Raw genomic sequence first — 43923 nt, 5'->3', positions numbered from 1 at the left:
GGTGTGTGGCGGGGTGTCCCCTGAAAGCAGTGCAGGCACGGCCGTCGGTGATCATGTGGTTGTCGAAGACCCATGAGAACCGAGCGAGACCGTGCCTGCCCGAACATCATCGCCCGTGCCCGCCGGGCTGGGGAAACTGGCCCTTCCGAACCCTCAAGTCACCCTGCAGGATGCCGCTGACCTGCGGCGCTTCCTGATATGGATACCGGATCCGCGCGGCCTGCGAGGACGGAGGTATCCGATGCTCCCGCTGCTGTGCGCGGCGGCCGGCGCGGTTCTGGCCGGTGCGCGCTCCCTGATCGCGATCGGCGAGTGGATCGATGACGCCCCGCAATCTGTCCTGGGCCTGCTCGGTTTTCCGGCGGACCCGCTCACCGGGGTGCGGCCCACGCCACACGCGGCCACCGTCCGGCGTCTGCTCCAGCGCCTCGACGGTGACGCGCTGGACGCCGCGATCGGCGCATTCCTCCAGGCCCGAGGGCAATCATCGCAACCGGACGAGCCGCCGAAACTGCGGGCGGTCGCGGTCGACGGCAAGACCGTCCGCGGCTCCCGCACCGCCACAGCCGCGGCGATCCAGTTGCTGGCCGCGATGGACCACCACGGCGTGGTCCTGGCCCAGCGGCAGATCGCCTCCAAGAGCAACGAGATACCGGCCTTCGCTCCGCTGTTGGACTCCATCGAACTGGTCGGCACCGTGATCACCGGCGACGCGCTGCACACGCAGCACGCCCACGGCCGCTACCTCCGCGAACGCGGCGCCCACTATCTGGCCATCGTGAAGAGGAACCACCCCAGCCTGTATGCGCAGGTCAGGAAGCTGCCCTGGGCGGACATCCCGCTGGACCACCGCACCCGCGACCGTGCCCACCACCGTGACGAGATCCGTCGCCTCAAGGTCGCCGCCTTCCGGCACCTCGACTATCCCGGCGCCTGCCAGGCCGTCCAGATCGTCCGGTGGCGACGGGAGTTGAGCACTGGGAAGCTGACGATCGAGCGGGTCTACGTGATCACGAGCTTGGACGTCTTCGACGCTACCCCGGCCGAACTCGCCTCCTGGATCAGAGGGCACTGGGGCATCGAGAACCTCCTGCACCACGTCCGTGATCGGACCTTCCGCGAGGACGACTCCAAGGTCCGCACCGGACACCTGCCCCGCACCATGGCCGGCCTACGCAACCTCGCCATCAGCATCTTCCGGCAGAACGGCGACACCAACATCGCCGCCGCCCTCCGTCACACCGGCCGCGACCACCTGCGGCCTCTGACAGCTCTCGGCCTTACGTGATCAACCCGGACAGATCGCGATCACGCAATGGCCTTGGTTCTCGGTGGCTGTTGGCCCGTAGGATGCGGGTGTGTCGGAGGGGATTGAGGCGGGGTTGACTGACGTGCTCGGGTTGCTGCTGCCGCATCTGGACGAGCGTCAGCGGCGTCTGGTGCTGGGGGCGGCGGCCCGTGTGCTGGGCCATGGCGGGATCCGGTCGGTGGCCGGTGCGGCCGGGGTCGCGGAGTCCACGGTGTCGCGTGGGCTGCGGGAGCTGAAATGCGGGGATGAGCCCGCGGGCCGGGTCCGGTCGGTGGGCGCGGGCCGCGAGACGGTGCTGATCACCCGAGCCGACGCCCGCCACCGAACCGTCTTCCCGGGCGAAGCGGCACCGCCGCCGTCGACCCGGTTCCTTCACGGTGGCGACGCGGACATCGACGCACAGCGGGGTGGGGCCGCGTGGCCGCACGTGCTGGCAGCCGTCCGCGGCTACTGAGCGCGGTACTTCGGCCATAGTGACCTCCGCATCTTGCTGCCGGGCGGAGCGGACCTACGGTGCGATGGGGTCGGTGGGAAACTTCTCGGGGTGGGCTGAGGCGAGGTAGTCCATGGCCGTGTCCTCGGTGATCCCGAAGACCGTTATCAGGTGTACCGGATCGGCGGTCGCCCGGGCCTCGTCCAAGATCCTGTCGATGCGCACTTGCTCCGCGTTGATTCCGAGGCATTGAAAGAAGTACTGGAATGCCTTGTGGCTCATTTGAGGACCCGCAGGATCCTGCGCCGTCACCCGCGTGACCAGCAGGTGCGGGTTGGTGGAGTGCGGCCAGCGCGCGGCACGTTCCTTGAGCATCGTGGCGGTCAGGGACAGTGTGAAGTCGTCCAGGTAGACGAGCCGCGTCTGTCTGCCGGATGCACCCCGTACGCCGAGGGTTCCCTTCGACCGGTTCAGATCGGACAGCAGCGTTCCGCGGATGGTGTGCGCCCGCAGTGCGTGGATGGCGGTCAGCGCGACGGCGACCCTGCCTGACGCGGTGGGAACACGGTCAATAAGTCCGACCAGCCGGTCCGAGGGCACGGGCCTGCGAACGGCGACGCGGAACGTGAAGGTGGCTGAGCGGGAAGGATCACGAAAGATGACCCGCTCTCGCTTGAGTGCCTTGAACAGGGACCGCAAGGCGGTGAAGACACCATAAACACCAGAAGCGTTGTCGACGGCTCCTTGGACATGAGCTGTGGTGATTTCGCGTAGGGAGGTGACCGACGGGCCCCACGATTCCAACATGGGTGTCGCATAGCCGAGATAGCCGTTCACCGTCTTCCAGGGAAACGGGCGCGATGGCCGCCTGCCCTCCCCGCGCAGCACTGCGATCCATACGTCGACCTCGGGGAGCAGATGGCCAGGAATCCGTCGGCGTAGGCGGGCGACACCGGCCCGGTGGGGGTCGGCGTGCCGTACGTGGTCAGCGATGAGCAGACCTCGCTTCGTGAGAAAGGGGATGAGCCGACGGGCGTTGTAGGAGTTGCCCAGACGAGCGATCGCCCACAGGTCAGCTTCTTCGATCGGCGCGTCCACGCCCAGCCACGCCGTGATCATGGTCAGTGTCCGTTGATGGGCGCTGGCGACCCGTGGGCGCCACTGCTGACGGGCGGCGAGCTGGGCGAGCTCCCGGCGAAGTGCTTCAGCCCGGTCGCTGAGCGCGGGCAGCTCGCTCTGGTGCAGAACTTCCCAGTGCCGCGGCGGTGCGGCGAAGAGAGCGAGCTGACCGGCGGTAGCAATTGCGGGAGATACCAAGGGCTGTCGGCGGTCCGCGGTCCCTTCGGCGGCGACTGGGCGCCGGATACCGTCCTGGCCGGTGACGAGTCGATACCCGCGCCAGCGCGGACGCAGCCCGGCCCCATCCATCCACAACTGGACGCCGGACGTCAAAGTCTGATTTCCGATGTGAGCAAGGGCGTACAGGCACATCCGGCATCGTCCCAGCTGCAGTGGCAGGTTCCTTCCGCAGCCCCCACACACGCCGACCTGGCGGTGGGCCTGCTTGAAGCGCTGGCACGGCAGACACAGCCGGGCTCCGTCGGCCTTCCACGCCAGGCAGTGGGAGCAACTGGAGGCCTGCACGACCATTTGGCGCGCCAGCCGCATAATCTCAGCCCGCTCCACCTGCGGTCCGAGTCCGGCGCGGTCGAGGACTTCCGCTATCAGCGCCGGTCGGCGCGGCAGTCGAAGGACGGCGTCGAGGCTGACTCGGCGTGTCCCGGGAGGACGTACGGTCAGAGCGTGGAGACAGTCCGACAGGAGGCCGATGTCACGGACCCACGGACCCCGCGCCTCCACCGTCGCGTCGATGGCCGCCCGGACGGCCTCCATCTCCGGGGAGTAGCCGGCTGTCGTGAAGTCCCTTGCGGACATCCCTCCCCGTCTCACAACAAGGAGGGACAACTGCCCGGGGATTTGCGGTGGGAACGAAGCAGCCTGCAGTTCTTCTCGCTGCCGCCGCTGGACTCGCTCCTGTTGCCGCTGGTACACCCGAGATCGGCCGGCCGTCGACCGCAGCACCTCGGGGAGAATCAAGGATAGTTGCAGAGACCGCGGTTGACCTGCCCTGGGCGGGCCCATTTCCCCCGAGGAGATGCGGCACTCCAGCGCACACAGGCGGCACATCCCGTGCTGGTCGAGGGTGACCTCCTGCGGCCATCTGCAGTGGCGGCACCGTCCGACACCGTGGTTCGCGGGGTGCCAGTCAGTGCATGGCTGGCACACGCCCCGGGGTCGCACCGTGCCCCAGGCGCCGCATCTCCGACACGACGCAGGTCCACGCTCCGCCCACCTCTCCCACTGCTCCTCTCGAACGCCCATGGCCTGGTCTAGTTCGGCGGAAGCGACTTGCGGCCGGAACCGCCGGGGCGGGAGACCGGCCGTGCCGCGTCGGACCCGGGTTTGCTGCCCGCGACCGCGCGAGGTGCCTCGTCCCGTATAGCGCGATGGGACTCCGGCTCCTCCTGCATCACGTCCGCCACCGTGCAGTCGAGCGCCGCACAGATCATGTCCAGGTCGTCCAGCCGCACGGTGACCGGCTGGCTGCCCCACAGCGCAGCGACCTTGCTCAGCGACGGACTGAACCCCACTTCCTTGAACGCCGCGAGCAGCTGCACCGGCCGCCAGATGTCCCGCTGCGCGGCGACCATCCGCAAGTTCCACTTCACCGCTATGCCCTTCCCCTCAGCCGCTGGACCGCTCGGTGCGATGCTTCCAGGCTCGCTTTCTCCGGATCAGCGCGAACCGACGAAAGGTACCCAACCGTCGTCGTTGCCCAGCGATGGCCCAGAATTTGCTGTACATCCCACAACGGCATGCCGTCCTCATAGTGGTGGGTCGCGCAGGCGTGCCTGAGCAGGTGCGGAAATAGATGAGTGACAGGCCCGGTCAGATGGAGCTTCGAGGCATCCCGCAGCGCCCGGCGAAACGCATCCGGACCGACCGGCGGCGCAATCGGAACATTCAGCGCTGCCACCCCCTTCGGCAGCCGCTCGGACGGGAACAACGGGGCGCCCGGATCACTCGGGTCGTCAGTGAACTCCCCGCGAATCGCCTCCAGATACCACCACAGAAGATCCCGGCCCTCCTGGAACAGATACGCCTGCCGCTCGCGCGGACCGGACCGCCGCGCGCCCTTGCCCTGGACAACGAACCGGCCCCATTGACCCAGCTCCCAGTGGATGTCGCCGATGGTCACGGCGCACAACTCCGCAGCTCGCACCGCCGAGATGTACGTCAGCTTCGCCATCACATAGTCCCGGCAGGCCACCGGGTACTTCCGCGCGTCCGGCAGCGAACCGCGCCACGAGGCGAAGAACTCCTTCGTCGCCCGCTTCGACGGCGGGATCCGCAGCCCGAAGTCACCACGGTGTACAGGGCGGTTGAACAGATCGACCGGCGACTCGACAGCCACGCCGAAGCGCCGGGCGATCTCCCCGGCGTACCGCTGCTCGAGGAAGTGGAAGTACCCGTCGATCTTCAGCAGCTTGCCCCGCAGTGTGGACGTCGCGCGCTTGCCGACCCCGGCGAAGTACTGATCGAGGTGCCGTGGCGTGATCTGCCACGGTGGCAGGTCATAGAAATCGCATACCTCGACGACGGGTTGGACTTGGCGGTGCAGGGTGGTGGGAGCCAGACCTGCGACGTCGCGCGCCCACAGGTACTCCATCAACGTGTCTTGGAAGAACGCGTCGGCTTCGCCATCGGCGACAGTCGCGGCTGCGCGGCGCTGCAGGGTGACGACGTCCGCGAGCCCGGTCGCCGTGGGAGGCAGCACAGGTTCTTCGGGCGCTGTGTCCGGGGTTGGAGGGTGCACCAGCGTGAGCCAGCGACTTCCAGAATCTGCCACAGACAAGGAAGTTACAGCGATTACACGTAGAATCCAAGAGTTACTGCCGAGATTTCACGCCATCGAGCGGGGTCAGGCTTCAGGGCATCTACCTGCTGAAATGCACGTTCGTGGCTGATCAGGGGGCGACGGAACCTGTCGGGACTCCAGTATCTCCAACACCCGCATGCCGGGCTTCACCTGGGCCTGTTCCAGCATCATGGCCTGGATCTGCGGGGCGGAGACGGAACTGAGCTGCACGCCGTGTTCGTCCGTCTTGGTGATCACGGCGGCGTACGCGTCGTACGCCTTGTCCAGAGGGGTGTTGGGCGTGAACCCGTGCCGGGGCACCTTGCGCATGGCCGCTTCGATCTCCGGGGAGGAGATGTTGCCGTCCGCGCGCAGTTCGTCCACCACCTTGTTCCGCAGGCGGGTTGCCTCGTCGGGCTCGACGGTCGTGTTCGTCATGGACTTCCTTCGGTCGCTCGTGTTCGGGGGAGGTAGGCCGACACCGCGTGCGATGGGCCGGGAGGTTGTTGGTGAACGCTGTCCGTTCTCGTCGGATCACCCGAGTCCGGCGGTGTCGTGCCGGGCGGCGTGTGAGTGCTCGCGCACCGGTGGTGAGCCGCCCGGCAGTCCCGTCTGTACCACTCAGGACAGCCGGGCGGCCGTCTATGTGGCGGGTACGAGGTCGTCCAGCTCGACGACCTCGTAGTCGTGTAGTTCGCGCACGAGTTGGCTTGCCAGGAACCAGCCCAACTGCGAGTGCCCGTATGCCACGGGCCGCGTCGTCGTCCTCGACAGGAAGCGGCTCCAGGCCGGTGGCGGTGAGGCGGTATCGGGAGCCGATGACACCCCAGACCGATGTCGTCCCCGCGAGGAAGGCGACATACCCCTTCCGTAGATGCGGGCACAGCTCGACGGCCGGTCGCACGTGCTCCAGGCACACCGGCGGCTGGGCCGTCTTCACCGGCTCACCGGGGCGATGAGAGGGGTCTTCCGCAGCTCCGGCCAGGAAGACGTACCCCCGGGCGGTTTCGGCCGGACAGAAGCTGATCTGGCAGCGAAGTTGCTGCATGGCTGCCCGCTGCCGGGCGGGGTTGACCAAGCGCCACTGCGGTTTGCCCGTCGGCCTCCCGGCAGTGTTGAGCGACTGGGAACACCGGGCCCACAGCTCACCGCGCGGGCCTCGGTCGGCCGGAGTCTCGTCGTGGTAAGCGAGACGTACGGCGCCGAAGACGTTCATGCGCAGCGTGAGCTCCGACTCCAGCGCGCCGTACTCACCCTCCCGGGAAGTGATGTACGGGACGAGTCTCGGTGCTGCGCTGGACCGCTTCACGCCGCTGCCCTCGCCCTGTCGAGGGACCGGTGCGGGGCGATCACACGGCCGTCGGGGAGGAGTTCGCCCGTGTCCTCGAAGAGAAGTACTCCGTTGCACAGCAGGCTCCAGCCCTGCTCAGGGCGGTGCGTGACGGGGCGCGCGGCCTCCCTGTCGGGAGCCTCGGCGCCGGGGCACGGCGGGTTATGCGCACACATGGTGCTCGTCCTCTCGGGTGGGAAGTCGGGCCCTCTCCGAGCTACGGTGCCGTGGGGGGACACGGAACGGAGATAGCCGAAAAGGGAGTCGTGTGGCGCCGCCGCATGAAGTCGGTGATGGCTGTTTCGCTGTAGCCGTAGAAGCCGACCAAGAGCGGTGACGCTGCGGTCGCCGCAGAGCATCGGTGGCTTCTCTCCCCATTCGATAACGGGGCGGGCGTCCGGAACGGGGCAGGCGTCCGGGCAGGACGAGCCGAAGTCGTATGCGTCTCGCGGAAGGGATACCGCCGTGGCGGTCACGGGAGCGTGTCTGACGGCGCAGGGGTTGCGCATCATTCCGCCTCCGTGATGTAGCGGGCTTCGATCAGCTCTTCGACCAGGTCGGAGGTCACGAAGGCCAGGCGACGAGCAAGGCCGACAACCTGCCGATGTGCGGTCGGCGTTCGCTCGCCCCTCAGGGGGAGCCCTCTTTCAACGAGCTGGACCATCACCCGGGTGGGCGGAAACTGCTTGTCCGCGAGGGCGATGTCGCTGAGCTGCTTCAAGTGGCTGCGGAGGCGGTCGACCAAGACGCCGGCCGTCGTGACCGGCGGCGGCTGATTGCCGATCGCAGTGTCGAGGTCGTCGAAGACTTCCTCGACATCCAGCGGCTTCCAGTCCTTGATCCGCTCCAGGACGGACCTCAAGCCCTCTGCATCGAGTGGAGGTGTCCACTGCGTGATGCTCGGCTCGTCGGCCGGCGGAGGAACCACGTCGTTCTCCGGAACCAGAGCGGTGAGGGACATCGGAACTCCTGTAGAGGGCCATGTGCCGGCCGTGGGGGGTTAGAAGCGTTCGGGGGTTTCCGGGGTCCCTATGAAGACCCACACGTCCTTGCCCCCTGGGGTCACGGATACGGACGTGTCGTCGGCCAGGGCGCGTAGCAACAACAGACCGCGCCCCTCTTCGGCCAGGAGGTCCGGAGACGCGTAGACGGGCAGGCAAGGGTCCTGGTCGCGGACGACGGCGGTGACTCCGTCCGGCACCTTCTGGAGGAGCAGGCTGGCCATCTGGCATCCATCGGTGTCCGCCGCCGTGTGCTGCAAGACGTTGGTGATCAGTTCGTTGACCACCGTCAGCATGCGGTGCGCGGTGCTGTCGTCGATGCGCCACCAGCAAAGGTGCGCCGCGACAATGCCCCTGACGGTTCCCAGATCTTCGGCCCGGACTTCGAAACTCATGTCGAGTTGACCGCCCACGCTTCTGGACGTGGCTCGAACAGAAGCGTCCTGATCGCGGGTGCCGACGAGTAGTTCCATCGCTGCTTCCTCCGTTCTGCCAGAACCCCTTCAGCAGGGGCGGGTTGCGGTGTGTACTGGACTGGAACCGGTCAGCAACCATTTAGGCAGAGCGCACCGAGAGCGTGCAGAGCCTGATGCCGACAGGTGAGAAGTTCGGCATCAACGACTTCGGGGACAGAACATGCCGCAGCCAATGAAGCAGCTCGATCCGGGTGCCTCCCCCCAGGAGTGGTTCGGCAACGAGCTGCGCAACCTGCGCCTGGAGCACGGGCTGTCGGCCAAGGCGCTGGGGCGGTTAGTGCAGGTCAGCGACGACATGATCTTGTCGATCGAGAAGGGGAAATATCCAAGCTGTCGTCGTGACGTGGCTCAACGGCTCGATGATGTCCTTCGTACGGGAGGGCTGTTCGACCGCGCGTGGCCGATGGCCTTCGGTAACCGCGATGCCGACAGAAAGCCCGCTGATGCCGATAAGGCATCCACGGGAAGGGGGGCGGGGCCCGCTCAGCTGCCGGCAGGCCGCATCCTGGGCGGAGACGAACCGACTCTTCGCCCTGGGAGCCATGAGCCCGTGATTCGACGCTCGTTCCTCCAGATCGGTGGCCTCGCCGCCATCGCACCCCTCGACCTCACCGAGATCTTCGCCCCCGCCGAGCTGACTCTCCCTGCGAACGTCAACCCCGGCCACGTCGACCAGGTCCTGGCCGCAGCCACCGCCATCAGCGGTATGGACAACGAGCTGGGCGGCGGCGGCATGGTGCGTGACGTAGCCAGTCGAGCGATGCAGTGGTCGGCCGGCCTACTCCAGGCCCAGTGCCCCGAGCACCTGCGAGCCGGACTGTTCGCCTCCGTATCGCGACTCGGCATCGTGGTGGGTGCCTCCGCGTTCGATGCCTACCACCACGATGACGCGACCCAGACGTTCCGGTTCGCGGCAGACTGCGCCGAGGAGGCCGGCGACTGGCATCTCCGCGCCAAGACGTACTCGTTCCTCGCACGGCAGGCCGTATGGATCGGAGCCCCCGACGACGGCCTCACCTACGCCGAGAAGGGACTCGTGCGCGCCGACCGTTTGACCGCGACGGAGCAGGCGATGCTTCACACGGCACGGGCCAGAGCCTTCGGGAAAATGGGTAACGTGCGCGACACCATGGCGGCCGTCGGCGCCGCGGATGAAGCGTTCGCCCGGGCCCGGCTTGCCGAAGAATCGCCGTGGATGGCCTACTACGACGAGGCGCAGCACAACGGGGACACAGCCCACGCCCTGTTCGATCTCGCCATCCTCGCCGGACAGGACCCGGGCCGGGCAGCCCGCCGATTCGGCACAGCGGTGAAGGGACACACCGATGCCTACAAGCGATCCCGTGCGATCTCGCGTACCAAACTGGCCTCCCTGATCATGGCCAAGGGCGACCCCCGCCAGGCAGCGGCACTCGGCCACGAGGCCCTGGACGAGGTAGGCCGGCTCACCTCCCGGCGTGCCGCCGACGACCTACGACAGCTCGGTCGCTTCGCCTCGAAGCATCGGACGGTCCAAGAGGCTTCGGGGCTGCGCGAGCGGATCGCCGCTACGGTTTCCGTATGACTTCTGCGGCAGCCGCGCCTGCGCGCAACGTCCTGGAGCAGGCATGTTCCGCAGTCGGATTGGACTGCTCCGGGGCGGAACCGCTGCGTCTGGCCGAGAACCAGATATGGCGGCTACCGGGCAGGCGGGTGATCGTACGGATATCACGGGCGGGCCAGAGCGCTGCGGCGGCCCGTGAGGTGCGCGTCGCGCGTTGGCTCGCCCAGGAGAACGTCCCGGCGGTTCGCCTGGCCGACGTTGAGCAGCCGATCGAGGCGGGCGGCAGGCCCGTGACGTTTTGGGTGGAACTTCCACCGCAAGAGCACGGCTCCGTCGATGACGTTGCCCAACTCCTGTCGCAGCTCCACTCCTTGCCTATGCCAGACATAGAGCTGGGGCATCTCGATCCATTCGTCCGGGTCGGAGAACGCCTGCAAGCGGCCACTACGATCCGCGACGACGACAAGGAGTGGCTGCGCGGACTCCACCGAGACCTCGCGTCGGCCTGGGCCGAGCGGCCGGCCGGCCTCCCCGACCGGGCTGTGCACGGCGACGCATGGCCCGGCAACTTCGTCCGCACGGTCGACGGAGTCCTGATGATGGACTTGGAGCGCTTCTCCGTGGGGCCTCCGGAGTGGGATCTCGTATCCACCGCAGTGCGTGCGAAGACCACAGGTGCGGTCACCGCGCGCGAGTACGACCAGTTCTGTGCGGCCTACGGGCACGACGTCACGGCGTGGGAGGGCTATCCCATCCTCGCGCGCGCCCGGGAGCTGCGGATGGCGACGTACGCCGCGCAGCACGCGGCCAGCAACGAAGAATGGATCAGCCAAGCTCAGTACCGGATCGACTGCCTGCGCGGTCGATCCGGTCCGCGGCCGTGGACGTGGACCGGAATCCTCTGATCAGGACGTTCGCTGAAGCACTGCCGGGGTCAGCTCGGCGGCGCGAATCGGGCCGGTGCCGGCGGCGTGATGGCACACCTCGCGCTCGTCGAGTTGTACGAGCCGGCCCGCTCACCGAGGCCGCGCTACCTGAGAAGCCCGAACGTCACGGCAGCGGCAACTCCGCCCAGCAGGGCACCGACGATGGTCTGCGCGACGGTGTGGTCCCGGAGCTGGACACGGGACCACCCGATTGCGGCGACGATAAGGGCGAGGGCAGCCAGGGGCGGCCCGAAGGCGAGTGTCAGGATCGTGGCGACTCCACCGGCGACGGCGGTGTGGACCGAGACCTTCCACCAGACGGTGACCACCATGGTGGCCGCCAGGCCGACGAGCATGGCGATGACCAGAGCGAAGAGTTCACGGGGAGCATCGAAGACGACCTGGATCAGGATGCCGACGAGCACGGAAATCATGGTCGCCGTGAGTGGGACGGCACGCTGGGACCGGACCTTGACGTGCTTGTCCGTCCAGGACCCGCGTTTCACGCCGAACAGGATGATGGCGAAGGGAATGCCGCCGCAGAACAACGCGGCGAGAAGCCCCCAAGCCAGCCCTTCGAGGCTTCTCGTGCTGTGCCAGCCGATGATCAGCAGGATGGCTATCACGAGGTAAGCCGGCGCAAGGGCGTCGGTGACTATACGGGCAAGACGATTTGACGTGAGTTTCATCCTGAACTCCGGGCGGAGGCGAATTCTCGAACAAGTGCTGATTCGTAGGCTGTTGCCAGGTGCCTCAAGGCTTCGACTTCGCTGCGAAGGTCCTTGCCGCCACTGGCCGGGGCTGTGTGCTCACCCACGCGGGCGTCTCCGTTTTCCCGCGCCTCCTTGGCTCTGGCGATCCAGCACGCCTCGGCATATATCTCGGCCTGGGCACCTATGAGGCCCTTCTCCGCGACGTAACGTGCAGCCTCCGAGCGTAGGTTCGGGGAGGCGTGATCCCCGAGATCCAGAATCGCGTCTCGGATTTCGATCCCCCGTCGATACAGGCGACGGCGGGTGTGGCGGAAAAGAAGAGCATCCGCTCGTCTGCTGCGCGGTGGATCGAGACGCACTGAAGGGACAGCGGCGGTGAGCTCGAGCCAGAGAGGGTAGAGCCGCGTGAGAGCGAGATGGGCACGGCCCCATTGGTGGAGTCGGCGGACGACCGGCAAGGTGCTTCCGGCGAGGATGAAGACCAATGCCCCGAACAAGAGGGCGCTGCTGACGTTTTCATCAGTCCGCGGGGATAGCGGTGTCAGACCGAAGTAGCGAAGCGTCAAGGCCAGTACGCGGTGCCCCGCGTACACGATGCCCAGCGCCGTCCCCATGCCGGTGATCCGAAGCCCGCGCCCCAGGAGGCCGGCTCCCGGAAGGCGGCCCCATCGCCAGCACAGCCGAGTGGCACTGACGAGAGCCGTACCGAGGTAGCTGGACCAGATGGCGCCGTAGACGGCGATACGCCAGTCGTCGGCGAAGTCGGTGAGGAGGTCGGTGGCTTCCCTGGGCTGTGGAGCGGCGAGGAACAGCAGGGTCAGACCGGCTCCTGCGGCAAGGGGGACGACGATGCGCGGACGTGATCCGCGGAGCGATGTGGCCTGCTCCTGGGCAACGTCATACACAAAGGTCAGTACGGCGTAGGCGGCTGTGATGCCTGCCAGGTGCTTGCAGAGGGTCGCCACGTTGTGGATCCCCAGCCAGGAATCCAGAGCCGATGAGACACCGTCCGGACGGATGGTCATGGCTATGGACAGCGCGAAGAACGCCACCCAGAGAGCGCGCTTCGCCGGAACACGCCAGGCGGCCGGCGCGCGCCACACCGTGACGATCCACAGGAGGGCTGCGGGAATGAGGGAGGCCATCAGATCAGGAGTCGCTCAGCGCGTCGTCGAGGCGCTGCAGCACGGGGTCGCTTCGGGTCTCGTTCGGGGAGAACAAGTTGGCTTTCCTGGCAAGGAGGTCGGCGAGCTGCTCGGCGGCTCGCTCATCCTCCGTGTTGTAACTGGCCCGCCCGAGCACATTTTTCACGGCTGATGAGTCAACCCGCTTGAAGAGATGCGCCATTCGTTCAACCTGCAACGAAGTGTGTTCCAGCAGCATGTGACTTATTTCGTGGAGGACGATGTGTGTGCGATGAAGCGGGGAAGTCGATTCCTCGTGGAAAATGTGATCGGCCCGCTCTGTGGCGATCCAGGCCCCGCAGGGGACTCCGCTGGACGTGATTCCCGGAGTGCTGTGAAGGTATACGGGGCGTCCGCGCTGTGCGGACAGCATCTCGCAGAAGGTTTCTACGTCAAACGGGTCGGGGATCTCTGTCGCGGCGAGCAAGCCCTTGTGCTTCGGGGATTTTGCCGCGCTGCTGCCCACCCGACCGAAGTGGCTGCGCAGGTTCAACGTAATGCTCCGGTTCGATGTCTTACCGAAGCGTTCTTCGGCCGAATCACGATACGACAGTGATCACGCGCGAATGGGCGGGGGGAATGTGGAAGCCGACCGTTGCTGATCTAGCGTCAGTTGATCAAGCTTGAAAATGGTGCATAGTGCGTCTTTTTGGCGTTGATTTTTATCGTGCGGAATCGGCATGGTGACGACCGTCACGCGCTCGGTTTCTCGGGGTCGTCATGGAGCCCCTCCAGTGCGCGCGCCCTTTCGATGAATCCACTGATCGTCGAGAGCGTTTCAGTCGACAGGCCGGCGGCACGCAGGGCCACGGCGCGGACGTCGGCGTCCCGCATGGTCGTCAGGAGGGCCAGCTCGGCTTCGATCTGCTCCGACTCCTTGGCGTCGAAGAAGTACGCCGGAGGTACGCCGAAGAAGGTGGCCAACGCTCTGATCGTTTCCAGCTTCGGGTTGCGGTTGGAGCCGGTCCGAAGCTGCTGAATGGCGCTGGCCGAGATGGATGTCCCCGTGCTCTCCCGGATGCCGGCGGACACCTCGGCGTAGGTGTACGGCCCGCGCCCCTTGGGGTGCATGTCTCTGAAGAGCCGGTCGAGCAGTTCCGCGAACTGCCGCTCTGTGGTCATTCCGGATCCCTTCGCTGCGCGGGCGAGCCCATCCACTTCGGTGGTGCTACGCGTCCGATCGTACCGAATGGCAACACTGTGGTTGACGGAGGCTCGTGATTGCGGTGTATGTTGATCGCGTAGTAATCCACTGGAGTGGTGATTGCCTGGTCAGGGCGGGTGTGAGAGGTGGACTTGTAACGAGGCTCACCCTATGGTCCTGGTCCCGGCAGATCGCCTGTAGGCGCTGCGGCCACGGACGAGAGGGAGGCGGCAGGGAAGGAAGAGGGGGCCCAGTGCCCGGGAGCTACCAACTCCCGGAGCGCCAGGCCGGCGCCCCGGAGGGGCCGACTCACATCTCGCGGGCGGCGGGCTTTTTCAGGAGAACCACCGCACCGCGCTCCTACGAACAACGGAGTATCGCATGCTCGCCACGCCGAGCGGAATCCCGGTCTGCCCGGAAACCGGCCGCCAGCACCGCCTCGCCGCCCAGCTCACCGACATGATCCCAGGCGCGGTCACCATCCGCGTCAGCCTGACCGACCCGAGCCAGGCCTGGCCGCACCCGCACGCCAGCGCCAAGGGCGAGGCCGGCGAAACGGTGGCGCTGAGCCGGACGACCGCCAGGGTCGCGGCCCGCTGGGTTCTGCGGGTCTGGCCGGAGGCGGACTGGACACGGCCGCACACCCTCGACCTCGCCGACGCGACCCTCATCCGTAGCGACCTCGCGGTCGGCAGGGGGCGCTGACATGGCGCGGATACGCACCATCAAGCCGGAGGCGTTCGTCTCCGAGTCGCTCGCCGAAGTGAGCGTCGAGGCCGAGCGGACTTTCTTCGGGCTGCTCACTCAGGCCGACGACCACGGCCGCCACCGCGACAACGCCGCGATCATCGCCGGGCTGCTCTGGCCCCTGCGCGCCGAACACACATCGGTCCACGTCGAGGACGACCTCCAGCAGCTCGCGAACGCCGGCCTGATCTGCCGGTACACCGGCTGCGACGGCCGCCGCTACCTCCACATCGTCACCTGGTCCGAGCACCAGAAGATCGACAAGCCGAGCCAGTCGCGCCTGCCCTCCTGCCCGCAGCATCAAGCCGCTCACCGGTGCGCACCCTGTAAGGGCATCTGTACCGAGCGGACGCAGGCGCCGCCGACGCCTCCCGGAGTGTTCGCCGAGGCTTCGCCGAACACTCCCCGAGCCCTCGATCTGCCCGGCCAGCCCGCCGCGACACCTCCCGGCCACGCAGGCGGGCCTCCCACCGCCGGGCAGGACCCACTCGGCGGAACGGTCGGCACCCATCACCGCACGGGCAAGAAAAGCGCAGGTCAGGACGCATTCGCCGAGGATTCCCCGAACCTTCCCCGAAGCCTCCCCGAGGGCTCGGCGCCTGGATCTAGGATCTTGGATCCTGGATCTTCTTTCCCTACGGGGCGCACGGCGCCCGCAGACACCGTCTCGGCCAGCCAGCTGGTCGGCGAGTACATCGCTGCCTGCGAGGAGCGTCCGCCCAGCGACGTGATCGGACACCTTGGGCGGATTACCAAGAAGCTCCTGGCCGAGGGCATCGCCCCGGAGCACGTCCGGGCCGGGCTGCGGAACTTCGCGGCCAACCCCAAGCACCCGAGCGTGCTGACCAGCATGGTCAACGAGGCCATGAACGCGAGGCCCGGCGGTTTGGCGCGGCCGGGGAGCTGGCCTAACGTGCCTGCCCACCAGGCGTGGACCAACCCGGCCGACGCTGCCGCCGCCTACGCCGAGGAGTTGTGATGCGTACCCGTAACCGCGAACCGCAGACCCTCGCCGGCGCAGGCACCCTGGACCGTATGGCCCGGATCCTGGCTGCCCGCCGCATCGACCCGGCCACTGTCGCCGCAATTGCCGACGACCCCGAGCCCTTCTCGTCGCTGGACGCCCTGTCGGCCGGGATGCCTCCGCGCTACCAGGCCGCCATCGCCGACCACTCACAGGTCCTGGCCTGGGTCCGCGACGTCGCCCGGGCGGCGGTCGCCCCCAGCCGGGGAGCTCGGCGGCAGGTCGCCACCGGACCCAGCCTGCTGATGGCCGGCGTCGTCGGCGCCGGAAAAACCCACCAGGCATACGGCGCGATCCGACTCCTGGTGCAGGGCGGGATCGGCGTGCGCTGGCGCGCGACCACCGCCGCCGACCTGTACGCAGATCTGCGCCCCCGCCCCGGGGTCGACAGCGAGCGGGAACTGGCGGCCTACAGCCGGGTACCGCTGCTGATCATCGATGACCTCGGCGCGGCCAAGGCGTCCGAGTGGGTCGAGGAAGTGACGTACCGGCTGATCAACCGCCGCTACAACCACATGCTCCCGACCTTGATCACCACCAACCTGGCGATCAAGGACCTCAAGGTCTACCTCGGCGACCGCGTCACCTCCCGGCTCGCTCAGATGACCACCCGGGTGGAGTTCGAACCGGTCGACCGCAGACGCCACCGCACCGCAGCCTGACCCACCGCAGGCCGCCCAGCCGGGCCGCGCCCTCAGCGCGCCGCCCCATGCACCTCACGACCCAGCGCACCCCTCCGCCGACGCCCCTTGCGCGCGGAGAGCGATCGGAGCAACCCGCATGACCACCACCACGACGATCAGCCCTAACCACCACCGGTCCCTGGGCGATCACGCCTGGCAGGACCAAGCCGTCTGCCAGTCCACCGAGTACAACCCGGTGGACCCCGAAGTCTTCTTCCCCGAGCCCGACGAGACCGCCAAGATCACCGCCGCGAAGACGCTGTGCGGCCAATGCCCGGTCCGCCGCGCCTGCCTGGACGCAGCCCTCGAGAACAACGACACCGACGGCATCCGGGGTGGACTGACCGAGGAGGAACGCCGGCCGCTGCACGAGAAGCTCGCCCACCGCCTCGACTACAGCCGCGTCAACGCCACCATCGCCGGACGCGACGTCCACCTCACCAAGGCCGAACGCCGCGCGGTCGTCCAGGCCGCCTACCGCCACGGCCTCACCGAACAGCGCCTGGCCTGGCTCCTGAAGATCACCGAGGAACACGCCCAGAAGCTGTACCGCGAGACCCGCCGGGCACTCGTACACCGTGACCTGGAGCCGGCCACGAAGACCGTCCCGCCACCCGCGGCTGACGGCGAGCGCCTGGGGCGCGCCGACTTCGGGACGGCGGCATGACCAACCCGCACGCACCAAGGGCGGCGCACATCACCGGCTGGGACCGCACGGTCGTCATCGCCTTGGGCGGCGCGGGCTGCGCTCTGTCGTACGACGCCCTCCAACAGATGGCCGTCGCCATCCACATCCGCGGCTTCCTCACCTACCTCTTCCCCCTGGTGATCGACGGGTTCATCGCCTACGGAGTCCGGGCCCTGCTGGTCCTGCGCGACGCACCCCTGCGCGCCCGGCTTTATGTCTGGACGCTCTTCGGCACGGCGACGGCCGCCAGTATCTGGGCCAACGCGCTGCACGCGGTCAGGCTCAACGAGAAGGCGGGCTCGGTCACCGGGCTGCGGCTCGGGGACACGGTGGTCGCCGCGCTGTCCACGATCGCCCCGCTCGCGCTGGCCGGAGCTGTCCACCTGTACATCCTCATTGCCCGGGGCTCGGTCAAGGACAGCGACCGCGCGGACCTCGGTCACCGCGGTCAGGCTGACCGGCCCGAGGGCGTCGAGGTCACCCGGGCCGACTGGACTGACCGGGTCGGTCAGCCGCAGTCGCAGGCCGGTCAGGTCAGCGTCGGGCAGTCGGCCACTGCCCTGACCGACCGACCGCACCCGTCCCCGGACAAGCCGACCCCGATCCCTCGGTCGCTGACCAAGGACAGCGCCCCGGCGGACAGCGGTGACCCGGTCACCGGTCAGCACGGTCAGCCGCACCAGGCCGCTGACCTGCCCGGACAGTCGGACACCACACCGCAGGTCACTGGCCGACCAGCTGGCACCAAGCCGGTCACCGGCCACCGGGACAGCCCCGTACCGGTCACCGACCGCCCGGATACTCCGCGCCCGGCCACTGACCAGGACACCCGGACAACCGGTGACCGGCGGTCTGACACGGACACCGAGGAGCTGCTGCAGATCGCCCGGTCAGCGGTCATGGCCGAGGACAAGCTGACCCGCAAGGTGGTCGCCCAGGCGATCCGCGGTCAGCAGATCCCGCTCTCCAGCGACACGCTGACCGTCCTGATGGCCCAGCTCCGCGCGCAGCACGGACAGCCGGTCACCTCCACCCGGAACTGACCGGACAGCCCGAAGCGGGTGACCGAGCCGGACACCCGGCAGGTCACCCGCCCCCGGACACGCACCCCAACATCTTCCCGAAGCGAAGCGGAGAGCACCTCATGCGCACTCGCCCGGCCACCCCCGCCGAGGTCGACTCCTGGCTGGCCGTCCTGCACCAGCACAGCCACCTCCACCACACTCAGTCCGCCCCCGACAACACCTGGATCGTGCAACGAACCCCGGATACCCGCCCCTGGACACTGCACCATCCGGTTCTCGCGATGGACTGGATCGAGGAATTCGTCCGGGAAATCCGGCAGCAGAACCCGGAGACGGCCCGGTGACCGCCAACGACCCGGCGGTCCTCACGTCCGGACAGCAGCGTGACCCCACGACGGCTCCTGGCGGAGCAAGTTGTCGCATACGACGGTCCTACAGCCCGTCGTATGCACTTGCCCCCGCCCAGGAGGGCGGGGGAAGTCCGGCTGGTCCCCGAGCGAGGGCGCGCGAGGACCAGCCGGACTCCCGGCACCAGGGGGCGCCGGTCGCAGGGGGAGAAGCAGACCGCCACGACCACCGCGAGCAGCCGAGCCCGAGCACGCCCGCCTTTCCCGACCGCAAACCACGCCGTCGCAGCCGCAACCCGAGCGAGCGCACTCGCAAGACGACCACCCGCCTCTCCGACGCTGAGAAAGCCGAAATCGCCGCCGCCGCCGCGCAGCGCGGCGTCACCGTTGCCCGATTCCTCGCCGCCGCCGGCCTCGCCGCCGCCCGCGGTTCGGCCACCTTGCACACCAACGAACAACTCGACACCGCCATCGACGAGCTGGCCGCCCTGCGCACTGCCCTCTCCCGGGTCGGTAACAACATCAACCAGATCGCCTTCGTCTGCAACGCCGGAGGACAGCCCCGTCCCGGCGAACTCGACCACGCCCTCACGACCCTGATCCGACTCTTGGCAGGTATCGACGACATGGCCGACGCCCTGGTGAAGAAGCGACTCTGATGGTCCCCAAGATCCGACGCGGCTCACGCACCCACGGCCTGCTCGTCTACCTGTACGGCCCCGGCAAACGCGACGAACACATCGACGCCCACCTCGTTGGGAGTTGGGACGGGTTCGCCCCCGACCCCGGCCGCGACACCAGCCCAGACCCCGACCCCAAGGTCACCCTCGCCCGCCTCGCTGCCGCGTTGGACCTGCGCGTCAAGCAGGCCGGCGCCAAGGCTCCGGCCGAGCACGTCTGGCACTGTTCGGTCCGCACCGACCCCGGCGACCGGACCTTGACCGACGCCGAGTGGAACACCGTCGCCCGCCGCCTGGTCCACGCCGTCAACCTCGCCCCCGAAGGTGACCCGGACGGCTGCCGCTGGGTCGCCGTGCGGCACGCGGACGACCACATCCACATCCTGGCCACCATGGTCCGGGGCGACCTGCGCCGCCCCAGGATGAACTACGACTTCAAGAAGGCCCAGGCCGAATGTCGCCGCATCGAAGAGGAGATGGGCCTGCGCCAACTCAAACCCGGCGACGGCACCGGAGCCAAGACACCCACCAGCGCCGAACGCTTCAAGGCCGAGCGCACCGGCCGACCCGAGGCTCCACGCGAGACGCTCCGCGAAGCCGTCCGCCAAGCCCTCGCAGGGGCCGCCACCGAAGAGGAGTTCTTCACCCGGCTGCGCGAGGCGGGCCTGCGCGTGAAGATACGGAACGCCCCATCCGGCGATGCCATCGGATACAACGTCGCACTCCCCGGCGACCGCAACCGCGACCGCGAGCCGATCTGGTTCGCGGGCTCCACCCTGGCCCCCGACCTTTCCCTGCCGAAGATCCGCATCCGCCTGGCCGACGGCACTGCCGAGCAGACGACGCCTTCGGGCGCCACCAGCGGCCGACCGAACTGGTCGCCGCCCGCCCGGGAACGACGCAGTGCCACCGGCATCGCCGAGCGCGCCGCCGTCCTGCTCGACAGCGACGACGACGAAGCCGCAGCTCAACTCGTAGGGGTCGGAGAACTCCTGGACGCGGTCGCGCAGACCTCCCCGGCCGCCACCCGTGCCGAGCTGGGCGCAGCCGCCCGTGCCTTCGAGCGTGCCACCCGTAGTCACGTCCGAGCGGAGCGCGCCGACACTCGGGCGATCCGCTCAGCGGCCCGGGGCATTATCCAGGCCGGCAGTGCTTTCGGCCGTGGCGAGGACGGCGGCACCACCGCCATGCTCGTCTCCACCCTGGTCCTGGTCGCCCTCGCCGCCGCCCGCTGGCACTCCGCCCGCGGCCACGCTCAGCAGGCCCACGCCGCCCGACAGACCGCCGAGCACCTGCGAGCCGCTTACCGCCAGGCCGCCGTCACGCCCATGCAGGTACTGCGCGAACAAGGCCACGCCCTGCCCGAAGTCGAACGCCGAACCCACCAGGCCACCATCCGCGCAGCACTGCAGGGAGAAGGGCCGCGAGTGGCCGACTCGTCGACGAAGAGCGATGCCCTGGCCGCCACCCTCGCCCAGGCGGAGCAAGCGGGCCACGACCCCAAGGCCCTTCTCCAGCAGGCCGTCAACATGCGCGAACTCGACACCGCCGAGGACGTGGACGACGTCCTGGTCTGGCGCCTGCGCCGCCTCGCCCAGCTCCCCGCACACCCGGACGAAGCGAGCCGCCGTCCGGAGGCCGGTGCCAGCCAGCCCACAACCGCGACCAACCGCACCAACAACCGGGCCGTGCCCACGGCAGCAGCTCACTCCGCCACCGAGCCGCGTAACCGCCCACTGCGCCGCTGATCCGAGTGGGAGAGCCATGGATATCAGGTGGGGATCTCCCCGAAGGAGTGAACCTGATGAGTACGACGACTGATCGCCTGGTCGAGACCGTGGGCGACCTGTTCCGCATCCCTCGCCCGTGTCACCTACCGACTACGCCGAGCACCTTCATCTCGGCAAGTGAGCTGAGTGTTTCCGGTCGTACCGTCCTGAGCAGACACGGGGGGTACGCCGACGACGGGGACGACAGGTCCGTGGCAGTGAGCCGACGACGGCGCGAAACGTCGCCGAAAGTCCGGTGTACTGCCACTACGTCGGCTCCCTAAAGTTGTAACCCGGACCGGATTGAGGGAGGGCAAGGATGGACGCGGAGATCACCCTTTTGGCGGGTACTGCCGGTACGACGATCGCGACGCTGCTGGCGACCGACACGTGGAACGGTGTGCGGAACGGCGTGGTCAGTCTGTGGCGACGTGTCCGGCCGGACCACGAGGAGCAAGTCGGCGCCCAGCTCGACACGTCGCGTCGGGACCTCCTGGGAGCGCAGAGCAGTGGCGACGAGGAGACCGAGCGGGAGATCGCGGCGGAGTGGCAGGGCCGTATCCGCCGGCTCTTGGTCGCGCACCCTGAGCTGGTGGCGGAACTGCGCACCCTGCTGACCGAACTCGACCCCGGCACACCTGTCATCCCGGCTGTCACCCAAAGTGCGACCGCCTCCGGCAGCTCACGCGTCTACCAGGCCGGCCGTGACCTGAGCGTCGACCAGCGGTGACCGGCCGCAACGACGGCCGGGCCGCTGACCAGGGGCGTGTCTACCAGGCTTCCGGAGACCAGCACATCATCGAGCACCACCATCACGGTGCCGCCTGGACCGGCCCGGACTCGGTGAGGCACCCGCCCATCGGCCGAGCACCGGCGATCCTGAGGGACCGCGGCGAACTCGTCGGACGCCTGAAAGAGGCGGTAACCGAGGGCGCCGGAAGCACCGTGTTCGTCCTGCACGGCCTGGGAGGATGTGGAAAGACGGCCGTGGCGTGCGCACTCTTCGAACACGCCACCCGGGAACGCGGACGCCTGGGCCTGTGGGTCAACGCCTCCGACCAGGCATCCCTGCGGGCCGGGATGCTTGCTGTGGCCGCCGACCGTGGCGCCGGCGACGGTGAGCTGATGGCCGCACGCAACGGCTTACGCGCGGCCGCGGACCTGGTCTGGGACCACCTCGACCGGTCCGACGTGCCATGGCTGCTGGTGCTGGACAACGCCGATGACCCAGCGGTGCTACGGGACGGCGGATGGCTGCGCACCAGCCCGCGCGGAACCGTCCTCGTGACCACACGGCAGGCCGCCGGCCACTGGTGGCCCGCTGCCGAGTTGCTGTACGTGGATGTCCTGCCGCGTGAGGAGGCGGCTCAGGTCCTGCGCGATCTGGCCCCAGGAACCGGTTCTGCCGAGGACGCGGCCGCCATTGCCGACAGCCTCGGTCGCCTGCCGCTCGCCCTGACTCTGGCCGGCGGGTTTCTGGCCCACCAGGTGATCGCCCCCTGGACGATGGAGGAGTACGGGCGTCGTCTGCAGGAGCGTTCGGATCCCATCGAACTGATCGACCAGGGAGCCATCGACGCGGGCAACGACTCGCGTCACCTGGTCAGCGGAACGTGGCAGCTTTCGCTGAACTCTCTGGCCGGGCAGAACCTGCCCGAGGCTGTCACCCTGCTGCGCCTTCTGGCCTGCTGGTCGAACGACCCGCTGCCCCTGTCGCTGCTGGCCAACGTCCGGCTCGACCTGCCCCTGCCCGCGGACCGGGTGGAAATGGCGCTTCGGGGGCTGCTCGACCACTCGCTCACCGAACTCGTTCCCGGTGACATTCGCTGTCTGCGTACGCACGGAGTGCTGCTCGACAGCGTCGCGCGCGTCACCCCGGCCGGTGAACGCGACCAACTCGCTTCCACGGCGGCCGAACTTCTTCTGCACTCCCTGCCCGCGTCCCCGGAACGCGGCTTGCGTGACAGCCTGCTCACCCCCCTTGCCCCACATGTCCTGGCGCTGCTTCGCCGCGTCACCACCTGGCCCGAGATCACGATCGCCACCATTGAGTCCGCTGCCACGTGCGCCCTGCTTCTGGTGACGGCCCAGCATCGTTCCGGCGATTACGCATCTGCGCTGGCCATGGCCGAACAGGCGACGCTTCTCGTGCGACGACGACTGGGAAACGATCACGTCCTGGTGCTGCGCCTGCGGCAGCGGATCGGGAAGGCGACCGATCGTCTGGGGCTCCTTGAAGAGGCAGCGGATCTCCACCGCGGGCTGCTCGACGACTTCGAACGGGTCTGCGGTCCCGAGGCGCTGGACACCCTGACCACCTGCCTCCATCTGTCCCGCCCGTTGGTCTGGCTCGATCGAGTGACGGAAGCCGTGCAGTTGATGCATCGGGCGGTCGCCGGGCGAGCCGCGCTGTTGGGCCCATGGCACCCGCTGACGCTGGAGGCGAGGGCGTGTCTGCTCGAACTGCCTCCCGGTCCGGACCTGGACCGGGAGGCACTGGCAGGAACGGATTTGGTCGCCGACTGTCGCCGTGAGTTGGGCCCAGACCACCCGATCACACTGTCGGCCGACCTCAACTGCGCAGGTGCACTGCTCAACACCGGAAAGCACGCCGAAGCATTGCTGTCGGCCCGCCGTGCGCTGGCGGCGCACGAACGCCAGTTCGGAGCTCGCTACCCCATCACGCTGGCGGCACGAAGCCTGCTCAGCAACGTCCTGCACGCGGTCGGCGAGTACCGGGAAGCCATCGAACAGGCGGAAATCGTCACGAAATGGCGCGAGCGGGTACTCGGTCCGGAGCACCCGTGGACGAGGGGAATCCGGGACAAGCTCGCGCGGTACCGGCGTTCCCTGGCGGAGGCAACGTCACCAGACCCGAACTGACTCGCGGTGGTCCGGTGTCCGTTCAGGATTCGGAGTCCGCCACCGGTGCGGACTCCGTGATCCACACGGGTCCATCTCCACACATCACCTTGATTCCGTCCGCCGGCTGCAACGATGTGCGCAGAACTCGCAGACGACGATCAGCCACCACGGCAACTGGGCCGGATCTTCCGGAGCTGCCGAACCTGATGGCGCGTACCTGGTTGTGGATCTCTTCTCTGGATGTGTTCCAGTCGATCTGTGAGAACTCGGGTTCCATCCACCCCGCGTAGGTGGCCGACCTTTCCTCCTGCGGTGTACCAGGCGAACCGGCTACGGCCAGCGAGAGCGCGCGGGGCAGAAGCCGCTCGATGTATTGGTCGACCTCTTCCCACAACAACTGGGGGGCGACATCGTCGCCCAACGCGATACCTGCTTCCTGCGCCAGGATCCCGCCGGAGTCGAATTCGCTCTCCATCCAGTGGATGCTGACGCCGATATCCTTGTCGCCGTTCCTGATCGCCCAGTTGACCGGAATGGGGCCTCGGTATTTTGGCAGCATCGACGTATGCACGTTGATGGCACCCAAGTTCGTCGACCGGAGTACCGCCGACGGTAGCTTCCAGGGGAAGCCGTAGCAGGCGATGAGATCGGCCTGGTACCCCGCGATGATGTGCGGCAACATGCTCTTCCGGCCCGGAATCAGCAGATCCATCCCGTTCGGCAGGGCGTCGACGATCTCGCCCACGACATCGCCCGCACCGCGTCGCGACGGCTCGCCCGGCCGCAGCGACCGAGCGTGCAGGTAAGCGACGGGCGTGTGCCCGGCCCGCTCGCACACGCGGTGCAGGAGGGCGAAGCCCTGCGCGGAGTATGAAATCAGGATAATGCGCATTTATAGCCCTTATGCTGCGGCAGGCTTCCGGCCGAAACTCTTATGCCCATCCCGGACTCTCCACCGAGCTCGGGGCGGGATTGCTCGGCTCTATTCCTCGGTCACGGTCGGCGGAGGGAGTTGGGTGATCCGGCGAGTGAAGAAGTCGTCCAACGGCTCAGCAGCCCGGTGCATCTCCTGGATCGTCTTCCGCCATCGGGAGATGTCGCGTGGATCGTCGAAGCGGATACCGCCGGCGAGTTTCCCGTCGTCGTCATAAAGCACCTCGTACATCACCGAGGAGCCGAGGACCACGACCTCCGGAAGCGGATGCTGCGCTTCGTACCGGAGGATGCCGTCCCCGCTGAGGACTCTCGTGTCCTCCCCGCACTGGGCCTTCAGGTTCAGCAGGTGGAGCTCCCACTGGAGGTACGGAGCGATGGGCTCCTCCACACAGCGGACACGGTGGAGGGCGAATCCGCTTTCGGCGATTCGCCGGAGGTACTCCTCGTAGTGCCCCCGCTGTTCCTCGATCAGCGCCAGGGCCTCATCCCAGCGCCCCTTGCGGAAGGCCTCCCAGCTCTCCACCCCGGGCTCCTGGAAGCTCTGCTGACGTTCAAGCTTCCAGAACCCCTCGGAGCCGGAACCCCAGAAATGGCGACCGAAGTCCTCGGAGTAGTCGTCAAGCCCGAGACGCTGACCCGGGCCGTGGGCCTGTGAGCTAAGCATCAGGGAGGTCTGCCTTCGCCGCAGCGGCTGTCCTGCGGGGGATTACGACGATTCGTTCATCCGGGGCGACAACAAGCCCTGGGGGCAGGATCGGCAGGTAGGAATCGGTGAGGTCGCGGCCAACGACGGCGATGTCCCCGTTCTCCAGTTCCCAGATGTCCGGGCACCCCTGCTCGCCGCCCGTGGTCCCGAGCTCGGTGGGGGATTTACCCAGGCGGCGCACCAGCGGCGAAGAAGGATCGGCTTCCCAGCCCCGAATCATCACGGTTCTCCATTCAGTCCCCCCGAAGGTAACCTAGATCACACCTGACGCAACGCCGGGCAGAGACTTCCAGCCATCCGAACACAACGGCTCGTCCCCCTGCATCGACTGGACAGTCGGGCGGATCACGGCGAAGCCGCCCGGGGTGGACCGGCAGGAACGACCGGACTCATGCCCGGCCGACCGTGACAGCGCTTCACGGATCCGCACTGCCGTCCCGTCGGTCCCTGCGAGCCGTGTAGCAGTCGATGGGGCGCGCTGGAGGGAGAGCGCAGCGGTCAGGTCTTCGACGGACCTCGGATCCTGTGGGGAACATGCGGTCTGGGCAGCGAAGGGAGGGCCGACGGCACGGTTGCCAGAAGCGGCATTGGCAGCTCAGGCGGCCAAGGGCTGGCGGTCGCCCTGCACAGAGCTTCTCGGCTGCCCGCCGACGCACCGTGACCCACGCACGCCACAGGACGTCCCCGCATCTCGTAGGCATCCCGATAGCGGTGGCCGAGGCCCGACCACTCGACGAGTTGGCTGCAGAGTTGGAGGAAGGTGCTGCGGTCCCGGTCAGACCTGGGCGAGGCGGTTCGAGAGATCGAGGGCGGCGGTCGCGACCGTGAGGGCGGCGCACAGGCCGAGCACCTCGTGGATGGTCGGGCGGACCAGAAGCGGCCAGTCGTGCGGTGCTGCAGACCAGGAGGCGAGGTGTACCTCGGCGGTGGCCAGGCCCAGGTGGGCGGTGACTTCCCAGCCGGAGGGGGAAGTCACCGCCCAGCGGAAGCGAATGCGTCCGAGAGGGAGTCTCGGGGACTCGGCGGCGAGCCAGGTGACGTCGAGCGGCCCGTCGGGCAGGACGGAGGCACGCTGGACCAGTGCGCCGCGTACACCGCTCGGCATGGGGTGCGCGGCGATGCTGTGGAGCGGAAGGACGTGCGACGAGGTGGGAACCTCCAGGGCGTTGATGGGGTTGGTCATGTCCAGTTGAGGGCCTCGCCCACCGCCGCCGGGAGGTAGCCTTCTTGGCCGTCGTCGGCGATGAACGCTTTGCCGTCCCGGACGATGACCTCGGCTCCCACGTGGTGGGCGAAGGGGAAGTCGGGGTTGACGGCGAGGCGGATCGGCAGGTTGGGGTCAAGCTCCTGGAGCTGACGGAGCACATGGCCGATGGTCAGGTGGCGGGGCACGGAAGGCCTCCAAGATCGGTAGGGAAGGGCGGGTGCGGGGAAAGCTGGTGCGTCTGCACGTTGGGCGGCCGGAATGGGCCACGCACGTTGTGCGGGAGGGCACGCGGAGGCGTTCACGGTTGGACGATCCCTTCGTTGACCTGCGGTTTTGCCCGACACATCTACGTTGGCATGCGGTGAGCCGAAGTCCGTAGTCCCTTCCGGGGAAGTGGCGTCTGCCGTGGGCGAACTGGCCGCCGCCAGCAGATGGCCAGCGGCCCGGGAATGGACCGGCGGACCCGGCTGTCGTATCCGGGTTGGCAACGGGGCACACGGAACCGAAGGGGAGCAGGGATGGCGGAGCCGGGCAGACACCGGGACGGAACTGGGCTGGAGCGCAAGATCCGGGCGGCAGGGCGGCCGTGGACGGTCGGCGACATCGCGATGGTCGCCGACGGCCAGTGGGCCGTCGGTGCGCGGTGCGCGGTGCGGGCGCTGGGACGAGGGCGCGGTGGCGGAGGAGCGGATCGCGGAGGGGTGCCGTGTCAAGTTGACGGTGGAGGAGCTGGCCCGCGCGGTGGGCTCCCGCATCAGGGATGCCCACCGCGACGAGGACCTCGCCTGACCGGTCAGTGGCGCGGCCCCGGGCCGGCCGCCGGCGGGCCGACAGCGGGCCGACAGCGGCCGAAGGGGCGGGCTGATCGGGTACCTGGCCCAGGGGGCGTGGTGTGTGCCCGGAGCGGGCGACGGCGGCCTGGGCCAGCCGGACTGCCGGGGCCGAGGCCGTGGTCGCGGCGGATTCGCGGGCTTCGATCACGTGGCTGATGGCCTGCAGGGACGTACTGCTCTCTGCCTTGGCGACGCGAAGGTCTGCCGCTGAGCTGGTGATCCGTTCCAGGTCGTAGAAGGCCGGCACGTGGCCGGGGCGGGTCAGGGCGTGCAGACGGTCCTGGTGCACGGTCGCGGCGCTGTCGGTGATGACCAAGGCCGAGCGAATGCGCATGGCCGAGCGCAGGAGCGGGTCGTCGCTGGGGCGGCGGACTGCGAGGGACTCCAGAGCGTCTATGGGGCGGTTCCAGGCTTTCTCGATCATGGCTGTGGCCTGGTCGTATGCGGTGGTGTTGGACATGAGCGGCTCCACATGGTCCGGGGAGAGGGCGTGTTCGTCAGCGGGCGTGCCCGGAGCGCGGGGCCTGCGGAGCCGGCGGCGAACGCGGCGACGGGGTTACGGGACGAGCCTCGGCAGTCGTTGGCAGCACCGTGGAGCGGAAGTTGGCTGCCTGGGCGCGGCGGATGTCCAGGGGTGTGGGCATGCGCGGTTTGACCGGTGTCGCGGTGGCCTGTGGGGGAAGATGTTGCAGGTCGTAGCCGTAACGGGTGACTGGCGACGGGTCGGTGAGGGCGGCGTTCATCGCGGTCACCAGCCTCTGCGGGGTGAAGGAGGAAGCGGTGGCGTACCACTGGTTTCCTGGCGGCCCGGCAAGGGTGAGCCAGCGTTCTTGATGGCCCCGCATCTCGGCGGTGTGGTCACGGTGGTTGTGGCGCAGGTAGACCTCGGCCAGGTGGTCGGGCGACTGGAAGAAGACGTTTTCGGGGCTGTAGCTGTGGCTCCAGCCCGCCGCTGCCAGCGGTGTGCCGGCATCCAGTGCGGTCAGGGCGCTGTTGCCGTGGTGGAGGTAGGAATCGGGGCCCTCGGCGTAGGCGGCGGCGAGCGCCGTGGTGAAGCCGGCGACGATCTCGGTGGGGGTGCCGCTCTGGAAGGTGACCAGCCAGCGTGGCGTCGCGTAGTCCGAGCTGTACGCGGTGATCTTCCACAGGGCGTCGTCGTCGCCCTCGGGCAGGTAGGCCAGGCGGACCCGCTGGTCAGGGGTGTTGACGTACACGTTGCCCACGTCGTCGCCGTTCAGCAACCAGCCGCTGTCGAGGAGCGGACGGAGAGCGGGGTCACCGGTGAACGTTGATCCGGCGAGGTAGCGGGGGCTGACGTGGTACTCGCGCCACTGCTCGTCATCCGAGCTGAAGGTCATGGGAAGTTCCTGAAGTGGAAAAGGGGGGAGGGGGACGCGGCTGCGTACGCCGTGGAACGGGCCGTCCGGCCCGTACACGGGCGCCGTGGAAATGAGCCGGGTCACCGGCTCTGGAACGGGTTGTGGGGGCTCACTCGATGGTTTCCATCCGGGCGAGCAGTGAACGGACCAGGGTGGGCAGGTGGCCTGGGCCGTCGCTGATCCAGACGTGGTCGGTCGCTTCGCCGAGGACGTACGTGGCGTCGTCGAGGAGGCCGCTGGAGATTTCCATGCAGGCGTCGGTGATCCGGGTGATGGCGAGCAGGGACTCGGAGAGCACGGCGACGTAGTCGCCCGGCGGGAGGTGGGCGGCCTTGGCGGCGGTGCGGATTTCCGTCAACTCCAGGTCGCTGAAGGGGAAGTTGAGCTCGCTGTCCTGTGCGTCGCCGTCGGGCGTGGTGAAGGTCGGGTCCGGGGGTTGTGTGGGGATGCCGACACGGGTGCAGATCTGGTCGACCGAGGTGGTGAGCTCGGCGAGGGACTCGGTGAGCCATCCCAGGGCGGAGGCGTAGGAGGCCAGGGTGAACAGACCCGCCGGCGTCGCGGGGCGCGGCTCGGCGGCCAGGAATTCTTCGAGCCGGTCGTTCAGCTCGCAGAACACCCTGGGTCCGGCCGACAGCGCACCCAGTACGGGGTACAGATAGGAGCGGCTGGCAGCCGTCGGGTACTCGGCGGTGAGGATCTCGGAGACACTCTGCGCGGCATCTGTGAGCAGGCCCGCCAGTTCGGCACGAGTCAGCGGGGCGCGGTCGACGATCATCGGTGGGGAGCCTTTCGGGAAGCGGTGGCAGTGGGCTGGGCCGCCGCCACTGGGAGGGGCGTCGGCTGGTTTGCCGCGTGGGGAGAGCGGGAGCGTGCGGCCTGCACGCGTGCTTCGGCGGCGGAGGCTGTCTCGACGTCCTGGTGAGAGCCGGTGCGCAGGTGGGCCGTGCGGTAGACCGCGTACTCCTTCCGGCTGCCCGCGGCGACGAGATAGACCTCGCGCTTGTGGTGCGAGGTAGGTGGGGCCGGGCGGAACTGGATGACCATCCGATAGGAGACGGATGGGTCGACGTACACCTTGTGAAAACCCGCGAGACGGCCCCTCAATGGCAGGCAGTCGTCACTACCGTGAACCAGGTTCTGTAGCTCCAGCAGCGCCAGATCACGTATCTCGTCGGGGAGTTCGCGCAGGTCAGCGATGGCGTCCGGGTGCGCGGCGAAGGCGAAGCGGGCGTGGCTCACATTGACCTTCCCGGGTTGAGTACGTCACTCATGCCGCCAGCCCCAACGGCTCGGGCGCGGGAGTTGCCAGCACGCGGTGGTTGGGCCGGGTCGGGCTCGTCGTGCACGCGGCGAACGGACCGTCGGGAGCACGGAGGTGGACCAGCGTCTGGTCGAGGTGGTCGCGGTGCCACGTCGAGGGACCGGACAGGCCGGCCTCGGCGTCGGTGAGCTGCTGCCACGCGAGCCAGAGGGCATGCAGCCGGGCCACGGCTTCGGGGTGTTCTTGCCACAGCGCGCACCACGGACGGGTCGTGCTGATCTCTCGCCCGTAGATCGGGAGGAAGAGGTGGTTCACCCAGGCACTGAGGGCGGCGAGTTCGACGGCGTACGCCTCACCGCCCAGGGCAACGATGAACACCGAGGTGGGGGCAGTGGCCGGCTCGGAGCCGGCTGCTGTTGCCGGAGCGCCGTCGGTCGGTCGGGGGGCGGGTGTGGGCTCGGCGCCGAGACGATCGAGGAGGACGCCGTGCTGCCTGACCTCGGCCATGGTCTTGGCGAGGCTGCTGGCGAGGTCGTCGAGGTTCTCGTCGGGGACGCGGAACGGCTCGGGGCCGGGGGCGGTCGTGCTGGTGTCGGGCATGGGGGCGTGCTCCATCTGTGGGACGGCGACATGGGGAAGAGGCTCCGGAGAAGCCGCGATTTGGCCCGGCCGGGAAAACCCGATAGCCGGGCGCTACGCCGCCGCGCAGCGAGGGAAGGGAGGGGCCAGCAACCGCACCGCCCGGGCGGCCTGTTGCGGTACGACACCGTTGCCGAGCGCGGTGAGCTGAGCGGGGCGGCCGAGCCCCGGGGTGGCGGTGACCCAGCCGGCATCGAGGCCCTGCATCCACTCCACGAAGTCGGCACGCAGCCGTCCGGCCGCGTCGGTGGGCACCGGGGCAGGGCGGGTGAGCGTCTCCCATCGGGTGATGGCGGCGCTGCGTACGCACCCCATCGCCGCTCTGCTCCTATTGCCTCCAGAGCGGCAGAGCCACCGCTGGCGAGGGAGTCGGCCGGCCCTTGCGCGGTCGGTGTTCCGCAGTGCCGGCGTCGCGTGCCGCCATCGTTATCTACGGTTGTCAACTCGCTGCACAGCTCACAGCGCCTAAACCCTGTCAGGTACCTCTGGTGTGTCGCCTCGTGCGAACCTCTGGTCGCGCAAATGGAAAAGATGCGCAAATTGCATTAACCGACGCGAATCGGGCCAGGTTCGCAAACGACATGACATGGTTCGCCGGTGGCCTTAGCCTGAACTTCTCTATCTGAGTACCGAGAGGGCAAGAGCATGGGCCTGAGCGCAACCCGTCTGACATGCTTCGCACTTTTGTCGGCGATCGAGGAAGACCTCAGGCTCCGCATTGAGTTCGCCACGTATGGGCTTCCGGTACAGGATGTTTTGGGAGAAGCCCGTATGGCGACTGCGGCCCAGCGCTTCTCGAGAGATCAAGGCGGGACTCTGGACCCCAGCCTTTCTGATTTGCTTCCCTACGTCGAGTTTGCCGATTCGTTCGAGATTCTTAATGCCGCAGGAAGTGAACTCGATGCGCGTGAGCGTGATTTCATTAGGGAAAATACACCCCTTCTGCAGAAGCTCATCCCCGTAAGGAACCGCGTTGCTCACACGCGGCCATTGGAGTTTGATGACCTGTCCACTGCCCTCGACGTAATCAGGCATTTCTCAGTTAGTGCAGAGGTTGATACGCCGAGGTGTGACCAGGTGCTCCTGGAGCTGGAAAGGGATCCATCCTTTGTGTTGGGACTCGAGATCAGGTTTCTCGACGTGCCAACCGATTCCACGCTAAGGCATAATCTCCCTATCCCAGATTTCGATGAGACGGGATTTGTCGGGCGAAAGTCCACAGTCAGATCGCTGATCAAGCACGTCCGAGGGCCCTACCCAGTGATCAGCCTAGTGGGCGACGGAGGAATTGGAAAAACGTCGCTCGCCCTCAAAGCTGCTTACGAAATCTTGGACTCTCCAGACAATCCATTCGATGCAGTCGTATGGACGACTGCGCGCAATTCTCTGCTAACAGCTGGCGAGATTAAGAGAATTCAGGGCGCCGTTAAGGATTCTCTTGGGCTTCTCAGGGTTGCCGCCGAAGAGCTTGGCGGGAAGAATGCTACTGAAGACCCAATGACTGAAGTGCTTGAGTACATGCAGCATTTTAGAGTCTTGCTAATTTTGGACAACCTGGAGACCGTGCTCGACGCGAAGCTGCGGGAGTTTCTCGCGGAACTTCCTAACGGCAGCAAGGTGATTATCACCAGCCGTATCGGTGTCGGCGCCATGGAGATGCCTATCAGGGTTGAACCTCTGGAAAAGGGTGAAGCGATTAACTTGCTTCGCTCGCTGGCTAAAATTCGAAATGTTTCAGCATTGCAAGGAGTGAGTCCTGCCGTCATAGACGGCATCGTTGAGAAGACGTCGGCCCACCCTCTTTACATCAAGTGGTTTGTTTCGGTAGTGCAGTCGGGGCGGCGCCCCGAGGACGCCCTCAACAGCGGGCTCCTACTCGACTACTGCATGTCGAACGTGTACGAGTACATTTCGGATAACGGAAGGCTCGTACTACGATCCATGCAAACTTTGACAGGCACACATAATCAGGCGGAATTGGCCTACCTCAACGATCTCGATGTCAATCGGCTGCAGTCCGCAATCCTCGAGCTGATCACAACCAATTTCGTACTCATGAGAACTGCAACGTCCGGTAATTCTGTGGTGACCGAGTACGAGTTGAGTGAGTTCGCGCTCAGTTACCTCGAAAAACACCATCCGGTGTCCGAGGAAGAGCAACACTGGCTCCGTGATCGCAATGCGAGTCTCTTTGCTTACGGTGAGCAGATCGCCTTGAAATCTAAGCGTGACCGCTACGACGCGAACTCGCTCGATCTACGTGACGCAAAGGACTTCAGTGTCGCAGCCAAACTCTTGGAAGCTTTGAGTCTCATCTACCGGGGCGAACTTTCAATCGCACTGGACATTATTCAGGATGCCCATGAGCTAGCCCCTGATTATCATGAGTGCTTCCGGATCGAAGCCATGGCGAGGGCTGCGGGGCACAACTTTCATGGAGCCAACGCGGCTTTCGAGAAGGCGCTTGGTCTCAACTCGGACAGTTCAGCACTGAATTGGTTTTATGCCCGCTTTTTGATTAATGACTTTGGCCAGCCACAGGCTGGCCTCAGGTTTCTACAGCGTGCCGCGACGATCGATCCTCGAAGTTCGACGATTAGGGTAGAGATCGCCAAGACTCATCAACAATTGGGAAATGATGAGCTTGCCCGGGACACTTGCCTATCGTTGCTTAATAATCCAGAAACTGCCCTAGAAATCAAGTCGCGCATACTCGAGATCTATGTGCGCTCAGCAATGTCTACCGCCAGTAGACTCTACGGGGCTGCGGACTACGCGGGCTGCCTGGAGATTCTCGAAGCATTGAAAGATGCTCTGGAAAGCCTTCAGGGCGTGACGGCTGATGATCTAGTTCGCGACCGCGTGAATTTTGCTAGGAGTCTGTCTCGCGGTGTACGTCTCAAGACAACAGACAAATACCTAGGTCAGGCGGCCACCACTATCAACATTTCGCTTGCGCGATGGCTGGGAGTGAGCTCGAGTGAAGGGGTGGACCGCTCCTATGGAACTGTTAAAACCATCCAGGCGGAGAAAGGTTATGGATTCGTCAAGCCCGCCGACGGCAGTCCAGACACATTTTTCCACGCCACGGATGTTCGGCCTGTAGGGGATTTCGCGCGAGTTCGAGTGGGATCCGAGATTTCTTACAAGAAGATTGTGAAAGATGACAAACGCCGCGCTGTGGAAGTGTGGCTCGTCGAGCGGTAAGTGACTGAGTGCAGGTATCCCATCAGGGCGCGACGGTTTGCCTGGTACTACAGGAGGGCTTCGTGTCTGCCGGGCGGGTGATGCGTTGGGTTGTGTATGGATCGCGTGGATGTGTGGCGGGACGTCGAGCGGTGGGACGGTTGCTTCGAGGACTTCTTCGCGCTGCTGGCCGGGTTGTGGTGCCGGGTCGAACCGCGACTGACGGCTCGCTCGTACGTGAAGGCGTTGCTGGGGCCGGTGGAGCGGAAGAACACCTGGCAGATCGCCGCGCATCTCGGTCACGCCACGCCGGACAAGGTGAAGGATCTGTTGCGCAAGACCACTTGGGAATGGAGTCAACTCCGGGATCGGGTACGGGAGTTCGTCGTGTGTCATCTCGGTGATCCAGACGCGGTGCTGGTGCTGGACGAGACGGCGTTCTTGAAGAAGGGCGCCATGTCGGTCGGGGTGGCGCCGCAGTATGCGGGGATCACTGGGCAGACGGAGAATTGCCAGGTCGCGGTGTTCGCCGCCTATGTCACTCCGTACGGTCGCGCACTGATTGACTTCGCCCTGTACCTCGGCAAGACCTGGGCCGGCGATGGTGGGCGCTGCAAGAAGGCCGGAGTGCCCCGCCAGCGGGCCAAGGCGGTGGCCACCAAGCCCGAGTTGGGCCGCCGACTTGTCGAGCGGACCCGGTGCGCCGGGGTGCCGTTCGCCTTCGTGGCCGCCGATGCGGTCTATGGGCAGGACCGCAAACTGCGTGCCGCTCTGGAGCGCCACGGCAAGGGCTATGTGATGGCGGTGCCGTGCGATGAGACCGTCACCACCCACGGCCGCGGCGCGGAGCGGGTCGATACCCTGGCCGCCGCATTGCCGCTGGTCTTCGAGCGCCGCTCGTGCGGGGCGGGCTCCAAGGGCGAGCGCTACTACGACTGGGCGCTGGTCGAGGTGACCTGGCCGAGTCCGGCCGGGCCGACGCGCAGCGGCTGGGACCACCGGCTGCTGGTACGCCGCTCGATCAGCGATCCGACCGAGCTCGCCTACTTCGCCGTGCATGCCCGTACCGGCACTACGATCACCCGACTGGTGCAGGTGGCAGGGCTGCGATGGGGCGTGGAGGACTGCTTCGAGACCGCGAAGTCCGACTGCGGCCTGGACCAGTACGAGGTCCGCAAGTGGGAGCCCTGGCACCGCCATATCGCCCTGGCCATCGCCGCGTTCGCCTTCGTGTCCATCAGCGCCACCCGCACCGCCCGCCTGAGCGAACCCCGTCAGACGGCCACCGCCCCGGACGACCCCGAACCCGCCATAGCCTGGCCACCCCTGACGCCGCCGAACACCTGGCACCCTTGATCGACTACACCGCCGAGGAGATCCGCCGCCTGCTCCACCAGACCCTCTGGCATCAGACCGTCCCCCACCACGTCGTCTTCACCCAGTCCCTGTGGCGTCGCACCCACCAGGCAGTCGCCCGACGCATCCACTACGAACAGCGAAGACGACGAGCTCTCGAAGCTCCCCTGTAGTACTGGGCGCCATTTCGGTAGACCGAAGTAAGGTGTCAGTTCCGTGTTCTCGGAACGTATCATCGGCGTAGGCTCGACCTGCCTGCTGCCAGATAGTCCTCCGCCTTAGATAAGGGCTGTCCTGCAAATGATCTCCGAGTTGTTAGCGACCTTCTTGAACGAGTCGATCTGGTCATGCAGGTTACGAACGCGAGCGCCTCAGCAGACTGCCACCGACTGACGACGCACCTGCACCCCGCCGGCCGACTGCCTTCCAGAACTACCTCGACCAGCGTGAGCTACCCCGACCGAAATCCTGGCGAACCCTGGGCACCTGACCCGACAGCTTCAAGATCCCCGACAGAGTCAAGCTCAGGACGAACAGACCAGCATTTTCCTCGCTTCGCAGCTCGATGCCCATGCAAGTTGAAGCATCAACCGTGACCGGACAGAGGACGGGGGCTTTCAGCTGTGGCCGCGCGAGGGAGACCGCACGACAGCAGGGCCGGGCGCAGAGCGGGTAGGGGCCGAGGACGGCGGGATTGGGTGTGGCGTGCTGCGAGCGAGAGCGGCGTGCACCCGCGCAGGAGGAGGCCCGTTCGACGAAGAAGCCGGGGCCGGTGACGGCGGAGAGTGGCCGTTCGCCGTCCGCCAGCGGGTACGCACGTCATCGAGTGGACCGAGCGCGTGCAGGGCATGATTGATGAGCTGCCCAGGGGACAGGGACTCGTTCTCTGCCAAGCCCCGAATGGTGCGAGCAGATGTGACGGCGGTGCGGGTGACCGAGGAACGGATCACCTGCTCACCGAGCCACTCGGCGCTACCAGGACCGACACCGTCACAGATGGCGGTGACCTGATCCCCGGACAACATGCCGTCGGCCAGCAGACCACGCCGCTGCGCCTCCCAGAGCAGGGTGATCCGGTCAATGGGCTCACCCCGGTGGTGCAGCGCGCCGAGGCAGCGGTAGAGCTGCCCGTGGGCCGGGTCGGCGAAGTCACCCGGCCGCAGCCAGCCCACCACCTGGCCCATGGCCCTCGGCTGCTCAGCGAGGACGGCAAGAAGGAACCGTTCGTCCTCGGCGACCTGGTCCGCCCGAACCGTCGGCGGCGGGGAGGGTGGGGCGGTCACCGGCGGAGCAGCCGGCGCGACCGGGCGGGGCTCGGTTCCCCACCGTCGTGCGAGATCGTCGAGCACCCCGCTCAGAACGTCCGCGTGGTGCAGGGCTCCCTCGACTTCACCCCGCAGCGCGTCGGCGCGCGCCGCTTGATGCAGGCGGACCGCGTGCTGAGCGATGCTGCGATGGATCGCCCCCTCCAGCACCATGCGGCCGTACGCCGGAGCATGTTCGGGGCGCGGACAGGCCGAGACCAGGGTGTGGGCGTACACCGCGGTCAGCCCTCGTACGTGGAGGCCTGCCTCGTCGACCGCATCGGTCACCCACGACAGCGGTACCGCCCCGTCGGCTGCCAGCGCCGGGTGGTCGTCGGCTCGGAGCTTGCGCAGCGCGGCGAACAGCGCCCGGTGGACCGGCCGGTCGAAGTGATCCGGCGCGAGCCAGTCGAGATGCGAGAGCTGGCCCGGGTCGAGCAGCACGGAGCCCAGTACCGCCTGCTCCGCGCGCAGCAGCGGGTTCATCACTCACTCCCTGCGCCGGAGGCGGGAGGTTTACTCTGCCGGGCACGGAGATCGGCGACCGCCTGGTCGGCCGCGGTCATCGCCTGGGCGAAGCCGTCCAGTACGCCGGTGAACGTGGGATCGGTGGCGAGAATCGAGCCGGCCCCGCTGACCAGCCACCACTGACCGTCACGCAGAACGACCGGCGAGCGTACGAGCCGCCCGGAGCGCGGCGTGGGCGCGCTCATTCCGACAGCCCGAAGTCGTCGCGGCCGTGGGCCTTCGTGAGGGCCCGCTCGGTGATGGCCTTCGTCGCACGCGCCGAGGCCGGGCCGACCACCTTCGCGGAGGGCTCCTTGTACCAGGGCCGCAGATCGAGCATGGCGACCCGGATTCCCGTGGCCAGGAGGAGTGCCTTGCCCTTGGGCAGGGCGCGGATCGCGTCGGGCGGCAGGATCCGCTCGGTGCGCATGCTGATGGAGGTGGACTTGCCGCTGTCGCTGGTGGACACCGAGGTGGTTTGCACGTCGTGGTCGCCGACCTGTCGGCTGAGGCGGTCGGCGAAGTCGGCGTCGTCGATGCCCGATCCGATGATTTTGATGGTGGCGGCGGACCAGAGGGCGTCCATGCCGGCTTCGCCCCAGCATCGCTGGCCCTGCCGGTAGGACTGCAGGATCGTCATGGGGATGACGCCTCGGCTGCCCAGGTGGCTGTAGAGGTCGGGGAGGTCGGAGATCTTGCAGACGTTCGCGGCTTCGTCGAGGACGCAGAGGGCGGGCGGGTCGAGTCGGCCGCCGGAGCGTTCGGCGACGATGACGGCCGCGCGCATCACGGCGTCGGCTGCCGCGGCGATGATCGCGGAGGCGCTGCCGCCGCCGTCCTTGCTGAGGAGGTACAGGGTGTCGCGGGAGGTGGCGAAGGCGAAGGGCTTGAACTCGGGGAGGCCCTTGGCGGGGGTGACCCAGGCGGCGACGTCGGGGTCGAGCAGGCAGCTCGCGTACTGCCGCGCGGTCTCGTAAATGCCGTCGCGGGTCTCGGTCGCGCCGGAGACGGTGCCCTGGAGCTGGGCGGCGACCGCATGGTGGCCGGCATCGGTGAGCAGGTCGACCGGGGTTCGGTCGGCGGGGGAGGCGAGCCAGGCCAGGACGTCGGTGATCGGACGTCGGTGGCCGGCGGCGGCGAGGAACAGGGCGCCGAGCGTGTTGGCGGCGGCGGTGGACCAGAAGTCGGAGCCGGTCGAGTCGTCGACGCTGGCGGCGACGAAGTGCCCGGCAAGGCGTTTGGCTCCGGCGAGGTCGCGGGCGTCGGCAAGGATGTCCCACCACATCTCGCGCGGGTGGTGGGCGATCTGCTGCGGATCGAGGGTCCAGATCGTGCCGACCTTGGCGCGGGCGTCGACCGTCGCGGTGAAAGCGTCGTTCGCCGCCTTGTTACTGGTGAGCAGCACCGGGCCAGGGGCCGCGAGAATCGCGGGTATCGCGAGCCCGGAGGTCTTGCCGGAGCGTGGGGCCATGATCGCGACGATCACGTCCTCCCAGGACGCGCGGACATCGGCCCGCCCAGGGGAAAGGGCGCCGAGCAGGATGCCGCGGTCAGCAGGCGTGACCTCTTTTACACTCCAGGCCGCTGAGGGACGGCCGCAGGCTCCGGGCCTTGGCGGTGATCTGCTTGTCCAGCAGCGGGGCGAGGTCGGCCTTCCGGGCGAGGCCGTTCTTCGCGCCTTCGTGCAGCCGCATCCACAGCACCAGGGCGAGGACGGTGAGGCAGACGCACAGCAGGCCGGGGACGATCCGTGCGCTGACGAGCAGCGCGGTGGCGCTCAGGTGCGGCCACAGCACATCGGGGTGGAGCAGTGCGTCGGCGGCCCTGAACGGGGCCCAGGGCCCGGCGCCGAAGAAGGAGTTGCTGATGTTGCCGGTCAGCCAGGCCAGCGAGCCGAAGGCAAGCGCGACGCCGAGCAGGCCGAAGAGGAGGTAGAGGAGCGCGTCTGAACCGGTGGTGGTTGAGGGTGCGTTGGTACGCGGTGAGGGCATGGCGGTCCTGGGAGTGAGTGCAGACGAGTGATGGGCGAAGGGCGCGGCGCGCTCTTCTGCTGATCATCGGAGAAGTTCCAGTTCTGGCACTGAGTCGGCCGTCGGAGCTATCGGGTGCAGGGAGCACGCGGCCACAGGGTGCTTGTCTACTTACCGCGTTCGCCGGGCGTACAGGTTCGCGAACAAGCCAGCGACGTTGCTGGCGTTTTGCAGGTGAGGGATCGGGGCGTCTCCCCAAAGGGAGGCGAACAGGAGCCCCAATGTTCAGGCTGTCTGGGAGAGGATCCCCAAAAACCCGCGATTTGGCGCGGCCGGAGATCACCGGTAGATGCCGCCGCGTGCCCGAGGTGGCATAGCCGGGGTCGTGGGCGCAGTTCGCACAGGCGGCGCGGGCAAAGCAGACGTTGCTGCGTAAGTCGGCCCAGCGTCCGTCCCGGCGGATGACGGTTGCGACGATGCCGAGCCCGCTGGCCTGGCTGCGTATGGCCACCCATTGGCAGTTCGGGCAGTTGCAGCCGGTAAAAGCCGTGAACTGGATACGATCAGCCTGCCGAGGTTGATCGGCGCCCGGTCATGGAGAGGGTGGGGGCTCATGCGCGCCGACAATGTCAAGCCCGGCATTCGCCTGACCGGGCTGTCATCGGGGACGGTTACTGTCGTGGCTGTCACAGAGATCGGCCACGCTCTGCAAGTCACGATCCGGGATGACCTCGGGCAGTTGTCCGATCAAGTGCTCTTCCCCAGTGACATTGCTTCGCTGCGACCCGAGGCTCCGAGGTCGCGGTGGTCGTTCGACGCCGACCCCGGGCAGTTCCGTCTGGCCGCCGAGGCGCTGCGCATGAGGCATGCGGGCCTGTCGGACCCGATGCTGGCGGTCGAGACCAGCGACATCGACCCGCTGCCCCACCAGATCCGAGCCGTCTACGGGTCCATGCTGGCTCAGTCCGGCTCCCTGCGCTTCCTGCTCGCAGACGATCCGGGCGCCGGCAAGACGATCATGGCCGGCCTGTACCTCAAGGAGCTGCTGCTGCGCGGCGACGTGCAGCGTTGTCTGATCGTTGCCCCGGGCGGGCTGGTCGAGCAGTGGCAGGCCGAACTCGCAGAAAAGTTCGGGATCGAGATGGCGATCTTGACACGCGACCTCGCTGAGGCTGACCGTGACGGCGATCCGTTCCGGCACAACCCGATGCTGATCGCGCGCATGGACCAGCTAGCCCGCAACGAGGAGTGGCAGTCCATACTCGCCGAGTCGGAATGGGACCTCATCGTCGTGGACGAGGCCCACCGCATGAGCGCATCCTGGTTCGGAAACGAACTCAAGCGCACGCGCCGCTACGAACTGGGCCAGCTGCTCGGCAAGATCACCCGGCACTTCCTGCTCATGACCGCGACACCGCACTCCGGGTCGGAAGCCAACTTCCAGACCTTCCTCGCCCTGCTGGACCCCGACCGGTACGACGGCCAGTACCGCCAAGGCGTGCACTCCACCGACACCACCGGACTGATGCGCCGGATGATCAAGGAGGACCTGCTCACCTTCGAGGGTAAGCCGCTCTTCCCCGAGCGCGTGGCTGAGACCGTCGAGTACACCCTCTCCCCGCAGGAGATGCTCCTGTACGAAGAGGTCACCGAGTACGTACGCACGGAGATGAACAGGGCCGAGCAGGCCGACGGCAAGCGGCGCACGGTCGGCTTCGCGCTCACGGTCATGCAGCGACGTCTCGCATCCAGTCCTGAGGCGATCTACCGGTCGATCCGGCGCCGCATCGCCCGGCTGCGCACCCACCGTGAGCAGACGCTGGCGGGCCCGTTCGTTCCCCCGTCCGAGACTTTGTCATTCGATCCAGAGGACTTCGACTCCGACGAGTTGGGAGCCGCCGAGCTGGAGCAGCTGGAGAGCGAGGTCCTGGACGCCGCTACCGCCGCGCGCACCGCAGCCGAGCTGGACGCCGAACTTGCGGTCCTGGCACGTCTGGAGGAGATCGCCCAGCAGGTGCGTGCCTCGGGTGAGGACCGCAAGTGGCAGGAGCTGCGTTCCCTCGTCCTCAAGGCCCGCGAGGATGGCCTGAGCGGTGCCCACCACACGCCGCGCAAGATCATCATCTTCACCGAGCACCGCGACACCCTCGACTACCTCGCAGGCCGCATTACCACCCTGCTGGGCGGCGATGGGGATGCCGTGCGCACGATCCACGGCGGCACCGCGCGACAGGCGCGTCGGGAGATCCGCACCAAGTTCACCAACGACCCGCGCTGCCACGTCCTGATCGCCACCGATGCAGCTGGCGAAGGACTGAACCTTCAGGCCGCGCATCTGATGGTCAACTACGACCTCCCCTGGAACCCCAACCGGATCGAGCAGCGCTTCGGGCGTATTCACCGCATCGGCCAGCGCGAGGTCTGCCGACTATGGAACCTCGTGGCCTCCCAGACCAGAGAAGGTCAGGTCTTCCAGCGCCTGCTGACCAAGATCGAGCAGCAGCGCCGTGCCTACGGCGGCAAGGTCTTCGACGTCCTGGGGGAGAACGCCTTCGCGGACGAGCCCCTCCGCGACCTGCTCATGCGAGCCATCCGCTACGGCGAGCAGCCCGAGGTCCGGGCCTACCTGGACCAGGTCATCGACAACTCTGTGGCCGACGGGCTGCAGGAGCTGATCAAGGAACGCGCACTGGCCACCCCGGACATCGGGCTGGAAGAGCTGGCCGAACTGCGTCGAAAGATGGACGAGGCCCGCGCCCGGCGTATGCAGCCCCACTTCGTGCAGGCATTCGTCATGGAGTCCCTGCGTGCTTTGGGCGGGCGGGCGTCCAAGAGGGAGAAGGACCGGTTCGAGCTGACCCAAGTGCCCGCTGCCCTGCGCGAAGGTCGGCGTACAGTCAGTCCGCGCTACGCACGCATCACCTTCGAGCCCTCGGCCGTGGTGATACCCGGCCGACAGGACGCCGAGCTCGTAGCGCCCGGTCATCCGCTGATGGACGCGATCATCGCCGAGATCCTGAACAGGTACGGCGACGCCCTGACCCGCGGAGCCACCTTCCTGGACCGGACCATCACCACCCCCCAGCTCGTGTTCGCCCTCCTGGAAGAGCTCTCGGACGGACGCGGCACCGCGATCAGTAAGAGGTTCGAGTACGTTTCCGTGCTGCCAGACGGAACCGCACAGCCGGCAGGCACCGCCCCGTACCTCGACCTGTCCCTGTCGGCAGGTCTGAACCTTGAGCAGCACACCGCGCTGGCCCTTGCCATCAACGCCGAGCTGTCCACGGCCTGGCTAGCCGAAGGCGTGGAGAAGATCGCCCAGACCTGGGCGATCCAGCACGGTCTCCCCGAGCATCGCGCCGACGTCGCCGCTCGCGTCGTCCCGGCCGTCGAGCGCACACGCAAACTTGTACGGCAGCGGCTGCTGGCGCAGATGAACTACTGGGACGGCGAGTCGATCAAGCTCGCCGAGGCGCAAGCGGCCGGCAAGAAGATCCGCATCTCGCCGGCAACCGCACGTGACCGCGCCCGATCGCTGGAGGCCCGGCTCGATCACCGTCAAGGCGAACTTGACCTCGAAACCCAGGTCAACGTGCACCCGCCACATATCATCAGCGCCGCGCTCGTCCTGCCCGCTACGGTCATCCCGGGAGCCGACGGCGAACAGCCGACACCTGGCAGCTTCGCTCTGGACACCACCGTCACCGAACGTCGGGCCGTCGACGCCGTACTGGCTGCCGAGCGTCGGCTCGGCCGAGAACCTGAGGAGATGGCGCACTCCAATAAGGGCTTCGATATCCGTTCCCTCAAGCCTGACGGCCACCTGGTCTTCATCGAGGTCAAAGGGCGAGTGCTGGGCGCTGACAACTTCACCGTCACCACCAGCGAGGTTGGCTACGCCAAGAACGCCGAGCCCGAGTACCGGCTCGCCCTGGTCGCTGTCGACCCTGATACCCCTGACGGGTCGAACGACCGGGTCCGCTACGTGCTCAACCCCTTCGCTGACCTGGTCTTGGACAAGTACGTCGACGATCTTCGCCGGAAGTGGAAAGCCGAATGGGAGCGCGGTGTAGAACCACGCTGACGCAGAAGATCCACACGCTTTCATCAGTCGACGCCACCCGAGGCACCATTCGAGCGCCTCGGAATCTAAAGTGAACAGGTGAACACCGCAGTGCAGCCCGGAACGCCGTCAGGTTCTGTCCCTCGACGCAAGCTCATCGAGGTCTCCCTCCCGCTGGAGGACATCAACGCCGAGTCGGCCCGAGAGAAGTCGATCCGACACGGACATCCCTCCACGCTGCACCTGTGGTGGGCCCGCCGGCCCTTGGCGGCGGCGCGGGCGGTGCTGTTCTCCCAGCTCGTCGACGACCCGTCTTCGCATCCCGAGCTGTTCCCCACAGAGGAGGAACAGAAGAAGGAGCGCGAGCGCCTACACGGGATCATCCGACGGCTGGTGGTTTGGGAGAACAGCAACGACGAAGGCTTGTACCGCGAGGCGCGCGAGGAGATCCTCAAGAGTACGGGAGGGAACCCGCCAGCGATTCTGGACCCGTTCGCGGGCGGCGGCACGATCCCGTTGGAGGCGCAGCGCCTGGGCCTGGAGGCACATGCCAGTGACCTCAACCCGGTGCCAGTACTAATCAACAAGGCCCTCATCGAGATCCCGCCGAAGTTCGCGGGACAGCCGCCCGTCTTCCCGGGGGCTGCGGAGAGTCGGTTGGGGGCTTGGCCGCGGGCTACAGGTCTGGCGGAGGACGTGCACCGCTACGGCGCGTGGATGCGCGAACGGGCTCAGGAGCGTATCGGACACCTGTATCCCAAGGCGCA

Annotated in this window: 41 protein-coding genes and 4 pseudogenes; 21 read left to right on the top strand and 24 right to left on the bottom strand. The window is 67.3% G+C overall.

What is annotated here, in order from left to right:
• Positions 1–241 precede the first annotated feature (241 nt).
• Together ABZV38_RS28570 and ABZV38_RS28565 are read left to right on the top strand one after the other, a co-directional pair.
• Positions 242–1288 (top strand): ISAs1 family transposase, encoded by a 1047-nt coding sequence (locus ABZV38_RS28570; RefSeq protein ID WP_356331311.1) that lies wholly within the window; start codon positions 242–244, stop codon positions 1286–1288.
• Between the two features lie 94 nt (positions 1289–1382).
• A pseudogene (locus ABZV38_RS28565) lies at positions 1383–1604 on the top strand (ISAzo13 family transposase); the annotation flags it as partial.
• A gap of 213 nt (positions 1605–1817) precedes the next feature.
• On the opposite strand, the gene ABZV38_RS28560 reads toward ABZV38_RS28565, so the two are convergent.
• From ABZV38_RS28560 to ABZV38_RS28530, 7 genes and pseudogenes are all read right to left on the bottom strand, one after another.
• Positions 1818–3059 carry a hypothetical protein gene (locus ABZV38_RS28560; RefSeq protein WP_356331310.1) on the bottom strand — a complete coding sequence of 414 codons (1242 nt, stop codon included), beginning with the start codon at positions 3057–3059 and terminating at the stop codon, positions 1818–1820.
• Between the two features lie 1073 nt (positions 3060–4132).
• Positions 4133–4471, bottom strand: coding sequence for a helix-turn-helix transcriptional regulator (locus tag ABZV38_RS28555; RefSeq protein ID WP_356331309.1), 339 nt, complete (start codon positions 4469–4471; stop codon positions 4133–4135).
• Positions 4472–4473: 2 nt separating this feature from the next.
• Positions 4474–5580: a site-specific integrase gene (locus tag ABZV38_RS28550; protein WP_356331308.1), complete on the bottom strand. Its 1107-nt coding sequence runs from the start codon at positions 5578–5580 to the stop codon at positions 4474–4476.
• Between the two features lie 222 nt (positions 5581–5802).
• Positions 5803–6099, bottom strand: a pseudogene (locus ABZV38_RS28545) (methyltransferase, FxLD system); the annotation flags it as partial.
• An 867-nt stretch (positions 6100–6966) separates the two neighbouring features.
• Positions 6967–7167, bottom strand: a complete 201-nt coding sequence (locus ABZV38_RS28540; protein WP_356331307.1) for a DUF5999 family protein — start codon at positions 7165–7167, stop codon at positions 6967–6969.
• 332 nt (positions 7168–7499) lie between these two features.
• Positions 7500–7952: a DUF6415 family natural product biosynthesis protein gene (locus ABZV38_RS28535; protein ID WP_356331306.1), complete on the bottom strand. Its 453-nt coding sequence runs from the start codon at positions 7950–7952 to the stop codon at positions 7500–7502.
• Positions 7953–7991: 39 nt separating this feature from the next.
• On the bottom strand, positions 7992–8387 hold the full coding sequence (locus ABZV38_RS28530; protein ID WP_356331305.1) for an ATP-binding protein: 396 nt from the start codon (positions 8385–8387) through the stop codon (positions 7992–7994).
• A gap of 241 nt (positions 8388–8628) precedes the next feature.
• On the opposite strand from ABZV38_RS28530, the pseudogene ABZV38_RS28525 reads away from it, so the two are divergent.
• The 3 genes and pseudogenes from ABZV38_RS28525 to ABZV38_RS28515 form a co-directional block, all read left to right on the top strand.
• Positions 8629–8790: pseudogene (locus ABZV38_RS28525) on the top strand (helix-turn-helix transcriptional regulator); the annotation flags it as partial.
• Positions 8791–9018: 228 nt separating this feature from the next.
• Complete coding sequence (locus tag ABZV38_RS28520) at positions 9019–10032, top strand: XRE family transcriptional regulator (RefSeq protein WP_356331313.1); 1014 nt, start codon at positions 9019–9021, stop codon at positions 10030–10032.
• Complete coding sequence (locus ABZV38_RS28515; protein ID WP_356331304.1) at positions 10029–10916, top strand: aminoglycoside phosphotransferase family protein; 888 nt, start codon at positions 10029–10031, stop codon at positions 10914–10916. Before ABZV38_RS28520 ends, ABZV38_RS28515 begins: the two co-directional genes overlap by 4 nt.
• Positions 10917–11041: 125 nt before the next feature.
• On the opposite strand, the gene ABZV38_RS28510 is transcribed toward ABZV38_RS28515, so the two are convergent.
• The 4 genes from ABZV38_RS28510 to ABZV38_RS28495 all read right to left on the bottom strand — a co-directional run bounded on the left by ABZV38_RS28510 (position 11042) and on the right by ABZV38_RS28495 (position 13956).
• Positions 11042–11626: a phosphatase PAP2 family protein gene (locus ABZV38_RS28510; protein WP_356331303.1), complete on the bottom strand. Its 585-nt coding sequence runs from the start codon at positions 11624–11626 to the stop codon at positions 11042–11044.
• Positions 11623–12795, bottom strand: coding sequence for an MAB_1171c family putative transporter (locus ABZV38_RS28505; protein ID WP_356331302.1), 1173 nt, complete (start codon positions 12793–12795; stop codon positions 11623–11625). The genes ABZV38_RS28510 and ABZV38_RS28505 overlap by 4 nt, the downstream gene beginning before the upstream one ends.
• A 4-nt stretch (positions 12796–12799) precedes the next feature.
• Positions 12800–13327, bottom strand: a complete 528-nt coding sequence (locus tag ABZV38_RS28500; RefSeq protein ID WP_356331301.1) for a hypothetical protein — start codon at positions 13325–13327, stop codon at positions 12800–12802.
• A gap of 200 nt (positions 13328–13527) precedes the next feature.
• A complete protein-coding gene (locus ABZV38_RS28495; RefSeq protein WP_030881347.1) occupies positions 13528–13956 on the bottom strand; it encodes a helix-turn-helix transcriptional regulator in 429 nt (142 codons plus the stop codon).
• A gap of 403 nt (positions 13957–14359) precedes the next feature.
• On the opposite strand from ABZV38_RS28495, the gene ABZV38_RS28490 reads away from it, so the two are divergent.
• From ABZV38_RS28490 to ABZV38_RS28445, 10 genes are all read left to right on the top strand, one after another.
• Positions 14360–14683 carry a transcriptional regulator gene (locus ABZV38_RS28490; protein WP_356331300.1) on the top strand — a complete coding sequence of 108 codons (324 nt, stop codon included), beginning with the start codon at positions 14360–14362 and terminating at the stop codon, positions 14681–14683.
• A gap of 1 nt (position 14684) precedes the next feature.
• Positions 14685–15704 carry a hypothetical protein gene (locus tag ABZV38_RS28485; RefSeq protein WP_356331299.1) on the top strand — a complete coding sequence of 340 codons (1020 nt, stop codon included), beginning with the start codon at positions 14685–14687 and terminating at the stop codon, positions 15702–15704.
• Positions 15704–16411: an ATP-binding protein gene (locus ABZV38_RS28480; protein ID WP_356331298.1), complete on the top strand. Its 708-nt coding sequence runs from the start codon at positions 15704–15706 to the stop codon at positions 16409–16411. Before ABZV38_RS28485 ends, ABZV38_RS28480 begins: the two co-directional genes overlap by 1 nt.
• A gap of 118 nt (positions 16412–16529) precedes the next feature.
• Positions 16530–17099: a WhiB family transcriptional regulator gene (locus tag ABZV38_RS28475; protein ID WP_150832437.1), complete on the top strand. Its 570-nt coding sequence runs from the start codon at positions 16530–16532 to the stop codon at positions 17097–17099.
• Positions 17096–18163 carry a DUF2637 domain-containing protein gene (locus ABZV38_RS28470; RefSeq protein WP_356331297.1) on the top strand — a complete coding sequence of 356 codons (1068 nt, stop codon included), beginning with the start codon at positions 17096–17098 and terminating at the stop codon, positions 18161–18163. The genes ABZV38_RS28475 and ABZV38_RS28470 overlap by 4 nt, the downstream gene beginning before the upstream one ends.
• A gap of 101 nt (positions 18164–18264) precedes the next feature.
• Positions 18265–18489, top strand: coding sequence for a hypothetical protein (locus ABZV38_RS28465; protein ID WP_356331296.1), 225 nt, complete (start codon positions 18265–18267; stop codon positions 18487–18489).
• Entirely contained in the window at positions 18486–19151 is a 666-nt protein-coding gene (gene mobC, locus ABZV38_RS28460) for a plasmid mobilization relaxosome protein MobC (protein ID WP_356331295.1), read from the top strand. Before ABZV38_RS28465 ends, mobC begins: the two co-directional genes overlap by 4 nt.
• A complete protein-coding gene (locus ABZV38_RS28455) occupies positions 19151–20920 on the top strand; it encodes a mobilization protein (RefSeq protein ID WP_356331294.1) in 1770 nt (589 codons plus the stop codon). The genes mobC and ABZV38_RS28455 overlap by 1 nt, the downstream gene beginning before the upstream one ends.
• A gap of 340 nt (positions 20921–21260) precedes the next feature.
• Positions 21261–21671, top strand: coding sequence for a hypothetical protein (locus tag ABZV38_RS28450; protein WP_356331293.1), 411 nt, complete (start codon positions 21261–21263; stop codon positions 21669–21671).
• Positions 21668–23824, top strand: a complete 2157-nt coding sequence (locus ABZV38_RS28445; protein WP_356331292.1) for a tetratricopeptide repeat protein — start codon at positions 21668–21670, stop codon at positions 23822–23824. Before ABZV38_RS28450 ends, ABZV38_RS28445 begins: the two co-directional genes overlap by 4 nt.
• Before the next feature lie 22 nt (positions 23825–23846).
• On the opposite strand, the gene ABZV38_RS28440 is transcribed toward ABZV38_RS28445, so the two are convergent.
• From ABZV38_RS28440 to ABZV38_RS28420, 5 genes are all read right to left on the bottom strand, one after another.
• A complete protein-coding gene (locus ABZV38_RS28440; protein WP_356331290.1) occupies positions 23847–24698 on the bottom strand; it encodes a formyltransferase family protein in 852 nt (283 codons plus the stop codon).
• Between the two features lie 90 nt (positions 24699–24788).
• Positions 24789–25406, bottom strand: a complete 618-nt coding sequence (locus ABZV38_RS28435) for a DUF6879 family protein (protein ID WP_356331289.1) — start codon at positions 25404–25406, stop codon at positions 24789–24791.
• The gene (locus tag ABZV38_RS28430; protein WP_356331312.1) at positions 25399–25668 is read right to left on the bottom strand and encodes a hypothetical protein; all 270 of its coding nucleotides are present in this window, start codon (positions 25666–25668) and stop codon (positions 25399–25401) included. The genes ABZV38_RS28435 and ABZV38_RS28430 overlap by 8 nt, the downstream gene beginning before the upstream one ends.
• Positions 25669–26223: 555 nt before the next feature.
• Positions 26224–26631: an esterase gene (locus ABZV38_RS28425; protein WP_356331288.1), complete on the bottom strand. Its 408-nt coding sequence runs from the start codon at positions 26629–26631 to the stop codon at positions 26224–26226.
• Complete coding sequence (locus ABZV38_RS28420) at positions 26628–26840, bottom strand: hypothetical protein (protein WP_356331287.1); 213 nt, start codon at positions 26838–26840, stop codon at positions 26628–26630. Before ABZV38_RS28420 ends, ABZV38_RS28425 begins: the two co-directional genes overlap by 4 nt.
• A gap of 451 nt (positions 26841–27291) precedes the next feature.
• Here ABZV38_RS28420 and ABZV38_RS28415 point away from each other — a divergent pair, with 451 nt between their 5' ends.
• The gene (locus tag ABZV38_RS28415) at positions 27292–27444 is read left to right on the top strand and encodes a hypothetical protein (RefSeq protein ID WP_356331286.1); all 153 of its coding nucleotides are present in this window, start codon (positions 27292–27294) and stop codon (positions 27442–27444) included.
• 541 nt (positions 27445–27985) lie between these two features.
• On the opposite strand, the gene ABZV38_RS28410 is transcribed toward ABZV38_RS28415, so the two are convergent.
• The 5 genes from ABZV38_RS28410 to ABZV38_RS28390 all read right to left on the bottom strand — a co-directional run bounded on the left by ABZV38_RS28410 (position 27986) and on the right by ABZV38_RS28390 (position 31085).
• Complete coding sequence (locus ABZV38_RS28410) at positions 27986–28846, bottom strand: DUF317 domain-containing protein (RefSeq protein WP_356331285.1); 861 nt, start codon at positions 28844–28846, stop codon at positions 27986–27988.
• Between the two features lie 130 nt (positions 28847–28976).
• Positions 28977–29645 carry a hypothetical protein gene (locus tag ABZV38_RS28405; RefSeq protein ID WP_356331284.1) on the bottom strand — a complete coding sequence of 223 codons (669 nt, stop codon included), beginning with the start codon at positions 29643–29645 and terminating at the stop codon, positions 28977–28979.
• On the bottom strand, positions 29642–30109 hold the full coding sequence (locus ABZV38_RS28400; protein WP_356331283.1) for a hypothetical protein: 468 nt from the start codon (positions 30107–30109) through the stop codon (positions 29642–29644). The genes ABZV38_RS28405 and ABZV38_RS28400 overlap by 4 nt, the downstream gene beginning before the upstream one ends.
• A 28-nt stretch (positions 30110–30137) precedes the next feature.
• Positions 30138–30731: a DUF4913 domain-containing protein gene (locus tag ABZV38_RS28395; RefSeq protein ID WP_356331282.1), complete on the bottom strand. Its 594-nt coding sequence runs from the start codon at positions 30729–30731 to the stop codon at positions 30138–30140.
• Between the two features lie 93 nt (positions 30732–30824).
• Positions 30825–31085: a hypothetical protein gene (locus ABZV38_RS28390; protein WP_356331281.1), complete on the bottom strand. Its 261-nt coding sequence runs from the start codon at positions 31083–31085 to the stop codon at positions 30825–30827.
• Between the two features lie 369 nt (positions 31086–31454).
• Between ABZV38_RS28390 and ABZV38_RS28385 the strand changes: the two genes are divergently transcribed.
• The 3 genes from ABZV38_RS28385 (at position 31455) to ABZV38_RS28375 (ending at position 35485) form a co-directional block, all read left to right on the top strand.
• The gene (locus tag ABZV38_RS28385; protein WP_356331280.1) at positions 31455–33977 is read left to right on the top strand and encodes an NB-ARC domain-containing protein; all 2523 of its coding nucleotides are present in this window, start codon (positions 31455–31457) and stop codon (positions 33975–33977) included.
• 96 nt (positions 33978–34073) lie between these two features.
• Entirely contained in the window at positions 34074–35312 is a 1239-nt protein-coding gene (locus tag ABZV38_RS28380; protein ID WP_356331279.1) for an IS701 family transposase, read from the top strand.
• Positions 35309–35485 (top strand): hypothetical protein, encoded by a 177-nt coding sequence (locus ABZV38_RS28375; protein ID WP_356331278.1) that lies wholly within the window; start codon positions 35309–35311, stop codon positions 35483–35485. The genes ABZV38_RS28380 and ABZV38_RS28375 overlap by 4 nt, the downstream gene beginning before the upstream one ends.
• A gap of 444 nt (positions 35486–35929) precedes the next feature.
• Here the strand turns inward: ABZV38_RS28375 and ABZV38_RS28370 are convergent, their stop codons facing one another.
• From ABZV38_RS28370 to ABZV38_RS28360, 3 genes and pseudogenes are all read right to left on the bottom strand, one after another.
• A complete protein-coding gene (locus tag ABZV38_RS28370) occupies positions 35930–37102 on the bottom strand; it encodes a DnaB-like helicase N-terminal domain-containing protein (protein ID WP_356331277.1) in 1173 nt (390 codons plus the stop codon).
• The gene (locus ABZV38_RS28365; RefSeq protein ID WP_356331276.1) at positions 37102–37329 is read right to left on the bottom strand and encodes a hypothetical protein; all 228 of its coding nucleotides are present in this window, start codon (positions 37327–37329) and stop codon (positions 37102–37104) included. The genes ABZV38_RS28370 and ABZV38_RS28365 overlap by 1 nt, the downstream gene beginning before the upstream one ends.
• Positions 37326–39114: pseudogene (locus ABZV38_RS28360) on the bottom strand (TraM recognition domain-containing protein). The gene ABZV38_RS28365 and the pseudogene ABZV38_RS28360 overlap by 4 nt, the downstream one beginning before the upstream one ends.
• A 658-nt stretch (positions 39115–39772) precedes the next feature.
• On the opposite strand from ABZV38_RS28360, the gene ABZV38_RS28355 reads away from it, so the two are divergent.
• Positions 39773–43177, top strand: a complete 3405-nt coding sequence (locus ABZV38_RS28355) for a helicase-related protein (RefSeq protein WP_356331275.1) — start codon at positions 39773–39775, stop codon at positions 43175–43177.
• 78 nt (positions 43178–43255) lie between these two features.
• On the top strand, positions 43256–43923 hold a 668-nt coding region (locus tag ABZV38_RS28350; protein WP_356331274.1), incomplete at its 3' end, for a DUF1156 domain-containing protein.

Origin of the sequence: Streptomyces sp. NPDC005181, assembly GCF_040608395.1 — a bacterium.
GTDB lineage: Bacteria > Actinomycetota > Actinomycetes > Streptomycetales > Streptomycetaceae > Streptomyces.
This window is presented reverse-complemented; position numbering and strand designations above follow the sequence as displayed.

Coding starts and splice junctions, on each gene's coding strand:
- ABZV38_RS28570 (WP_356331311.1), top strand. CDS start 242: ATGCTCCCGCTGCTGTGCGCGGCGGCCGGCGCGGTTCTGGCCGGTGCG.
- ABZV38_RS28540 (WP_356331307.1), bottom strand. CDS start 7,167: ATGTGTGCGCATAACCCGCCGTGCCCCGGCGCCGAGGCTCCCGACAGG.
- ABZV38_RS28535 (WP_356331306.1), bottom strand. CDS start 7,952: ATGTCCCTCACCGCTCTGGTTCCGGAGAACGACGTGGTTCCTCCGCCG.
- ABZV38_RS28530 (WP_356331305.1), bottom strand. CDS start 8,387: ATGAGTTTCGAAGTCCGGGCCGAAGATCTGGGAACCGTCAGGGGCATT.
- ABZV38_RS28515 (WP_356331304.1), top strand. CDS start 10,029: ATGACTTCTGCGGCAGCCGCGCCTGCGCGCAACGTCCTGGAGCAGGCA.
- ABZV38_RS28510 (WP_356331303.1), bottom strand. CDS start 11,626: ATGAAACTCACGTCAAATCGTCTTGCCCGTATAGTCACCGACGCCCTT.
- ABZV38_RS28505 (WP_356331302.1), bottom strand. CDS start 12,795: ATGGCCTCCCTCATTCCCGCAGCCCTCCTGTGGATCGTCACGGTGTGG.
- ABZV38_RS28495 (WP_030881347.1), bottom strand. CDS start 13,956: ATGACCACAGAGCGGCAGTTCGCGGAACTGCTCGACCGGCTCTTCAGA.
- ABZV38_RS28490 (WP_356331300.1), top strand. CDS start 14,360: ATGCTCGCCACGCCGAGCGGAATCCCGGTCTGCCCGGAAACCGGCCGC.
- ABZV38_RS28485 (WP_356331299.1), top strand. CDS start 14,685: ATGGCGCGGATACGCACCATCAAGCCGGAGGCGTTCGTCTCCGAGTCG.
- ABZV38_RS28480 (WP_356331298.1), top strand. CDS start 15,704: ATGCGTACCCGTAACCGCGAACCGCAGACCCTCGCCGGCGCAGGCACC.
- ABZV38_RS28475 (WP_150832437.1), top strand. CDS start 16,530: ATGACCACCACCACGACGATCAGCCCTAACCACCACCGGTCCCTGGGC.
- ABZV38_RS28470 (WP_356331297.1), top strand. CDS start 17,096: ATGACCAACCCGCACGCACCAAGGGCGGCGCACATCACCGGCTGGGAC.
- ABZV38_RS28465 (WP_356331296.1), top strand. CDS start 18,265: ATGCGCACTCGCCCGGCCACCCCCGCCGAGGTCGACTCCTGGCTGGCC.
- ABZV38_RS28455 (WP_356331294.1), top strand. CDS start 19,151: ATGGTCCCCAAGATCCGACGCGGCTCACGCACCCACGGCCTGCTCGTC.
- ABZV38_RS28450 (WP_356331293.1), top strand. CDS start 21,261: ATGGACGCGGAGATCACCCTTTTGGCGGGTACTGCCGGTACGACGATC.
- ABZV38_RS28440 (WP_356331290.1), bottom strand. CDS start 24,698: ATGCGCATTATCCTGATTTCATACTCCGCGCAGGGCTTCGCCCTCCTG.
- ABZV38_RS28435 (WP_356331289.1), bottom strand. CDS start 25,406: ATGCTTAGCTCACAGGCCCACGGCCCGGGTCAGCGTCTCGGGCTTGAC.
- ABZV38_RS28430 (WP_356331312.1), bottom strand. CDS start 25,668: ATGATTCGGGGCTGGGAAGCCGATCCTTCTTCGCCGCTGGTGCGCCGC.
- ABZV38_RS28425 (WP_356331288.1), bottom strand. CDS start 26,631: ATGACCAACCCCATCAACGCCCTGGAGGTTCCCACCTCGTCGCACGTC.
- ABZV38_RS28410 (WP_356331285.1), bottom strand. CDS start 28,846: ATGACCTTCAGCTCGGATGACGAGCAGTGGCGCGAGTACCACGTCAGC.
- ABZV38_RS28405 (WP_356331284.1), bottom strand. CDS start 29,645: ATGATCGTCGACCGCGCCCCGCTGACTCGTGCCGAACTGGCGGGCCTG.
- ABZV38_RS28395 (WP_356331282.1), bottom strand. CDS start 30,731: ATGCCCGACACCAGCACGACCGCCCCCGGCCCCGAGCCGTTCCGCGTC.
- ABZV38_RS28390 (WP_356331281.1), bottom strand. CDS start 31,085: ATGGGGTGCGTACGCAGCGCCGCCATCACCCGATGGGAGACGCTCACC.
- ABZV38_RS28380 (WP_356331279.1), top strand. CDS start 34,074: ATGGATCGCGTGGATGTGTGGCGGGACGTCGAGCGGTGGGACGGTTGC.
- ABZV38_RS28370 (WP_356331277.1), bottom strand. CDS start 37,102: ATGAACCCGCTGCTGCGCGCGGAGCAGGCGGTACTGGGCTCCGTGCTG.
- ABZV38_RS28365 (WP_356331276.1), bottom strand. CDS start 37,329: ATGAGCGCGCCCACGCCGCGCTCCGGGCGGCTCGTACGCTCGCCGGTC.